This is a genomic window from Paenibacillus sp. 2RAB27, assembly GCF_052115445.1.
Taxonomy (GTDB): Bacteria; Bacillota; Bacilli; order Paenibacillales; family NBRC-103111; genus Paenibacillus_E.
The window spans coordinates 1-57,671 of the sequence record NZ_JBFRGR010000002.1 but is presented as its reverse complement, the minus strand read 5'-3'; the positions used below and the strand labels follow the sequence as shown (position 1 = coordinate 57,671).

The 57,671-nt window shown below is 44.8% G+C and carries 52 protein-coding genes and 2 pseudogenes (1 of these 54 running past the window's edge); 45 read left to right on the top strand and 9 right to left on the bottom strand.

Features of this window, described 5'->3' with window-relative positions; genetic code table 11:
* The 3 genes in view from AB4114_RS03220 to AB4114_RS03210 are tightly spaced (at most 16 nt apart) and all read left to right on the top strand, a layout consistent with a single transcriptional unit that may run on beyond the window.
* A protein-coding gene (locus AB4114_RS03220; RefSeq protein ID WP_441987461.1) for a methyltransferase domain-containing protein crosses the window boundary here: on the top strand, nt 1-371 show its 3' portion. The gene continues 349 nt to the left of window position 1, outside the view; only the last 371 of its 720 coding nucleotides appear in the window; the start codon falls outside the window, past its left edge; it ends in the stop codon at nt 369-371.
* Nucleotides 368-1,519 carry an NAD(P)/FAD-dependent oxidoreductase gene (locus tag AB4114_RS03215; protein ID WP_441987107.1) on the top strand — a complete coding sequence of 384 codons (1,152 nt, stop codon included), beginning with the start codon at nt 368-370 and terminating at the stop codon, nt 1,517-1,519. Before AB4114_RS03220 ends, AB4114_RS03215 begins: the two co-directional genes overlap by 4 nt.
* Nucleotides 1,520-1,535: 16 nt before the next feature.
* Complete coding sequence (locus AB4114_RS03210) at nt 1,536-3,686, top strand: MMPL family transporter (RefSeq protein ID WP_441987106.1); 2,151 nt, start codon at nt 1,536-1,538, stop codon at nt 3,684-3,686.
* 584 nt (nt 3,687-4,270) lie between these two features.
* Here AB4114_RS03210 and AB4114_RS03205 read toward each other — a convergent pair.
* On the bottom strand, nt 4,271-4,420 hold the full coding sequence (locus AB4114_RS03205; RefSeq protein ID WP_441987105.1) for a hypothetical protein: 150 nt from the start codon (nt 4,418-4,420) through the stop codon (nt 4,271-4,273).
* Between the two features lie 175 nt (nt 4,421-4,595).
* Between AB4114_RS03205 and AB4114_RS03200 the strand changes: the two genes are divergently transcribed.
* Nucleotides 4,596-6,986, top strand: coding sequence for an ATP-binding protein (locus AB4114_RS03200; RefSeq protein WP_441987104.1), 2,391 nt, complete (start codon nt 4,596-4,598; stop codon nt 6,984-6,986).
* Between the two features lie 417 nt (nt 6,987-7,403).
* On the opposite strand, the gene AB4114_RS03195 is transcribed toward AB4114_RS03200, so the two are convergent.
* Complete coding sequence (locus AB4114_RS03195; RefSeq protein WP_441987103.1) at nt 7,404-8,042, bottom strand: hypothetical protein; 639 nt, start codon at nt 8,040-8,042, stop codon at nt 7,404-7,406.
* A gap of 415 nt (nt 8,043-8,457) precedes the next feature.
* On the opposite strand from AB4114_RS03195, the gene AB4114_RS03190 reads away from it, so the two are divergent.
* The 23 genes and pseudogenes from AB4114_RS03190 (at nt 8,458) to AB4114_RS03080 (ending at nt 30,397) form a co-directional block, all read left to right on the top strand.
* Nucleotides 8,458-11,571 carry an ATP-binding protein gene (locus AB4114_RS03190; RefSeq protein ID WP_441987102.1) on the top strand — a complete coding sequence of 1,038 codons (3,114 nt, stop codon included), beginning with the start codon at nt 8,458-8,460 and terminating at the stop codon, nt 11,569-11,571.
* The gene (locus tag AB4114_RS03185) at nt 11,558-12,676 is read left to right on the top strand and encodes a response regulator (RefSeq protein ID WP_441987101.1); all 1,119 of its coding nucleotides are present in this window, start codon (nt 11,558-11,560) and stop codon (nt 12,674-12,676) included. The genes AB4114_RS03190 and AB4114_RS03185 overlap by 14 nt, the downstream gene beginning before the upstream one ends.
* Before the next feature lie 354 nt (nt 12,677-13,030).
* Complete coding sequence (locus AB4114_RS03180) at nt 13,031-13,402, top strand: response regulator (RefSeq protein ID WP_441987100.1); 372 nt, start codon at nt 13,031-13,033, stop codon at nt 13,400-13,402.
* A gap of 223 nt (nt 13,403-13,625) precedes the next feature.
* Nucleotides 13,626-14,507, top strand: a complete 882-nt coding sequence (locus AB4114_RS03175) for a PHP domain-containing protein (RefSeq protein ID WP_441987099.1) — start codon at nt 13,626-13,628, stop codon at nt 14,505-14,507.
* A gap of 6 nt (nt 14,508-14,513) precedes the next feature.
* Complete coding sequence (locus AB4114_RS03170) at nt 14,514-15,146, top strand: DapH/DapD/GlmU-related protein (protein ID WP_441987098.1); 633 nt, start codon at nt 14,514-14,516, stop codon at nt 15,144-15,146.
* 18 nt (nt 15,147-15,164) lie between these two features.
* Nucleotides 15,165-15,866 (top strand): GntR family transcriptional regulator, encoded by a 702-nt coding sequence (locus AB4114_RS03165; protein ID WP_441987097.1) that lies wholly within the window; start codon nt 15,165-15,167, stop codon nt 15,864-15,866.
* A 94-nt stretch (nt 15,867-15,960) separates the two neighbouring features.
* Nucleotides 15,961-16,386, top strand: a complete 426-nt coding sequence (gene phnG, locus AB4114_RS03160; RefSeq protein WP_441987096.1) for a phosphonate C-P lyase system protein PhnG — start codon at nt 15,961-15,963, stop codon at nt 16,384-16,386.
* A gap of 16 nt (nt 16,387-16,402) precedes the next feature.
* On the top strand, nt 16,403-16,996 hold the full coding sequence (gene phnH / locus AB4114_RS03155; RefSeq protein WP_441987095.1) for a phosphonate C-P lyase system protein PhnH: 594 nt from the start codon (nt 16,403-16,405) through the stop codon (nt 16,994-16,996).
* Between the two features lie 2 nt (nt 16,997-16,998).
* Entirely contained in the window at nt 16,999-18,117 is a 1,119-nt protein-coding gene (locus AB4114_RS03150) for a carbon-phosphorus lyase complex subunit PhnI (protein ID WP_441987094.1), read from the top strand.
* A 5-nt stretch (nt 18,118-18,122) separates the two neighbouring features.
* Nucleotides 18,123-18,965, top strand: coding sequence for an alpha-D-ribose 1-methylphosphonate 5-phosphate C-P-lyase PhnJ (locus tag AB4114_RS03145; protein WP_441987093.1), 843 nt, complete (start codon nt 18,123-18,125; stop codon nt 18,963-18,965).
* 21 nt (nt 18,966-18,986) lie between these two features.
* A complete protein-coding gene (locus AB4114_RS03140) occupies nt 18,987-19,832 on the top strand; it encodes an ATP-binding cassette domain-containing protein (RefSeq protein WP_441987092.1) in 846 nt (281 codons plus the stop codon).
* Nucleotides 19,833-19,861: 29 nt separating this feature from the next.
* Nucleotides 19,862-21,043: a phosphonate metabolism protein PhnM gene (phnM, locus tag AB4114_RS03135; protein ID WP_441987091.1), complete on the top strand. Its 1,182-nt coding sequence runs from the start codon at nt 19,862-19,864 to the stop codon at nt 21,041-21,043.
* Between the two features lie 17 nt (nt 21,044-21,060).
* Nucleotides 21,061-21,774 (top strand): phosphonate C-P lyase system protein PhnL, encoded by a 714-nt coding sequence (locus AB4114_RS03130; protein WP_441987090.1) that lies wholly within the window; start codon nt 21,061-21,063, stop codon nt 21,772-21,774.
* Nucleotides 21,775-21,875: 101 nt separating this feature from the next.
* Complete coding sequence (locus AB4114_RS03125; RefSeq protein WP_441987089.1) at nt 21,876-22,934, top strand: phosphate/phosphite/phosphonate ABC transporter substrate-binding protein; 1,059 nt, start codon at nt 21,876-21,878, stop codon at nt 22,932-22,934.
* Between the two features lie 45 nt (nt 22,935-22,979).
* Nucleotides 22,980-23,768, top strand: a complete 789-nt coding sequence (gene phnC / locus AB4114_RS03120; protein ID WP_441987088.1) for a phosphonate ABC transporter ATP-binding protein — start codon at nt 22,980-22,982, stop codon at nt 23,766-23,768.
* Nucleotides 23,758-24,543 carry a PhnE/PtxC family ABC transporter permease gene (locus AB4114_RS03115; protein WP_441987087.1) on the top strand — a complete coding sequence of 262 codons (786 nt, stop codon included), beginning with the start codon at nt 23,758-23,760 and terminating at the stop codon, nt 24,541-24,543. The genes phnC and AB4114_RS03115 overlap by 11 nt, the downstream gene beginning before the upstream one ends.
* Nucleotides 24,544-25,413 carry a PhnE/PtxC family ABC transporter permease gene (locus tag AB4114_RS03110; RefSeq protein WP_441987086.1) on the top strand — a complete coding sequence of 290 codons (870 nt, stop codon included), beginning with the start codon at nt 24,544-24,546 and terminating at the stop codon, nt 25,411-25,413.
* A 170-nt stretch (nt 25,414-25,583) separates the two neighbouring features.
* Nucleotides 25,584-26,207 (top strand): annotated as a pseudogene (locus AB4114_RS03105) (YfbR-like 5'-deoxynucleotidase); the annotation flags it as partial.
* Between the two features lie 356 nt (nt 26,208-26,563).
* On the top strand, nt 26,564-26,989 hold the full coding sequence (locus AB4114_RS03100) for a MerR family transcriptional regulator (RefSeq protein ID WP_441987085.1): 426 nt from the start codon (nt 26,564-26,566) through the stop codon (nt 26,987-26,989).
* Between the two features lie 17 nt (nt 26,990-27,006).
* On the top strand, nt 27,007-28,254 hold the full coding sequence (locus AB4114_RS03095; protein WP_441987084.1) for an MFS transporter: 1,248 nt from the start codon (nt 27,007-27,009) through the stop codon (nt 28,252-28,254).
* 270 nt (nt 28,255-28,524) lie between these two features.
* The gene (locus tag AB4114_RS03090) at nt 28,525-29,997 is read left to right on the top strand and encodes an RICIN domain-containing protein (RefSeq protein WP_441987083.1); all 1,473 of its coding nucleotides are present in this window, start codon (nt 28,525-28,527) and stop codon (nt 29,995-29,997) included.
* Between the two features lie 106 nt (nt 29,998-30,103).
* Nucleotides 30,104-30,202: pseudogene (locus AB4114_RS03085) on the top strand (response regulator transcription factor); the annotation flags it as partial.
* A gap of 3 nt (nt 30,203-30,205) precedes the next feature.
* Nucleotides 30,206-30,397 (top strand): hypothetical protein, encoded by a 192-nt coding sequence (locus tag AB4114_RS03080; RefSeq protein WP_441987082.1) that lies wholly within the window; start codon nt 30,206-30,208, stop codon nt 30,395-30,397.
* Nucleotides 30,398-30,537: 140 nt separating this feature from the next.
* Here AB4114_RS03080 and AB4114_RS03075 read toward each other — a convergent pair whose 3' ends face one another.
* Nucleotides 30,538-30,957, bottom strand: a complete 420-nt coding sequence (locus tag AB4114_RS03075) for a MarR family winged helix-turn-helix transcriptional regulator (RefSeq protein WP_441987081.1) — start codon at nt 30,955-30,957, stop codon at nt 30,538-30,540.
* A 207-nt stretch (nt 30,958-31,164) separates the two neighbouring features.
* Between AB4114_RS03075 and AB4114_RS03070 the strand changes: the two genes are divergently transcribed.
* A complete protein-coding gene (locus AB4114_RS03070; protein ID WP_441987080.1) occupies nt 31,165-31,626 on the top strand; it encodes a CBS domain-containing protein in 462 nt (153 codons plus the stop codon).
* Nucleotides 31,627-31,761: 135 nt separating this feature from the next.
* Entirely contained in the window at nt 31,762-33,597 is a 1,836-nt protein-coding gene (locus AB4114_RS03065) for an LTA synthase family protein (protein ID WP_441987079.1), read from the top strand.
* Nucleotides 33,598-33,838: 241 nt separating this feature from the next.
* Here AB4114_RS03065 and AB4114_RS03060 read toward each other — a convergent pair whose 3' ends face one another.
* Both AB4114_RS03060 and AB4114_RS03055 read right to left on the bottom strand, forming a co-directional pair.
* Complete coding sequence (locus tag AB4114_RS03060; protein ID WP_441987078.1) at nt 33,839-34,297, bottom strand: hypothetical protein; 459 nt, start codon at nt 34,295-34,297, stop codon at nt 33,839-33,841.
* Between the two features lie 252 nt (nt 34,298-34,549).
* Nucleotides 34,550-35,440 (bottom strand): helix-turn-helix domain-containing protein, encoded by an 891-nt coding sequence (locus AB4114_RS03055; protein WP_441987077.1) that lies wholly within the window; start codon nt 35,438-35,440, stop codon nt 34,550-34,552.
* Between the two features lie 117 nt (nt 35,441-35,557).
* Here AB4114_RS03055 and AB4114_RS03050 point away from each other — a divergent pair, with 117 nt between their 5' ends.
* Both AB4114_RS03050 and AB4114_RS03045 read left to right on the top strand, forming a co-directional pair.
* Nucleotides 35,558-38,065: a glycoside hydrolase family 2 TIM barrel-domain containing protein gene (locus AB4114_RS03050; RefSeq protein ID WP_441987076.1), complete on the top strand. Its 2,508-nt coding sequence runs from the start codon at nt 35,558-35,560 to the stop codon at nt 38,063-38,065.
* 22 nt (nt 38,066-38,087) lie between these two features.
* Entirely contained in the window at nt 38,088-39,242 is a 1,155-nt protein-coding gene (locus AB4114_RS03045) for a glycoside hydrolase family 88 protein (protein WP_441987075.1), read from the top strand.
* A gap of 690 nt (nt 39,243-39,932) precedes the next feature.
* On the opposite strand, the gene AB4114_RS03040 is transcribed toward AB4114_RS03045, so the two are convergent.
* Nucleotides 39,933-40,409, bottom strand: a complete 477-nt coding sequence (locus AB4114_RS03040) for a CBO0543 family protein (protein ID WP_441987074.1) — start codon at nt 40,407-40,409, stop codon at nt 39,933-39,935.
* Nucleotides 40,410-40,584: 175 nt separating this feature from the next.
* Between AB4114_RS03040 and AB4114_RS03035 the strand changes: the two genes are divergently transcribed.
* From AB4114_RS03035 to AB4114_RS03015, 5 genes are read left to right on the top strand one after another with little or no spacing between them, the layout of a single operon-like run.
* Entirely contained in the window at nt 40,585-40,725 is a 141-nt protein-coding gene (locus AB4114_RS03035; protein ID WP_441987073.1) for a hypothetical protein, read from the top strand.
* An 11-nt stretch (nt 40,726-40,736) separates the two neighbouring features.
* Complete coding sequence (locus tag AB4114_RS03030; RefSeq protein WP_441987072.1) at nt 40,737-41,045, top strand: hypothetical protein; 309 nt, start codon at nt 40,737-40,739, stop codon at nt 41,043-41,045.
* Nucleotides 41,024-41,356, top strand: coding sequence for an amidohydrolase family protein (locus AB4114_RS03025; protein WP_441987071.1), 333 nt, complete (start codon nt 41,024-41,026; stop codon nt 41,354-41,356). Before AB4114_RS03030 ends, AB4114_RS03025 begins: the two co-directional genes overlap by 22 nt.
* The gene (locus AB4114_RS03020) at nt 41,268-41,510 is read left to right on the top strand and encodes a Rieske 2Fe-2S domain-containing protein (protein ID WP_441987070.1); all 243 of its coding nucleotides are present in this window, start codon (nt 41,268-41,270) and stop codon (nt 41,508-41,510) included. The genes AB4114_RS03025 and AB4114_RS03020 overlap by 89 nt, the downstream gene beginning before the upstream one ends.
* A 37-nt stretch (nt 41,511-41,547) precedes the next feature.
* Nucleotides 41,548-41,679 carry a hypothetical protein gene (locus tag AB4114_RS03015; protein ID WP_441987069.1) on the top strand — a complete coding sequence of 44 codons (132 nt, stop codon included), beginning with the start codon at nt 41,548-41,550 and terminating at the stop codon, nt 41,677-41,679.
* 64 nt (nt 41,680-41,743) lie between these two features.
* Here the strand turns inward: AB4114_RS03015 and AB4114_RS03010 are convergent, their stop codons facing one another.
* Nucleotides 41,744-42,820 (bottom strand): YncE family protein, encoded by a 1,077-nt coding sequence (locus tag AB4114_RS03010; protein WP_441987068.1) that lies wholly within the window; start codon nt 42,818-42,820, stop codon nt 41,744-41,746.
* A 166-nt stretch (nt 42,821-42,986) separates the two neighbouring features.
* On the opposite strand from AB4114_RS03010, the gene AB4114_RS03005 reads away from it, so the two are divergent.
* Nucleotides 42,987-43,877, top strand: a complete 891-nt coding sequence (locus AB4114_RS03005) for an SMP-30/gluconolactonase/LRE family protein (protein ID WP_441987067.1) — start codon at nt 42,987-42,989, stop codon at nt 43,875-43,877.
* 204 nt (nt 43,878-44,081) lie between these two features.
* Nucleotides 44,082-44,447: an S-layer homology domain-containing protein gene (locus AB4114_RS03000; protein WP_441987066.1), complete on the top strand. Its 366-nt coding sequence runs from the start codon at nt 44,082-44,084 to the stop codon at nt 44,445-44,447.
* On the opposite strand, the gene AB4114_RS02995 is transcribed toward AB4114_RS03000, so the two are convergent.
* On the bottom strand, nt 44,401-45,270 hold the full coding sequence (locus AB4114_RS02995) for an AraC family transcriptional regulator (protein WP_441987065.1): 870 nt from the start codon (nt 45,268-45,270) through the stop codon (nt 44,401-44,403). The two genes, AB4114_RS03000 and AB4114_RS02995, sit on opposite strands and share 47 nt — an antisense overlap.
* Nucleotides 45,271-45,414: 144 nt before the next feature.
* Between AB4114_RS02995 and AB4114_RS02990 the strand changes: the two genes are divergently transcribed.
* Nucleotides 45,415-47,397, top strand: coding sequence for a glycoside hydrolase family 127 protein (locus AB4114_RS02990; RefSeq protein ID WP_441987064.1), 1,983 nt, complete (start codon nt 45,415-45,417; stop codon nt 47,395-47,397).
* Between the two features lie 450 nt (nt 47,398-47,847).
* On the opposite strand, the gene AB4114_RS02985 is transcribed toward AB4114_RS02990, so the two are convergent.
* Nucleotides 47,848-48,714, bottom strand: a complete 867-nt coding sequence (locus AB4114_RS02985) for a phytanoyl-CoA dioxygenase family protein (protein ID WP_441987063.1) — start codon at nt 48,712-48,714, stop codon at nt 47,848-47,850.
* A gap of 141 nt (nt 48,715-48,855) precedes the next feature.
* On the opposite strand from AB4114_RS02985, the gene AB4114_RS02980 reads away from it, so the two are divergent.
* From AB4114_RS02980 to AB4114_RS02955, 6 genes are all read left to right on the top strand, one after another.
* Nucleotides 48,856-49,710: an AraC family transcriptional regulator gene (locus AB4114_RS02980; protein WP_441987062.1), complete on the top strand. Its 855-nt coding sequence runs from the start codon at nt 48,856-48,858 to the stop codon at nt 49,708-49,710.
* A 211-nt stretch (nt 49,711-49,921) separates the two neighbouring features.
* Nucleotides 49,922-53,446, top strand: a complete 3,525-nt coding sequence (locus AB4114_RS02975; RefSeq protein WP_441987061.1) for an S-layer homology domain-containing protein — start codon at nt 49,922-49,924, stop codon at nt 53,444-53,446.
* A 556-nt stretch (nt 53,447-54,002) separates the two neighbouring features.
* The gene (locus AB4114_RS02970) at nt 54,003-55,952 is read left to right on the top strand and encodes a hypothetical protein (RefSeq protein WP_441987060.1); all 1,950 of its coding nucleotides are present in this window, start codon (nt 54,003-54,005) and stop codon (nt 55,950-55,952) included.
* 176 nt (nt 55,953-56,128) lie between these two features.
* The gene (locus tag AB4114_RS02965; RefSeq protein ID WP_441987059.1) at nt 56,129-56,839 is read left to right on the top strand and encodes a YebC/PmpR family DNA-binding transcriptional regulator; all 711 of its coding nucleotides are present in this window, start codon (nt 56,129-56,131) and stop codon (nt 56,837-56,839) included.
* Nucleotides 56,840-56,960: 121 nt separating this feature from the next.
* Nucleotides 56,961-57,158: a sulfatase/phosphatase domain-containing protein gene (locus tag AB4114_RS02960; protein ID WP_441987460.1), complete on the top strand. Its 198-nt coding sequence runs from the start codon at nt 56,961-56,963 to the stop codon at nt 57,156-57,158.
* Between the two features lie 161 nt (nt 57,159-57,319).
* Nucleotides 57,320-57,671: hypothetical protein (locus tag AB4114_RS02955; protein ID WP_441987058.1), on the top strand; the 352-nt coding region annotated here is incomplete at its 3' end.

The following is a 57,671-nucleotide window of genomic DNA, read 5'->3' as shown; positions in this document are numbered from 1 at the left end:
TGCGGAGCAGTTTATTTCATCTTCCGGAAAATGGGGTCGATATCACGACCGGTACGCAATTTGTGCATCATTTTACGAATACGGAACTTCCGCAAGTTGTGGGCTGTATGCTGAAAGCATCCCGAGTAGGCGTTGTCATTAATGATATTCATCGGCATTGGATTGCTTGGGCTGCAGTGTGGGTGACGGCTCGCATGATTTCCAAGAACCGTTATATTTTAAATGATGGCCCCTTATCGGTAGCCAAAGGTTTTCGTGCAAAAGATTGGACGATGTTACGCAAAGCATTGGATATCTCCGACATGCTTGTCTCGTGGAGACCGCTATTTAGGTATGCAGTCGTCATTGTAAAAAGGGAGCGGGCGAGATGACTCACATCTATGAGGCAGCCGTTATTGGTGCAGGAATCGCAGGCAGTGTGATGGCCAAGTCCTTAGCTGATCATGGCTGGGATACGGTGCTATTCGATCGTAAAGCGTTCCCTAGGCATAAGGTCTGTGGGGAATTTCTATCTCCTGAGTCCCTCACGATGCTTAAAAAGCTTGGATTGCGTGAAGCCGTGTCCGCTTTAAAGCCAAGTATCATTCAACGGACAAGCTTGATTCTCAGTCGGGGAAAGCCACTGGAGATCGATCTTCCTGGAACAGCTTGGGGAGTAAGCCGCTATCAGCTTGACTCTACGCTTCATCAGGCTGCTTTGCGCGCAGGCGTGCAGGTGCAGACTGAAACAACGGTAATTTCTGTGAAACCCGGTGAGCAAGGATACATAATAACTACGAAAAAGCACGGTGTGGTTCAGGAATATTACGTACGAGCTGTTATCGCTGCCTGTGGCGCAACGGCTATTCCTGGACTGCAAAGTCAAACACCGCGCGATGCCAAGTCCGTCAAAGGGGCGCATCTCGGTGTGAAATCCCACTATGCAGGGCTGGACATGGATGGGGTTGTCGAACTCTATTTCTTTGAAGGCGGTTACCTAGGTCTATCCCCGATTGAAGGTGGGCAGGTGAATGTGGCCGCCCTGTTGGAACGAGAGGCTTTTCAGTGGGCAGACAAATCCATTCTGGGGTTAATCGAGGCGGCAAGCGCTAAGCATAGTAAGCTGTCGGAACGTTTATCTTCTGCACAATCTGTTCCTGGCACACAAGCGGCTGTTGCGCCTGTAAAGTTAACACGCAAGCCCCTTGCGTGGGATATATTTCCACGATTAGGTGACGCCGCTATGATGCTGCCGCCGTTATGTGGTGATGGGATGTCGATGGCACTCCGCTCAGCGATGTTATGCGCACCATTGGCATCACGCTATCTGAAGGGCCAGATCAGCATAGTTGAATGGGAGCATGACTATACCCGGGCTATACATCGAGAATTCAAGGGGCCCTTGAAGTGGGGACATCGGTTGCAGGGGATATTAGCCCTTCCGTATTTGCCTCACATGATGCTTGCTGCAACTAAGTTCACACCTGGATTGGCAGATCGATTCGTGCAAGCGACTAGGCTGAAAGAAACTGAGTATTAAGGGGAGGGTTATGATCTTGCATAAACTTGCACTGATATCCCTCCGATTTCCCAAAACCATCGTCTTATTTTGGGTCGTATTCTTCCTGTATTTTGGATGGTATGCTCCTAAGCTGCCTGCTGTTTTGAAGGATCATGGGTTGATTTCAGATGGCGCTTTTGTCAAGGTCGAACAAACTCTCGCCTCTAATTTTCACATTCCAGCGAATCCCGTCATTCTCGTATTTGAGAAAAATAGCAAGCTGGAGCCCCAGCAATTCGAACGGTACATGCAGCAAGATATGATAACTTTACACGGCATGCAAGGGTTAATTGAAATTGTATCTCCGCTCGAACGGGAAGGGATGATCCAAGGGAATTACGCCTATGCGCTGCTTGGATTCGAGCAAAGTCCACATGACATGGAGCCTGTATTGCAGGACATTCAGACACGATTACCCGGGCATCGAGAGATGAACGTGTCATTGACAGGAAAGTCGGTTGTGCAAGAAGATGTCAACAGAGCGAGTCAGCATGATTTGAGAAAAGCGGAAAGCTTAGGCATCCCAACGGCATTTTTGATTCTTTGGCTGGCTTTTGGCGGTATGACTTCTTCACTGATTCCTATCGTCGTTGGCGTTTTCGGCGTTACGAGCACGATGGGCATCATGTATGGCATAGGAACACGAATTGATTTATCTAACTTTGTACTGAATGTTATTCCGATGGTAGGTCTGGCTCTGAGCATCGATTTTGCCTTGATGATGGTTAGTCGTTTTCGTGAGGAGATTCATGTGCTTCCTGTTGGACAAGCCATCCTGACTACAATGACAACAGCTGGAAGAGCCGTCTTATTCTCGGCACTTAGTGTTTTTTTAGGCCTCATGGGAATATTGTTCATTCCGCTTCCTATATTTTCGACCATTGCCTTAGGTGCAATGACTGTGTTAACCGTTTCCGTTATGCTGACGCTAACGTTAGTGCCGGCGCTTCTAACCCTGTGGTGGCCAGCCATTCGGGCTGAACGCAGACCGCTCTATACGACAAAAGCTACGAAAAACGTGTGGTTTGCACTGGCACGATTTGTGATGAGTAGACCTATCCAAATGAGCCTGCTTGCTGCTTGTATCCTTATATGTTGTTTCCTGCCGCTGATGCAGATGAAATTAGCCATACCGGATGCGACTTCTTTGCCGAAGGGCTATGAATCCCGCGCAGCATTCGAGGCGTACCAAACACATTTTGGCACGAAAAAAAGTTCAGATATCTATCTAGTCGCCAGAGGAAAATCAACTCAGTTGACCCAAAGTGATTGGAAGAACGCCTCTTTACTTGTACAAAAATTAGAGAGGGATCCGCTCGTTGAAAAGGTAGATTCGATTTATTCGAAATTGCGAATGCCCTATGATCAACTCTATTCGTTATCTCAACATCCAAACGCAAAAGCGGGCAATGAGCGCATCTTTCAGGCTTTTGTCCATAAGAATGAGATGCTCGTTCAGGTTCGATTAAACGGTGAACCCTCATCACAGGATGTGATGGATTGGGTGAGACGATGGGAAATAGAGGGGGAAGCAGGAGCGCTCCCCTTCCTTCTTGGTGGTGAGGCGAAGTATCAGCAGGAGATTTTCGATGATATTTTTGACAATTTAATCTATGTACTCTTGTTCATACTCATTTCTAACTATGTGGTCTTATTCATCGCTTTCCGTTCCATTCTCATCCCCTTAAAAACAATTCTCATGAACCTCCTGAGCTTAGGTGCGTCTTTCGGGATTCTAGCTTGGCTGTTTGAAGAGGGGCATTTCGGCTTAGAACCCAGTAAGATCGCCATTATGATTCCTGTGTTTATCTTTGGACTGGCGTTTGGAATCTCGATGGATTACGGCGTATTCTTAGTATCGCGCATTTATGAGGAGTACCAGCGGACGCAAGATAATCATCGTTCTGTGCTAGTCGGCTTAGGGTCCATAAGTAAGATTATCAACTCTGCGGCAGCGATCATGATTGCAGTCACGTTACCGTTTGCGTTTGGAGATGTTGTTGGCGTGAAACAACTTGGGTTGGGTATTGCAGCTGCCATTTTTATTGATGCGACGGTGATTAGGTTGGTGCTTGTTCCCGCATTAATGGTCATTCTGGGCAAGTGGAATTGGTGGGGACCTGGGGAGGGTAGGACGCGTACATAGTGGAGTTGGTCAGAGGGATGTTTCGTAAATCTTCTGTGCTCCCGGCAAATAGATGGATTTTCTACAGGTAAATCTTTAGATTTTCCAAGCAAATCTAGAATAGATGGAAAACCTACAGTTAAATTTAACCATTTTTCCTGATCTGAACAAATTGGCTAGATTTAACTACATGTTTTCCATTTAAATTGAATTATTGAGGAAATTTCTCGAAAATAGCTGTATGTTTTCCAGTTAAGTTGAGTGGAGCACAAGCTGGCTACAAAAACACCAAGCAACCCAACCCAACCCAACCCAACCTGCAAAAACCAGATGCCACCCGCAAAATCGGATGGTATCTGGTTTTTCTTGTGTGCAAATAGGTTGGCTTCATCTACGATTTCACAGCAATGACAACCGTACCTGGGACCAAATCCTAATCTTCAGCCTTCACGACGATCTGGCCGGCCGTGAATCCAGCTCTAACATAGGCAAGCAGCTCGCCATGCTTCCAGTCAGTGCGGAGCACCGCTATGCCATCTTTTGTTACTCGGATACGAGGGATCGTCTTTACTAGCTGTGGCTAGAAAAGCCATAGGTTCCGCGCTCTATAGGCTCTGACGGAAGTAATAGCTAGCTTTCTTAAAGCCGGCAAGATCCATGAATCCGGCTTGCGAAGCTCGGATAGGCCACCCTTTGGCCTCGCCCATATAATCGATTAAACTGCGCACATATCGCATCATTGTCTTTGACAGCAAGCCAGGCCTCCAGACTCGCACTATTTTCACTGCCAAAAGTAACCCGATTCGGATATTGCAGCCGCGCCTCCGGATCGGTAGAACGATAAATAGAGGAATTTCTTGGCAGTCACCGAATTGGTCAGGTAGGAAATTGTCGAATTTTGATGAAATGATCGTGTAAAGGAGATTTGCCATGCCTAACCTTGTGAAGTTGAGCCTTTCCCGTCGATTTGTTAGAATGATATTGTTTTTCGCATTGCTTGTCATGGTGGGGGCCATTGGAGTTTCATTTACTGATAAACAAGTGCAACAGTCTTACCAAGAACGCATCACGCTGCTCAAAGTGAAAGAAAAGGCTACGGCCTCCATTTATCTCCACTACAATCAAATCTTTTTACATGCAAGAGCTTTCTACGCATTCCGCCAGGAGTTTGAATATGAGGCTGTGATGAAGGAAAAGCCAGAGCTTGAGCAGGCAATGGAGACATTTGTGCAGCTTCCTTTAACAGATCAGGAGAAAGAGCTGCTTACAACATTAAAGTCATTTGAGAAGAACTATTTCGAGAATGTATTTCCCAAATATGTCAAGCTTGCGCACGACGTCGATCCCATGGCGTTAGTGAAGACTGGCTCAGCGACACCGAGCGGCAGTGTAGGGACAAGTATCTATGATTTGTTAGGCAAAATCAATGACATCTCTACGCAAACCTCCGATCAATCAGAAATCGAAGCCCAGAATTTGTTTAAAACCTTAGCCAATCTCAATTATGTATTCTTCGCCTATGTGTTTGGTATTCTGGTGTTCATTACTTTTATGACCTCGCATACAGCTAGAAACATTGGCAGACCGCTGCGCAAGTTAGCAGATAATGCTGAGAAAGTGACATTAGGCCAGTCTGTTGAGCTGGAGATGGATAAACGGAACGATGAGATTGGCCTGCTCAATCATTCTTTTCATACCATGCTGCAGAAGATCCAAATGAAGGAAGAAGAGCTCCTATCGCAGAATGAAGAGTTGATTGCCCAGCAAGAAGAGCTACAAATGCAGCAGGAAGAGCTTCAGGATATGTTACGCAAAATGGAAGAAAACGAAGAGCAGCTCATCAATGAAAGAGCCTTAACTAGAGACATTATGAATACGATCAAGGAAGGCGTTCAGTTTATCAATGTGGACGGCGTAATTGTATCGGCTAACTCAACGATGCATGACATATTCGGTATATCGGTGCAGCAGCCGATGTCGGATATAATGTTAAGTGAATTTTTCGTATCCGCCACCAATGCAATTGGGGATAGTTCCGACTTAAAGCAATTTATGATTAAACAGGTTAGTGAAAATGGCTTGGATCAGAGGACATACACCTATGAGATCGATTATCCGGTAAGACGGGTTATAGAAGCCTATGCGGAGCCTTTGTATAGAGAATCGGGTAGAATCGGAACGGTTTTTGTCCATCGCGATATGACGAAACAAGCCGAAGTGGACCAATTGAAGTCAGAGTTCGTAAGCACCGTGAGCCATGAGCTGCGTACGCCGCTTTCCAGTGTATTGGGCTTTGCTGAACGATTGTTGACCAAAGAGACGAGTCCAGAAAAGCAACAGAAATATTTGAAAACGATCCATCAGGAAACCGTTCGACTGACCTCATTAATTAATGATTTCCTGGATGTCCAACGAATGGAATCGGGCAAGTCGACACATCAGAAAAATCCTGTTGATCTCTTTGACGTGATAAATGGTGTTTTCACTTTGCAGCAAGGCAGCTCCACGAAGCATGACTTCAACATTCACATGCCTAGTATGCCATATGTTATTTCTGGAGATCAGGATAATCTGACGCAGCTTTTTATGAACCTCGTCAGTAATGCAGTCAAGTATTCACCTGAAGGTGGGCGGATTACAGCGAAGCTTTACCATAACGGTTCGCATGCCGTTGTTGATATTACCGATGATGGACTGGGTATTCCTGAAGAAGCCATTCCGAAGCTGTTTACGAAGTTTTATCGCATTGATAACTCGGATCGGAGAGCCATTGGTGGAACCGGGTTAGGCCTTGCGATTGTGAAAGGCATTGTCGAAGCACATGGAGGCGAAATTACCGTTATCTCTAAGCTAGGCGAAGGGAGTACGTTCCGCGTTAGCCTTCCCTTGATCTCCAGGCCTGAGCTCATTATCGAGGCCGATCGGCTATCAGCGGCAGCAAATGAATTCACAGGCAAAACCGTCGTGCTCATCGAGGATGACGCCAGCCTGACGGAACTGCTCACCGAGGAGCTCACTGAGAAAGGCTTCCGTGTCATCAATTACACGACGGGCGAACAAGCGCTTAAAGATATGCCGGTCAAGAGGCCAGATGCGGTTATCGTTGACATCATGCTAAATAATAGTATCGACGGATGGGAGATTATCAATCTCATCAAGGAAGATCCGACCTTACATGACATGCCTATCTTCATTTCCTCCGCATTGGATGAAATTGAGAAGGGGAAGGAAATCGGGGCAAACATGTATTTCGTCAAACCATATCCACCTAGCCAATTGTCGGGTATGTTGCTCGAGATACTCGGTTTGAAGCGGGTGTAAGCGACGGGCGATTCCAGCAAAAGAGTAAGCATGCGTAGTCCAAGATTTTTTGGATTGTGCATGCTTTTTTGTGTGCACATCCAGCGCGGATAACACGGGTACCTTGGTCGGTAATTTCATACTTCTGCGTTTGTGCTTGCGATTAACTAGAAAAAGTACATCTAAATTTGCCGAAAATGACTCGGGAATTGAAATAAATGGATTTCATGTAGCTAATTCCAGAAGAAAGTAGCGTTACAGCTGTTTCTTTAGGAAATAACTGTACATTTTCCATCAAAACTGAATTTTCAAGGATTAATCACCAAATTAGCTGAAGTATTTCCAGTTAACCTTATTTCCAAGCAGAGGTGCCTCGTCAACATCCAGTTACATAAAAAAGCCCTTAAATAAAGGGCTTGCTGGTATAACCTTTTTAAATTAAGAGTTATCAAGTGATTTCTGCAGTGATTTAATTGCTTGATCATGTTTGTTCACTACATGTAAAGCAGTATCTGCAAGTTGTTTAATAGCTTCTTCATGCCGATTAACTAATTTTCTTGAATGTTCACCAATAGTAAAAAAGCTATTTCCTAGTACTCCTAAATCAGAAGTATTATAAGGATTGTTTGTATTGTGTTTTTTAATATTACCTACAATTTCTAAGAGCGATTTCTTGTCAGGAGCCTTCATTTCTGTAAGTTCTATTTTCCTAGTCAGCTCTTCAATTTCTTTATTTTTAGTATCAATTATTTCTTCATAGTTACCCATCATCGAGAACCAATCTCTTTTGAGAATGTTTATGAATGAAGCCATTTCATCTGCGCTGCCAGCAATACGATTCAGAAGTAGGATATTATCTTCCAATATTTTGGGGACTTTTGTATGAGGGTAACGAAGTAAATGATCAATTTCACCATAACCTTCTTCAAAAATGGTTCTTACCTGAATTTCAGCCAGAACAATACTCTCTTTAGTAAGATTTAATTCAACTAAATAATGAACTGAACGATATCCCGAAATTCTGGACTCTATTTTTGCTCCTATAATTATCAATTGAAAATTGAAAATTGGGGTCATTTTTTAATATTTGGCGGTCAGGTGTCTTTCTAATAAGTTTAGCTACTAAATGCTCTGGATCTTTAACACGAGATCGCACCGTATGGATATTTCCATTTGTCCTTAAAATTTTAGAAATGTATTCGGCATGTATTGAATATGCAGCAGATTTTCCGTTAAAATCATTAAAAATTTCGATGAGTGTATCCCAGTTAATATTATGATCTGTTAGATCTTTTTCTTCAAAGTTGTAGTTATGTAAGAAGGCGGCCTTGTCCAACATTCGATTTCACGTCCAATCGTATTTACTTATATAGCTTATTGTAGCAAATGAAAAAAGAAAAAGCCTCTACTATTGAGGGGCTTGTGAGATTTTTGTGAGTATGAAATGATAGAATCACTCGTATCGGACACAATCGCAGAAAGGGGACCCATAGTGAGGAGTTTTCGTCAAATCATAGGAATCAGTTTGGTGTTCTCATTTTCTATTTTATTATTTATAGGCATTTATTCGCAGATGATCCCTAGTCAAAACAAGCAGACCGCCAAACAAGGTGTTTTGGATTTATCTAAGGAGGATTTACACAAGCTCGGCGTTGTTTCCTTAAATGGGGAGTGGGAATTTTATGAAGGGCAGCTGTTAACGCCTAGTGATTTTCAATCAGGCACGCGCAGAGATGTCTCTTATATAGACGTGCCAGGTATATGGAATGGAAAGACGATAGGAGGCGGTATAAGCAACAAAGGATACGGAACATACCGTCTCTTAGTTCGGGTGAGTACTACTGACGACATATATGGCATGAAGCTGCGCAGCATCCGGATGTCCCATCAGCTTTATGTCGATGGCAAATTGGAGGGGGGAAGCGGACTACCAGCTACGAATAAAGAAACGAACATGCCGGGAAATACACCCTACAGCACATTTTTTCATGTGAATTCCCAGGAATTTGAAATTTTATTGCAAGTGGCGAATTACGAATATATGTCTGGAGGGATTGTAAATGCCATTCAGTTTGGCTTGCATGCAGACATTTCTAAACTGAATAGCTTATTAATCGGTGGTGATTTATCCCTTATTTTGGTGCTTGTCATGTTCGGAGCTTATCATCTCAGTCTCTATTTCCTACGTAGTCGAGAGAAAACGTATTTACTGAGCGGGTTATATCTCTTCTCCACGGCAGGCGTTCAGTTTTTGTACGGTGAGAAGCTGTTTCAACGATTGATACCTCAGGTTCCTTTTGACATCACGTATAAAATGCTTGATAGTTTTGAGTTTGTTAGTTCGATTCTCTGTTTATTGTTTTTTTGTTCCATTCACCAGAAGTTGATTTCACGCAACAAGATCAGGCTGTTAATTGCTCCAATCGTTCTGATCGTAGTCGTTATCATTATCTTCCCTTACGCTCTCTATAATGAAGTGAGAAGTTTATTCTTTCTATACATTGGGTTCGTCCCCCTACTGCTTCTCGGTAGGATGATTTATCTGTTCTTCAATAGTAAGAGAGGTACCTATGAACGGAAAGAACTTGGCTTGTTTATCGTAGCTATCGTCTCTTTAATGGTCTCGTTAATAGATGGTGTTTTATATTCGGAAAGTGCGATATCCTCGGATTTATGGCATAAAGTTGGGGTTATTGGTTTCATTACGTTAATGAACCTGCTGTTAGCGGTAAGGTTAACCGATGCGTACGAGAATACAGAGCTTTTGACGCATCAACTTACAGTCTCCAATCAATTGAAGGATGAGTTTCTTATGCACACCTCACATGAGATAAAGACGCCGCTGCACGGAATCATGAACATTACCTCATCTTTACTGGATGATGATGAGCACAATTTGTCCGCTAGGCAGAAGCAAAATCTATGGTTGGTCAAGGATACATCCGTAAAATTATCGATGCTCATGCAGGATCTTATTGATGTGACGCGGTTGAAGCATGGCGAGCTGCGGCTGCTTATGACAGTTGTAGATGTGCGGGCTGTGACCCAAATCGTATTTGATGTTTTGCAGTTCGAGCTTGCAGGTAAAGCGGTACGCTTGGATAACCAAGTGCCTTCGGATATGTGGGTCCAAGCGGACGAGAATCGGTTACGGCAAATCATGTACAATTTAGTGCACAATGCAATGAAGCATACCGAACAAGGTAAGATCCGTGTAAGTGCAAACATAGTGGAAGAGGATATTCACATTGCCGTTGAGGATACAGGGACAGGTATTTCACCTGATAAATACGCCAAAGTATTCGAGTATTTCGAACAACAGGAGCATGTTTTACCAGAGGACGGCTACACAGGCATGGGGGTTGGCTTGTATATTAGTCGCAAACTCGTAGAGCGAATGGGTGGGGACATTCGGATTGACTGGACAGAGGTTGGACAGGGTACGCGAATGGCTTTTAAACTACCGATGGCCATGAATTACGTGCATGTGAGCCAAAAACGATCGACGGTTGATAGCTATCAGCAAAGACTTGGAAATGACCATGAATCTTTGGATAGTCTAGAGGAGCACGCTCATACGATTCTCGTCGTGGATGATGAGGCTTCCAATATGTATACACTGCTCAATATTCTCAAAAGACATAGCTATAATGTGCTTACAGCCTTTTCGGCCAAAGAAGCGATGAGTAAAATGAGTGAACACCCGCAAATTGATCTGATAATCCTTGATGTGATGATGCCAGGTGTTTCTGGGATTGAGCTATGCCGAGTGTTGCGCACCCAGCATTCCATTCTCGATTTGCCTATTTTATTCGCAACTGCCAAGGACACTTCACAAGATATCGCACTTGGATTCAGTGTGGGAGCGAATGATTACGTCACGAAACCGTTCGAAGCCGAGACGCTGCTCGCGAGAATTCAAACCTTGATTGCGATGAAAACCTCGATCCAGGAAGCGATTCGTAATGAGCTTGCCTTCCATCAAGCACAGATTAAGCCTCACTTTCTTTATAATGCGCTTAGCAGTGTTATTTCATTTTGCTATACGGATGGCGAGAAAGCTGCTTATTTATTGTCGAAGCTCAGCCAATTCCTGCGCTATATTCTGGATATGGACCGAAATGACTTATTCGTCAATCTACATCGGGAGTTAGATTTGATTGATGCCTATGTAGAGATTGAGAAGGCGCGCTATGGAGATCGATTTGAATTTATTTGTTATGTGGATGATAGTCTGAAACATTTCTCTATTCCCTCGCTTTGCATCCAACCTTTTGTGGAGAATGCGATTCGACACGGCTTGTTCGAAAAAGATGAGTACGGAACCGTCACATTAACGATCCAAGAAGGAGACGACTATTTACATGTAACGGTGCAGGATAATGGGATCGGGATCCCAGATGATTTGCTCTATAAGATGGCGAGCGGAGAACGTGGAAGTGGAGGCATTGCGATTGCGAATATTCGTAAAAGGGTAGATACGATCCCAGGAGCTTCACTGTCGATCAGCTCAGAAATGGGGCGAGGAACGAAGGTTACCATGTATCTGCCTTTAACCAGAAACGATAAGGATGTCTTCGTAGAAAGGTGGGATGAACTTGATTAGGGTGGTTATCGTTGAAGATGAAAAACCGATTCTCGAATTAATGAAGGTTCTGATCGGAAGGAACCCGCATTATAGCATCGTTGGGGCTTTTAATAATCCGCAGGAAGCGTTAATTTCCATGCCGGAACTGAAGCCTGATCTGGCTTTTCTGGATGTAGAGATGCCGAAAATGAATGGGCTTGAACTTGCTCAGCGAATAAATGACATCATGGAGCAGACCAAAATTATCTTTACGACAGCCTACAAGGAGTATGCGTTAGATGCCTTCAAGGTCTACGCTTTTGACTATATCCTAAAGCCAGTTACACCTGCTGCCATTGAACGCATTACGAGTCGCCTCTTGAAGCTAGAACAAGTGACTGAGCCCACTGTAATCAAAACGCGACAATCTGTGATCCGTTGTTTCGGAAGTTTGGAGGTACGCAATCCAGAAGGTGCACTTGTCCGTTGGCCAACGAAAAAGACGGAGGAGCTGTTCGCCTATTTCCTTTGCAACCCAGGACAGGACATTAATAAATGGTATTTGGCCGATATGTTATGGCCGGATATGCTGGAAGACCGCGCTTCGCATAATTTACATAATACAATTTATCGCTTGAAAAAGCTGTTGAAAGAACAGGAAATCGGTATGGATATTCTCAAAACGAATGATGGCTATATGTTAGTTACGTTAGGGAGTATGTATGATCTATTGGAGTTCCAGTTAAGTGAGATAACTTCCTTAGAAGGGATTCAAGAGATCACGCGAGCAGAAAGGGTATGTTCCCTTTATCGAGGCTCGTTGTTAGATCGCAAGGATTATCTGTGGAAAACCCAATTGGAGGAGAATTATAGGAAGCGATATACATCACTTGTATGTCTAATGGCTCAACGCGACATGCGTGAAGAAGCCTGGAGCAAAGCGGAGTTGAAGATAGACACGTATTTGACGTTGTATCCTCTGAATGAAGAGATGCATCAAATGCTGATGGTTGTTTATGCGAAAAGTGGGAAAAAGGAACGAATAGCTAAGCACTATACCAATTTTAAAGCATTGTATTTGAGAGAACTCGGCATAGAGCCTCCTGAGGAAATGAGTGCCAGCGTAGCGGCATATTTAAATTAAAAGCATAAACAAGACGGAATGCGTTCAATCGCTTTCCGTCTTTTTGTGTATATTCGACACGATCTTCCTTTTTGTGAGAAATTTGAGAGAGCGGCTCTATATACTTGGCAGGCAGGTATATAGTGCTATTCATTTTCATGACAGCCGGCGACCAGAAATCAACGAGATTTTCATACATGGGGTGAGGGTATTGTTAACACACAAGAGCAAATATCAACGGCAGAGACAGAATTCTGATATCCGCACAGATCGTGAATGGCATGTCAGGTGACCCAATTTTAGAAAAATATGGGAACGTAGTAGGATGAATAGATAGGGATATTTGGAATAAATCGTTGGAAGGGAGTCTGTCCCATGAGAAGAATCATGATTGTCGATGATGCCGCTTTTATGAGAGCACTGTTAAAAGATTACTTAATCACCCTCGGTCACGAGATTGTGGCAGAAGGCAGCAATGGGCAAGAAGCGATACAATTGTATAAGCGATATAAACCGGAATTAGTGACGATGGATATTACGATGCCTGAGATGGATGGGATTTCAGCTTTGAAAGAAATTATGAAGTTCGATCCTCGGGCAAGTGTCATCATGTGTTCGGCCATGGGGCAGCAGCAAATGGTGCTGGATGCCATACGAGCTGGTGCCAAAGACTTTCTGGTGAAGCCTTTTAGCAATGAAAGAATAGTTGAGGCTGTGGATCGTGTGCTTCTATCAAGAAAAGGCTAGATAACTGAATTAACTTAACAAAAAGACGTTCACTTACAAAGTGAGCGTCTTTTTGTTAATGTTCCCAGCGCCTTTACAATTTATTTACATGAGCATTACATGGAATTGACCCTTGCAACTTGGCATCAAGTTACACTGTGTACAAGTAACAAAGGGAATGTAGATTGAGGTTGATTCAAGCTCAACTCATCCAATATTTTCGCTCAGGAGGTTGTTGGTTGCTATGAAAGTTGAATTCCATTGTCACACCAAACTATCAGACGGTTCATATAAATTTGATGAGATCTTAGACTTGGCGATCCAAGAGGATGTTACTCATTTGGCAATAACGAATCATGATACGACGAGCGAATTACCTCAAATGATAAATAGAGGACTTGAACGGGGGATAGAGATCATCCCAGCGATTGAAATTTCGGGCTATGATTTTGATCGAAAGCGCAGAGTTCATATTCTTGGTTATTATATCGAGCCTGGGAACACGCAGTTAGAAATGTTCTGCAGTCCGTTACTAAAGAGACGTCACCTTGGCTGCCTCGAAGCGATAGATCGGCTGATTCAGGCTGGGTACACGATTACCCTGGATGAGGTGATGAAATATGCGGAAGGTGGAACGGGTATTTATAAGCAGCATATTATGCATGCTTTGATTGATCAAGGGTACACAACTACGATCTATGGTGATTTATATAAAAAGCTGTTTTCTCGCGGGCAGAACGGCGAACAGCCTGGTATTGCCTATATTCCAACGGAGTATGTCGATGCGTGTGATGCGATTCGTATGATTTTGCAAGCGGGTGGTGTTCCTGTGCTTGCGCATCCTGGCCAGTATGGGAATTTCGAAGCTCTTCCAGAACTGGTGGAGGCAGGGTTACAAGGCATCGAGGTATGGCATCCTCTTCATAATCAAGCACATGAACAATTGGCCATTGAGCACGCGCTCCACTACGGACTGATCCAAACCGGCGGATCCGATTTCCATGGCTTTTATGGGGAAAAAGAAGTTCTTCTCGGTAGTAAAAGTCCAGGCATAGCCGTAGTAAAAGAGCTCTGGGAACGCAAACTGGCATTAGTAGAGAAGACAAGTGTCGTGGAAAGGAACTGATTATTTGTGAAACACATCCATCAAACACAACCCAGCCTTCCGTTATCCTCAGAGCCAGCCATCTCCTCAAGTAGTCACCTTATACATAGTGACATTGGGGCTTGGGCATCTGTCGGACCTTACAATAAAATCCTTGAATCACAGCTTGGTGATTACACCTACACCATGGATGACGTGACAATTAATTATGCGGAAGTGGGCAAATTCACTTCGATTGCTTCCCATGTCTGTATTAATCCCGTTGATCACCCCATGGATCGCGTTACGCAGCATCATATGACATACCGGCGAGCTGCCTATGGATTTGCTGATGGGGATGATCAGGAAATATTTGACTGGCGTAGAGGCAGCCGAGTTACTATCGGTCATGATGTTTGGATCGGACATGGTGCGATCGTGATGAAGGGTGTCCATATCGGAACAGGCGCTGTCGTCGGATCCGGAGCTATTGTTACAAAAGATATCGAGCCCTATACCGTTGTTGTAGGAGTGCCAGCTAAACCGTTGAAACGTAGATTTCCACAAGAGGTTGTCGATCAGTTGCTGAAAATTGCTTGGTGGGACTGGCCTCGTGAAATATTAGAGGAAAGGTTCAATGAACTGAACGATCTATCCGCTTTTATTAGAAAATATGGATGATGAATGGAGGGAATTGCCTTGTCTGAAGAGATGGATATTATGGATCATCTTATCGTATCGATCCAATCTGGCAGATATGAGCCGCATGATAAATTGCCTTCTGAGAACGAGCTTGCTGATGCTTACAAAGTGCCCCGAATTACCGCTCGGAAAGCCTACGAACGGTTGCAAGAGCTTGGTTACATCTACTCCAAGCAAGGGAAAGGCAGCTTTGTGCAAGACAGAAACCTGCGTATCCCTTTGGTTCTAAAAACGAATAAGAGCTTTAGCCAGAAAATGACCGAGCTTGGCTATGAATATAAGTCAACTAATATATTCTGCGAGTCGATTGAATTCAACAATAAAATTTATGAGTCACTGGGCGTTAGTGAAAATGAACGTGTATTTAGAATCGGCCGTCTGCGAATCATTGACGGCAGACCCATTGCACTTCATATCTCATTCGTTGCAGAAACTTCATTTCCGTATATTGAACAAGAAGGTAAGGAGATTACCTCCATGTTCTACTACTATCAAAGCAAAGGTTATCAACACTTAAAATCGTCGGAGACTACCTTGCGATTGGCGCATCCATCGAAATATGAGCGTGAGCTTCTATCCTGTTCCTCACTCATTCCATTGTTGGTCCTAGAATCCGAATGTATCGATGAAAAAACGGGTCAAACTTTGGAATACAGCAAAACGATGTACCGTGGAGATGTTTTTACCTATGTGATTTAGCCCTGATCTTTACACAAACTTAACTGCCGCTAACCTGGCAACAAGATAGAGTAGGTTTTGAGAAATAAACAAGTTAACAGGAAGGGGCTTTCAAATGAATCGAAAGCAACGGACAGAAATTTTGATCCATGGTTCAGCCCAACTTACATCGGCTATGGCGAATGACATTAAAAGCAAATATCATATCGCTGTTATTGAGGAGCCTAATCATGGTCTTGTGATGGTTCAGGTAAGAGAAACTGCACAGAAGAGCTTGTTTTACCTAGGAGAGGTGCTTGTAACGGAGTGCAAGGTTCGGATCGAAGGAGCCTTAGGAATGGGCATCATCAAAGGAGACGAACCAGATAAAGCCTACGAATTGGCTGTTATCGACGCGGCGTATGCAGCCAATTTGGAAGAAACGGCGTCTTGGTTAGTTGAATTGCAAAGGGAAAGTCTGCTTATTGCGTCATCACGCGAAGCGAAGCAAAGAAAGCTACTGCAAACCAAAGTGGACTTTGAAACGATGGATGAAGATTGAAAGGAGAGAATGAAACATGCTAGATAAAGTTCACGACATCCAGACAGCTTATCGTCATGTCATTGATGTCATGTCGAGGCCAGGAACGATTGCTGATCTCTCTGAAGAAGCGGGGAAGCTTAATCAGACGCTAGAGTGCTTAGCGGCAACTTCGATTCTAGCGCATATGCTGCTCGATACGGAGGTCACGTTCAAGGTAGTATCTGAACGTGAAAGCAAGATGGCTCATTTACTGAGTCAACTAACCTATGCCAAGGAAGCTGAGTTGGAGAAGGCGGACTTCATCTTTATCCTGCTTGATGCAGCTCCTGGGAGTTTGCTGCAAGCCCTTGAAGCGGCCAAAATCGGTGATCTGCAGGATCCCCACCGCTCCGCGACCATCATCATTGAAACAACTAGTTTATTGGCTCAAGAAATCAAGGTGCGGATGACCGGGCCTGGCATTCAGGCGGAAACGAAAATAGAGATCGCCATGAACGAAGATTGGTTGGATATCCGGACACAGCGAAATAGCGAGTATCCGTTAGGAATAGATTTGATTTTTGTGGATGATTCCCACCACATTTGGGCTTTACCTAGAACCACTCAGATTGTGAAGGAGGAGTTCTAATTATGGGTTATGTAGCGGTTAAAGGCGGTACACGTGCAATAGAAGAATCTCTGAAACGCATGCAGTTCGAACGTTTACGACTAGGGAAAGTACTGAGTGTCGATGCCATCGAAGCAGGAATGAGAGGGCTTATTGATCAAGTGATGTCGGAGAGCAGCATGTATAGTGAGCAGCTTGCGGCGCTTGCCATCAAACAGGCGGAAGGTAATCCGGAAGAAGCTGTCTTTCTACTAAGGGCATATCGTTCTACGCTCCCAAGAAAGCATTACTCCAGAACAGTGGCACCGGAGGAAATGCGCGTTGATCGAAGAATATCAGCTTCGTTTAAAGATATCCCTGGCGGGCAAATTTTAGGCGCATCTGCCGATTATTCACATCGTCTCCTAGACTTTGATTTAATGGATGAAACGGAAGATCAAGTAGCTGAATGGTTGGAATCCTATCAGCTTATAGATAGGAATGAGAAGGAAGATCTGGACGGACGACTACCCAAAGTATTGGATTATTTGAGAAAAGAAGGTCTCATTGCTGATTGTCCAATCGATAACACGGAACCAGACGATGTAACCCGCACGAGCCTGACGTTCCCGGCTTCACGAAGTGAGAAACTTCAGATATTGACCAGAGGTCAGACAGGCGCCGTCACTTCCTTAGCGTATGCGGTTATCCGCGGCTACGGAATGGTTCATCCAACCGTTGGTGAATTGCGTGTTGGCGATATTCCGGTGTATATAGATACCCCGCTGGACTCTTCTCACGAAGAGGAAGAATCCTATTATATCGGCGACATTAAGGTGACAGAAGTGGAGATGCTGGTTCCAGTTACCGTGGAGAAAGAGAATGGCAGGAAGGAACTTCAACTAGAGTTCGGTTACGGTCTCTGTTATGGACAGAATGAAACGAAAGCTATTGCTATGAGCATTTTAGATAAAAGTCTTGAAAAGGGCGACAAGCTGATTCCGACGCAAAATGAGGAATTTGTCCTCTTCCATATTGATTCCGTAGAATCAACTGGTTTTATTTCTCACTTAAAGATGCCACATTATGTAACATTTCAAGCTAAGCTCAATGATGTTCGCAAGACGAGAAAACGCTCAGCTGATCCAAACCAGGAGGGGTAAAGCACATGCGAATTCAATACAACTTTGCATTTTTGGACGAAGGATCGAAGAGAGAAATCCGGCGTGCCACACTGAAGGCAATTGCAATTCCAGGTTACCAGGTTCCCTTTGCATCACGAGAGCTGCCGATTGGGCGCGGATGGGGAACAGGGGGCTTACAACTGACTTTGTCATTGATCGGGAAAAACGATGTGCTTAAAGTCATTGACCAAGGCACCGATGAATCGGTTAATGCGGTAAGTATTAAGAAACTGATTCATAAGACGACAGGGGTTACTGCGGTTGAAGCTACTTCGGAAGCCACCCTTATTCAATCCCGCCACCGGATTCCGGAAATTCCGCTTACCTCGGAGCAAATTTTCGTTCTACAAGTTCCTATGCCTGAACCATTGCGCATGTACGAATCCAGTGAACGTGAAACAAAGCGGTTGCATGGGGAAAAAGACTACAGTGGCGCATGGTTGATGTTATTCGAACAAATAATGAAGTACCGCAATGTGTCTACGGGGGCTGATCATCCTGTCATGGTGCATGATCGCTATGTGATGGCGCCAAGCCCGATACCCAAGTTCGATAATCATAAGTTGAATTACTCGGAAGCGTTAATTTTATTGGGAGCCGGTCGTGAAAAGAAAATTTATGCCGTTCCGCCCTACACACAAGTCGTTTCATTGGCATTCGACGATGTTCCGTTCGAGCCAGAATCGTTCTCCGATGTGTCTTGCAAGCTATGTGGAGCAACGGAAGTTTTCATGGATGAGTTATATAACGAAGAAGAAGATATTACGTTCTATCAATGCAATGATTCGAGCTATTGCTTGGATCGGTTGAACCAAAAGATTTTCTAAAGAGGAAGAGGAGGCGCTTAGATGAGCCCAATCGCACCCCCTATTATGCGTGTGAGCCATTTGGATAAACGATTCGGTACTGGCTGTGAACAGTGCAACAATCAGGAGCAAAGAAAGTTGGAAAATAACTACTGCAGGTCTTGCGGAACCGTCTATGCTTGTCAGGACATTTCGTTCGATCTATATCCCGGTGAGGTGCTGGGTATCGTTGGTGAGAGCGGAAGCGGGAAGTCGACACTCATGCGATGTCTTTATTTCGACCAAGAAGTCAGCGGCGGTGAGGCTTATCTGCAACCGTATCAACAAGGCGAGAGAAACCTATTTCAAGAATCATCTCAGCAAAAAAAGTATATCCGTAATCATCTTATGGGTAAGGTGTATCAAAATCCGGTTCTAGGCTTACGAATGGAATTCTCCTCGATCGGCAATATTGCCGAGAAAATGATCGCTGCCGGACATCGACAGGTATCAGCAATGGAAGCACGGGGAAGCGAACTCCTGGAAAAGGTTCATATTCCCGTATACAGGAAGATGGAAGCACCGAAGAACTTCTCGGGTGGCATGCAGCAGCGTGTTCAAATTGCCAAAGCCCTTTCCAATAATCCTCCGATCCTACTTTTGGATGAAGTAACGACTGGACTTGATTTATCTGTGCAAGCGAATGTGTTGGACCTTATTAAACACCTACAACGCGAATTGCAAATTAGTATGCTGCTTGTATCTCATGATCTTGGTGTCATCCGAATGTTGGCGGACCGAACCATGGTTATGTTGGATGGGCATGTCGTTGAACAGGGATTGACGGATCAGATCCTTGAGGATCCACAACATGCTTATACGCAGCAATTAGTGCACTCACTACTATAGAGAATCAAATTGTAAAAGGAGGATTTGAAATGTATCTGATAACGAACGGCATCTTGATTACGGAACATGCAATGTTAGAAGGTTATGATCTACTGGTGGTGGAGGATCGTATCGCACGTATAGCTCCTACAGGCGAGATCCATATGGAAGATGGCGTGGAAGTAATTGATGCATATGGGGCCTATGTGGGACCAGGCATGATCGACATTCACTCGGATTACATTGAGCACATGACGGCGCCAAGGCCGACTTCCCTGTTTAACTTCAAGTTAAGCATACGCGAAACAGAAAAGGAACTCATCTCACATGGGATAACAACGATGTATCACTCCTTGTCAATCTTCAAGTCTGCGGATTATAAGTATCGTCCAATTCGCGAACCTGAAAATGTGCGCAAACTGATTGACTTGATTGAAGAGACGCACAATAGCAAGCATCTCATCCGCCATCGTTTCCATGCCAGATTTGAAATTGATAATGTAGATCAAATCGATAATTTAAAAAATTACATCCAAGAGGAGAAAGTACATCTCGTTTCTTTCATGGATCACACGCCAGGTCAAGGGCAGTATAGAGATCTTGAAGTGTATATCAAAAATGTGCGCGGCTACGATCATGTGAGTGATGAAAATATCGCGGTTCTACTCGCAAGTCATCAGACGAAGGAAAAGATGACAGAAGACGCGATTCGCGAGATCGCTGGAATGGCACAAGCAAGGAACATTGCGATTGCTTCGCATGACGACGATTCACTGGAAAAGCTGGATATCGTTCAAAGTTTTGGTACGACAATAAGTGAATTTCCGATCACGTTAGATATCGCTCGCAGAGCCAAGGAAAAAGGACTTCATACGGTTGCCGGTGCTCCTAACGTCATTCTAAGAGGCTCACACAGTGGTAATTTGTGTGCAACCGAAGCGATACAAGATGGCTGCATTGACATTTTGTGCAGTGACTACTATCCAGCATCCATGCTTCATGCGGTATTCCAACTGGCAGGCCCTCAGCGGCAAGACCTAGTGGAGAAGTTCAAATTGGTCACTCTGCACCCTGCTCAGGCTGTGAACATTGATGCAGATTACGGCTCCCTTCAGGAAGGTAAGAAAGCCGATCTGCTCTTCATAGAGCTTTTAGATATGGACGACTTCCCCGTTGTAACGACCGTTTTCGTTGACGGTAAATTAATACAAAAAACGAATTATAGGGATTAACAGGAGGTGAAAAGGGTATGGAAAACCTGCTGTCAATTGAACATTTGACCAAATCGTTTACATTGCACAACCTCAATAAGCATATTCCAGCGGTGGAAGATGTTAATTTGTTTCTGAAGGAAGGCGAGTTCATCGGTATTACCGGTAAAAGCGGTAGTGGTAAATCCACAGTCCTTAAATGTATTTATCGAACGTATTTGCCTAATGCTGGACACCTTTGGTATAACTCGGAGAGGTATGGCACCATCGATTTGGCTGCAGCGAGTGAGCGGAGCATCATTGAGCTTCGAAAGCATGAAATCGGGTATGTATCTCAGTTTCTGAATGTGATGCCTCGAACAACGGCAAGGGAGCTTGTACAGAATGCCATAGTGGAAATGGGACACCCAAGGGACTACGCCGAGGTGGAGACAATTAAGATCCTAGAGCACTTTGAGTTGGACCACAGTCTATGGGACAGCTACCCGGCAACCTTCTCTGGTGGGGAAAAGCTGCGGTTAAATATTGCTAGAGCGATGGTCAAGCGCCCGCGATTGTTGCTTCTCGATGAACCAACGGCTAGTCTCGATAACAGCTCGAAACTGAAGGTCAAGCTTCTAATCGAACAGTTGATGAAGCAAGGCACAACCATGCTGGGTATCTTTCATGACCTTGAATTTATGGAGAATTTGTGTGATCGGGAGTATCAAATAAGGAACGGTACATGTGCAGTAGCAGAGAAAACGAAATAACTTACAACATCTTAAAATTAGCGGAACATTCTGAAAATAAATGAGCACTATACTGGGCTTGTACGTAAAATACGATTGAGATGATCAGGAGGAGTTCATAAGTGAAAAAGATGATGTCGCTCATTATTTCAATATCTCTGGTTGCGGTTGTAGCTGGTTGTGGTTCCAAATCGGGAGAAACAGAAAAAGCTTCCGCGGTTGTAAAGACGAAAGACACCATCACGATGGTGTGGTATCCGAATGAGTCTGGTGCAGATTTGAAAAATGCACGGGATGAATTAGGGAAAGTGATTGAAACAGCGACAGGAAAGAAAGTTGAGCATAAAACAACTACGGACTACATCATTGCGATCGAGGCGATTGCTAACGGAAGTGCGGATGTTGCTTTTATGGGTCCACAAGGCTATGTGGAAGCCAATGCTAAAAACAAAAAAGTTCAACCACTTGTTGTTTCTAGCGGGGAGTCAGGAACACTGGATGATGCTGTTTACTTCAGTTGGATAAATGTACGTAAAGGTGAGGAAGCTCCCTATAAAAATAGCAATGGCTTTGGTATCGATCCGATAGCTGGCAAGAAATTCTCATTCGTTTCCAATTCCTCAACATCTGGCTTTAAAGTACCATCAGCTGGAATTATCAGTTATTTCAGCAAACAAGACAAATTCAAGAGTCTAACACCAGACGATTTGCTTCAAGGCGGTAAGGATAAGTTTTTCACTGAAGTGATGTACGGAGGCTCGCATCAAGGGTCTGCTGTGAATCTACTTACGGGCAAAGCAGATGTAGCAGCCTTCTGCGATACTTGTGTGGCTAATTATGTTGAGCTTGAATCTGGAACAGCTAATAAGCCAGGCGCTGTGTACAAAGTGAAACAGGGAGCAGCGGAACCTTTTAACACGCTAATTGGCAAAGAGTTTACGATTATCTCTTCTACACCGGTGCTTAACTCACCATTTGCTATCAATACGGGGACAATTAGTGTTGAGGATCAGAAGAAACTTCGAGATGTCTTTACTTCAGATGCAGTAACCAAGAATCCAATGGTGTTCCTGCCGAAAGATTCAAAGGATTCTGGCTTATTCAAGCAAAAGTCAGGTAAAGAAAAATTTCTACCTGTTGAAGATGCGTGGTTCAATCCAGTGAGAGAACTATCTAAGTGAGAAAGATGATTTCGCCGGCTTATATAACTTATTGAGGGAGCGCCCATGACAAAGTTATTGGAATTCAAGCAGGTGTCCAAACAATATGGGATAGGTACAAGCGCGTTATCAAATGTTAATTTTACAGTTAGAGAGGGAGAGTTCGTTTCGATTATCGGACCCTCCGGTGCAGGTAAGTCGACACTGCTTCGCTGCATGAACCGTATGATTGACGCCAGCAACGGTAAGATCATTTTTGACGGGGACAATATCATGGATTTTAACAATAGGGAATTAAAACGGCTGCGTACACGGATGGGCATGGTATTTCAACATTACAATTTAGTAAACAGATTAACTGTGATTGAGAATGTTCTTCATGGAAGACTTGGGTACAAGTCAACGTTGGAGGGAGTTCTCGGGCTGTATACGAAGGAAGAAAAGCACCATGCGTACGCTGTTTTAAAAATTCTTGGCATTGAAGATCAAGCTTATAAGCGATGTGACCAGCTAAGCGGCGGGCAAAGACAACGTGTTGGTATAGCGCGTGCGCTAGTACAGGATCCCAAATTAATGCTCTGTGATGAACCGATAGCATCCCTTGACCCGAATGCCTCCAGAGTTATCATGGATCATTTGCGCAACATTTCATCCACGATGGGAATTACCATTATTGTTAACCTTCATCAAGTGGAAGTAGCGCTTAAGTATTCAGACCGGATTATTGGTGTGAACAAGGGGGAGATCGTCTACGACGGACCTCCTTCAAGCATTAAGCACCAGCAGTTATCCATGATCTACGGTGCAGAGCTTGAGGAACATGCCGATAAGATGGAGAGCAGCTATGCAGGATAATTTCTTTCTTCGCAAACGGATGAATACGATGCTCTTCTGTGCCATTATGCTGGTCATTACGGTGATTGCCATAATCATTACGGAGTATAATGTCATTAAAGGCTTTACCTCGATACCGAAAGCAGCGGAATGGGCCTTTAACAATTTTTATCCCAATGAGAAAGCATTAAAAAAGCTTCCCGATATTGCAACAAGTCTGGTTGAAACGTTGCTCGTTTCCATAGCTGCAACTACGGTTGCCGCAATCTTCGCATTGTTATTCGCCATAGCTGGTTCCCATACAACGGGTGTCGGCGGAGTTTTCAGCTGGATCAGTCGATCCATAGCTACCTTATTTCGCAACATTGATGTTGCCGCATGGTCGATGATTCTATTGATTTCTTTTGGGCAAAATGTGCTAACGGGGTACTTCGCTCTGTTCTTCGGTTCGTTCGGATTCTTGACCCGTGCCTTTATGGAGTCCATTGATGAAGTAAGCAACAGTTCTGTGGAAGCTTTAAGGGCTACAGGAGCAAGCTATTTTTCAATTATTTTTCAATCGGTTATTCCATCTAGTATGCCCCAATTGCTTAGTTGGATCTTGTTTATGGTAGAAACGAACATCCGACACGCTACTTTAATTGGCATTTTGACAGGAACGGGCATTGGCTTTCTGTTTAATCTCTACTACAAAAGCTTAAATTATAGCTCAGCATCTTTGGTTGTCATTTTCATCGTAATTACGATATTCCTTATAGAATCGGTTTCTAATTACGTCAGGAAGGTGATTTTGTAAATGGGACTTCAGGAAGCCATTAGAGCCGTCTCTGACAAGGATATGGAACGGTTTAAAGTTCTTCAGAAACGCAGGAGGACTATACCATTTAATAAGCAAGCCTTTGTGATTCGATTAACGTTATTGGTATTGGTCGGATTGACGATCTATGGATTTATTACATTTGATTACAAGGATATTCAAATGCTGCAAGCCATTTCTCAAACAGCTCTAACGATTAAGACGATGTTTTTTCAACCAAGTCTTCATCACTTTACGTTTATTGAGGCGCTTCAGCAAATCACGATTACGCTAGGACTAGCATTTCTAACAACTCTGTTTGGTGCCATTATCGCGCTATTTCTAGGCTTGTTGGCTGCCTCAAATCTAAGCAATCCGAAGCTGTCGCTCATCATTAAAGGTGTTGTGGCTTTCATCCGAGCAGTTCCAACGGTATTATGGGTGTTGATTTTTGCCATTGCAGCAGGTCTTGGAAGTGTGGCGGCCGTGATTGGCATGACGTTTCATTCTATCAGCTACTTGGTCAAAGCTTATTCGGAATCATTCGAGGAACTGGATAAGGGAACGATTGAAGCCTTGAAGGCAAGTGGCGCAAATTGGTGGCAAATTGTTTTTCAAGCCGTGATTCCTTCTTCAGTCAGCTATTTAATTTCATGGACCTTCATGAGATTTGAAATCAATTTTGCAGTCGCGGTAGCAATGGGAGCAGCAGCAGGTGCTGGTGGTATTGGTTACGATATGTTCATGGCGAGTTCCTTTTATTATGATGTAAGAGAAATTGGGGCCATTACGTATTTTATTCTCGCTTTTGCCATTCTTATTGAAATCATTGCCTCGAGAATCAAGAAGAAATTAAGGGTTCATGCATGAAGCTTGCGGGAAATAGGAATCGAAAGTAACTAACGGCTGTCGTTCGGTGTTCATAACCGGGTGGCAGCTTTTATGTTAACAATAGTATGACGTAGTTTTAATCTCCAATTAACAGGTAGCTTGTATAGTATAAAGAGGGACCCGAATATACAAATAGGGAGATAACAACTATGGGCATTCATACTTATTTTAGGTCTTTAAATGAGCTAGAGAGAATCATTCGATGTCCAGGGAAGTTCAAGTTTGAAGAACATAGTGTCGCGGCTCATTCATGGAAAGTTGTTCAGTATGCCAAAACATTAGCGGATATCGAAGAGAAAAATGGTGCAATAATTAACTGGAAAAAGCTTTATGAAATTACCAGCAGTCATGATTATGGTGAAATCTTCATTGGAGATATCAAAACGCCTGTCAAGCATGCGTCACACGAGCTTCGATTATTGATACAACAAGTAGAAGAAGGAATGGTCTATAACTTCATTGAGGAACATATTCCCGCAGAGTTTAAAGAGACGTTCCATAAACAACTGCAGGAAGGTAAAGATGGTTCAATCGAAGGGCTCATTTTGGAAGTTGCGGATAAAATGGATCAAGTGTATGAGGCTTTTGCTGAGATCCAAAAGGGAAATACAGAGAAAGAATTCGTTACGATGTATCGAAATGCATTAATAAAAATCAAAAACATTGATTTATTCTGTGTAGACTATTTCTTAACTAACATTCTCCCCGATATGGTCAATGATGAGATGGTTTCACTTGTTGACATCAAAAGGATAACGGAAGAGGCGTTGGCTGACGTTCAAATCGAGGCAGGAAGATTGGGATATAGGGCAGGAAATCGAACGGTAGCCACGATGTCAGTGAATGAAGTGTATCAATCATGAACATACGTAAGGAAAAAGCATGTTCGATCAATGAGATCATTGATGAAACATGCTTATTTTTGTTCTGTCCGCAGGCAATTAGAAGGGGAATACACCTATTTCCAGCAGCTTGATGCCTGATCGGCATAGAAAGCGATAAGTTGTGCATACTAAACCAGGTAATTGGGGCGATGCACATTTCTTCGAAAGTTAACGTTGACGTTAACGTTTATTAGGATTATGATAATCACATAGCGATAGAAATCGATGTGGATGGGAGTGTATACATGGATAAATTCAAAATTGATGATGTAGCCAAAGAGAGCGGATTGACGAAGCGAACGATTCGATACTATGAGGAAATTGGCGTATTATTTCCACCAGAACGAAGTGAAGGCGGCATGCGCTTATACACGCGTAAGCATATCGAAAGATTGAGTCAAATCGTGAATGCCAGAGATGTCCTCGGATTTTCACTCATGGAGATTCAGGATTTCGTAGCGATTCGCGAGAAAATGGGCGAACAAAAAGAAGTGTATTTGAAAACCGGGGAAGCTGAGCAAAAGCTGCAGCAGCTAAAAGAGATGAAGATCATGGTTGACCAACAGCTAGATATGGTGGATCAGAAGCTCAACAAAATGACTGAATTTCGTAAGGAAATTGAACACCTTCAGAAACGAATCAACGATGGTATCACTAAAATGTCAACATAAAAGGAGTCTTTCGTAATATGCAACCTACAGCTACAAGTAAGGCCAATACGGCTGCAGAGCCGCATCAGAATGCGCAGAAAGTCAGTATGTTTAGTCAACCGAAAGCGGTATGGGCGGTCGTTTTCGCCAGTATTATCGCTTTCATGGGTCTCGGTCTTGTCGATCCGATTTTGCCCGCTATCGCTAAGAAGCTCCATGCTTCCCACAGTGATGTTACCTTGTTATTCACGAGTTATAACGCAGTCATGGCTGTAGCCATGCTGATCACAGGCGTCGTCTCGTCCCGCCTAGGCATCAAAAAAACACTGCTCGCTGGCATCGTCATCATTGCCCTCTTCTCGGCATTGGGTGGTATGTCAAATAGTATTTGGAGTCTTGTTTGGTTACGTGGGGGATGGGGGCTCGGTAACGCGCTATTCGTCGCTACCGCATTGTCCGCGATTGTATCTTTGTCCAAAACAGGCGTCGCACGTTCCATTATCTTGTTCGAGGTAGCCGTTGGTCTGGGGATCTCCGTTGGCCCGCTATTAGGGGGAGAGCTGGGTGCTATCTCATGGAGAGGTCCATTCTTCGGCGTAGCCGGTCTCATGGTCATTGCTTTCTTCATGATTCTATTTATTATGCCTAAACCGCAAACGCAAATTCGTCCCAAAAAAGCTTCATTGGCCGATCCATTCCGCGCCTTGAAATTCAAAGCACTTCGTACATTCGGAATAGCAGCTTTTCTTTATAACTTCGGATTCTTCACCTTGCTTGTATATGCCGCATTAGTCTTGGGCAAGTTAGGATTGGATGAGCATCAACTTGGTTACGTCTTCTTAGGCTGGGGACTTATGCTTGCCTTTACCTCTGTCTTTACAGCGCCGAAGCTTCAGAAACGCTTTGGAACAGTGCCTTCCATGTGTGTTCAATTACTTTTATTCGCTGTTACTTTGTTTGTCATGGCAAATTGGACAACGGACAAAACCGTTATTATCGTCGCAGTTATCGTCGCGGGTGCTTTCTTAGGAAACAATAATACCTTAATCACGACCGCAGTCATGAATGCAGCGCCCGTCGAACGACCAACGGCTTCTGCAGCCTATAGCTTCTTGCGTTTCATCGGAGGCGCCATCGCTCCATTCCTAGCAGGTAAGCTGGCTGAATGGTTCAACCCGCATATGCCGTTTATTGTCGGCGGTGCATGTGTTGTTGTCGCGGTCATCTATCTTTGGCTGAACCGTCAGCATTTGAAACACGTGGATGAAGTCGAGAGCGCACATTAAAATATTCGGAGAGCCCGCTAATCAGCGAGGCTCTTTTTGGTTCTAGACCAATTAACGGGATGGACAAGCAAAATGTTCAGGAATATGGTGAAAGTGGGGAATCCCATTGTTCGAATTGTTCATAGAACTTGAGATAATTCACTATGAAACAGCTCATGAATCCACTAACATTAACTTTAGTTGGTGATGGAATGGGGGGTGAACATAAGGCAGTAAGATGAATGTCCCAGTAGGATTGAAGTACCGCTTGTCTCAGTTCAGAACGAAAGGATGAGAGCCGTGTACGTTCATTCAAATGAAAAATACGTAGGGAAGCTGTTCATTGTAGGATTGATTGTTGTGCTATTCCTATCCTTGTTTTTGACCACACAAAAGGCTGAAGCTGCAAGCGTTACCATTCCAAGTAATGGCGTTCAAATAAAGGATAGTGCAGGAAATCTGTTGCAAGCACATGGCGGAGGAATTATTAAAGTAGGATCGTATTACTACTGGTTTGGCGAGAATAGAAGTGGAGATAACTTAGTTGCCTGTTATCGCTCCACGGATCTCAAAACATGGGAATTCCGCAACAATGTACTCAAACATTCGTCAGATCCAGAACTCGCGACTGCGAATATTGAACGGCCAAAAGTCATTTACAATGCCTCTACAGGTCAATTCGTCATGTGGATGCACAAAGAAAATGGCGTTGATTACAGCGAAGCAAGAGCAGCAGTTGCGTACTCCTCCACCGTTGATGGCAACTACACCTGGCAGGGCAGCTTCCAACCACAAGGTCAGTACATGTCTCGTGACGATACCTTGTTCGTGGATGACGATGGATCCGCCTACTTTATTTCATCTGCTAGAGAAAATTTAGATACGCATATTTATAAGCTTTCTTCCGATTACCGATCCATTGCCTCCTTAGTTCAGAAGGTTTGGGTAGGTTCTCAACGGGAAGCAGCAGCTATGTTCAAAAGGAATGGCGTCTACTTCCTCGTGACCTCGGGAGCAACTGGCTGGGCGCCGAATCAAATGAAATATGGGACAGCAACTAGCATCGCAGGGACATGGAGTGCGCTTAGCAACGTTGGAGATGGTACTTCATTTGATTCACAGCCAGCTTACATTGTCCCTGTTCAAGGTACTTCCACAACATCCTACCTTTATATAGGGGATAGATGGGCAGGTGCATGGGGAGGCATTGTGAATGACTCGAGGTACGTATTCCTGCCGATATCCTTCCCTTCGAATACTTCTATGAGCCTTACGTATTATGACAAATTAACAATTGATACGGCGACGGGGACGATTTCGGGATCGAATTATAGCATTAATTCAACTGCGAATTATAAGATACTCAATCGAAATAGTAATAAATCACTAGCTGTTAGCGGCACGGATAAAACGCTCAGTGCAGCGCCGATTCAGCAGTTTACGGATACGACAGAGCTGTTCCAGAGATGGCAATTCGTGAAGAAAGCGAATGGTTACTACAGTATCATCAACAAACAAAGCGGCAAATATATGGATATTAACGGTCAATCCACGGCGGATGGCGCAACGAACATTCAGTATGCTAGCAATGGCGGAAAGAATCAAGAATGGCTGCTGGTTGATCTAGGAACTGGCTATTATGCCATTGAGAATCGCAATAGCCGTAAATTTATGGATATCAGTGGCAGCTCTACAGCGGATGGAGGACAGAACATACAATATACGTGGAATGGCGGCAATAATCAGCAGTGGACGATTAATTAATTGAAGTGTGAAGCGAGGTATGGAGCGATTCCAGGTCTCGCTTTTTTTCTTGCATAATGGCATCGAACTGATGGAAGCGATTCTTCTGTAGCAGCCGCATCTTCCAGTTATCGTCATTTCAGCCCATGAGAAGTTTGATTTTGCCAAGAGAGCGCTCCGATTAGGTGCCAAAGATTATTTAATCAAGCCTGTAGAGTTAGATGAACTGATGCGAGTTGTCGGCAAGGCGCTCCAAGAGAAGAAGGAAATGGGCAGACTGACGCTGCAGCGTCCAGAAGCAGATCGTAGTCAAGATGGCCATTTGCTCAAAAAGAGGCACGAAGCGCTCATCGAATTGAGCGGAAGATCGGGGCACGCACGTATGCGAATACGAAGGCATACTTCGATGATGTTTTGGTAACGAGATAATTAACGCAAAAAACTTCCAGTTTAGTTAACTGGAAGTTTTTTTATCGTTAAAGATGGAAACCAACCTGTTTGTTCCTCGTAAGAGGATAGTAGCTCTGTGATTTGATAATTTTTCCTATCATGGCAAAGATTTTAAAACGTATCATTGAACTTATTCAGCAGCTCACCGAACCTTTGTTGATCTTCTTCAGTCCAATCTTGGAGATGTTTCGTTAAATACTCCAAGCGAGCTTGCTTGTTCAAAGCTAATTCCGCTGTGCCGGTATCCGTGAGTTGCATGGAATAGGCGCGGCCATCTTGCGGGTCCGGGATGCGATAGAGGTAGCCTTTTTGTTCCAGAGCAGCTGTTTGTCTGCTGATTGTCGACATGTCGAGTTGGAATTCCTCTGCCAAGGCTTTCACGCCGGCAGATCCATGTGTCGAAATCTGATGGAGCAATAGATAAGCAGCACGATCTAAATTGCCGACTTTTTTATTTGTAGTTGCAGCGATAAAACGGCGAATGAATATGCCTAATTCAACTTCAATGGTTTCAATGGGTTTTTTTGTCATTATCATAGACCTCTTTGTTAGGTGTTTGCAATCTTTTATGGTTGTATCGTAACATACACTGCATTATTTGAATATCTTCCAAAGTAGGGGTGATCGACTGTCTCTTAAGGATTGACTTCATCCGACATAGTTGTATAATGCAAGTATATAGTGTCATCATACTTCTTGTTAGAATACAAGGCAACTATAGACGGGAGAGGACACAATTTGAAAGCTAAGGAAATCATGGTAAGTCAGGTGTATAAAGTAAAAGAAGGGGATACAGTTCGCGCGGTTATTGAGAAGTTTCTCATGCACCGAATTAGTGGACTTCCTGTTGTCAATGATCGGAATGAAGTTGTGGCCTACATCAGTGATGGGGATATTATGCGATATATCGGCAAGCATGATGATTATATATTTGGTTCGTATCTCTACACGGCTGTGATCAAAGGGGATAATGATGAATTTCAAGATCGAGTGCGCAACTTGCTTCCTTTAAATGTGATGAAAATAGCACAGAAGAAGGTGATTGCTGTAGATGCAGAAGAAGATATTGAGCAAATCGCAGCGATTTTGGGGAAAAAACGAATAAAAAAGCTACCCGTTCTGAGAAGAGGCGTGTTGGTAGGCATTATTAGCAGAGGAGATGTGATTCGGCATTCCTTCCAGTCCATTTTACCACATTAGAAAGTATAAGTTTTCGATTCTCGAAAACGTCGTGCTAATTGGCGATAAAAACAACATTTAAAACGCGGTCGCACATCCTCGAAGGACTTCGATAGAAGTTTTTCTCATGAGATGTAAATGAAAGGAGCTATCTGTATGTTGGAGCGGCTCAGGCATAGATTATTTTTATTTCCATTATTTATTGTGATTAAAATTTATGTAGCTTGGATGATTTTATTTGAAACAGGACCATCGGCAAGGATTCTTTTGACAGAAATACCGGCGATCTTAATTACGTATTGTGTGGTTGAATATGTTGTCAAAAAGCATAAACTCGCTTGGTATCTCGCAATTGACCTCATAATAACTATTTTGTTTTTTGCACTTGTTATTTATTATAAGCATTTCGGAGTTATCGCTACGTATCACGTTTTAACCCAAGCCAAGCAAGTCGGTGCGGTCAAAAAGAGTATATTCTCTGTGATTGAGCCCCAGTATTTGCTGTTCTTCTTGGATATCGTGATTGTTGCTTTCTTTGCATTTTTCAAGCCGAAAACGAGAGAATGGAAGCCTCTTAGCTTGAAAATCGTGGCTAGTGTCGCTTGCTTCTCCTTATTACTTTGTGCACTTAGTGTGATTCCTAACCGCAGTTCCTTCAATGAGAATGTGAAGGCGTCCAAAATGGGCATATTAAACTATGAAATGTATAACCTGCTTTCACAGAAGAAAGAAGAGATCATTAGTCCAGATCAAATTACACAGTCTGCGATCGACGATTTGAAGAATAAAGTTGCTGTCGTGGAACCAACGTTACATGGCGCAGCGAGTGGTAAGAATTTGATCATCATTCAAATGGAGTCCTTCCAGAACTTCCTCATCGGTTTGAATATTGATGGGACTGAAGTTACCCCCAACCTGAACCGGTTGGCTGAATCCAGCTACTATTTCCCAAAATTTTATCAGCAAATTGGTCAAGGGAATACATCGGATGCCGAATTTATCGTGAACACGTCGTATTACGTACCACCGGATGGCGCGGCTACACAAGTCTATGGGAAGAAAGATTTACCCAGCCTTCCGAAGCTTCTTCAGAAGCAAGGCTACACAACGATGAATTTCCATACAAATGAAGTTGGTTTCTGGAATCGGGATGATTTATATCAAGCCATCGGCTATGACCGCTATTATGACAAGCAGTTTTTCAAAGATGAGGATGCCTTCTTCTATGGCTCGTCGGATGAAGTATTGTACCGGAAAACAGCGGAAGAATTAGCATCGTATCAAAATCAAGGCACACCTTTTTACGCGCATATAATCTCCATGAGCTCTCATAACCCTTTTACCATACCGGAAGAAAAATATAAAATGACCTTGCCTGAGCGGTACGAAGGCACCTTCGTTGGTGACTACATTCGCGCAGAGAATTATGCAGACTATGCACTTGGATTGTTTATCGAGGATTTGAAGAAACGGGGGATTTGGGAGAACAGTGTCGTCGTGATCTACGGTGATCACCGCGGGCTTCCCTTATTTTCTCTAAAAACGGATGACAAACATTTGATGACGGAAATACTAGGTCATGAATATAGCGAAAAGGAACTCATTAATATTCCTCTTATCATTGCATCGGAAGGCGTAACCACACCGAAAGTGCAAAGTCAGCTCGGTGGTCAAATTGACATTCTACCTACGGTTGCCAACCTTCTAGGCGTGTCATTGACAAACTATATACACTTTGGTCAAGATTTACTTAACCAGACGGCCTATAATTTATTGCCACAACGTTATTACTTGCCAACTGGCTCATTTGTAAATAAGGAAGAACTTTTCATGTCGGGCAAAGGTTTCGAGGATGGCAATTATTATACGCTTGCCGGCAATGCCAACGACCATCAATCAGCAACCGAAGATGAATTTAATCATGCGTTAAAGCTTTTGCAATTATCCGATAGTTATGTATCCCAACTCCCCGATCGTGTGGAGCCTGATTAACCTAAACCGCCTTGCGAATCTCGCAAGGCTTTTTTCATGCGTGCGAATGGCGGCCCTGTGGATTAAGTTAAGGTGATGGCATCAACTTATCTTGGGCTTTTTGCTGTTCTTGCTTGGAATAAAGTGATGACATAAAGTTAAAGTATTAAATTCTGAGAAAACGTCAGCTTATGGAGTTCTTAGCGTTATCGCGTAACGTTAATTGTAGCTGGGGAGCCTGTTGGAGCCGATTAGCGTTATACTATAACGTTATATGATGCCGCTGCACGGCCATGTTGTCTAAACGGTAGGTGCGAATGCGACTAGAGCCTGATGCAGGAAGCAGCAGCTTGGATTGGACTAACTCGTGAAGTAATTTACGTGCGTGCTGTCCCTTGATCCCAAGCAGATCACATATCTCCTGAGGCATGAAAGGTCTCTGTATTTGTATAGCGAATCGAAGAATTTCCCGCTGCTTTAATGAGAGTTTCAGTTCCGTGGTCACGCCACCACCGTATAGTTTTCCTAACACTTGCTGGATGAGTTGCTGACAGCGCCGAGGCTTCTCCTTGATCGCGTCAAGAGGGAAACGATAAATATGCCAGCCGTCTAGCATCAATTGGTTTTGTCTTTCGCGCTCATACTCAAAGCTTCGACGGGTTACATGTTTGGCATGTGAGCTGAAATCATCGACTTCCCAATTAATTAAATAGGTGGTCATGTACAAATAACTTCTCATTGTGAGCATGACCTTCATTTAATCGACGGAGAGCTTCGCCAGTAAGATTTTTCCTGTGTTTTTCCAACCATGATTCGTATAGTTCCAAGAACATTCCCCCTCAGCTGCTACGACAAAAAACACCGCGCCTTCCCCGAGTAGGGAGGGAGCGGTGTGCTTCAAGCGCGTCTATAAGTAATATCTACTATAGAGGAAAAGGAGCATATTGTCACTAGATATAAAAGCGTTATTAGGTCACTCTATGAAAATCGTGTAGGCACTCATTCCTTTGAATTTATAGGGCGTGAACCCCACATGCTTCTTAAACAGTTGGCAGAAGTAGGAAAAGTTCCCCAATCCAACAGCCTCACCAATATCTTGCACGGACATATCTGTTGTTCGCAGAAGCCAACAAGCTTGTCGGATTCGACGTGCGGTCAAATATTCGGTAATGGTGCTGCCGATGGATTGATGAAAGGTAGCAGATACATGATTAGGCGTCAAGTGAACAGACGCTGCGAGTTCTTCAAGCTTGAAGGGCTCCATGTAGTGCGCTTCAATCCAAGCGAGCATTCGCTCGGCAGTTGATGAGCTTCTACCTGAAAGATGTGGCACAGAATCGGATCGCTTCTCGGAATCGGTACGAAGCTGGTGTATGAAAGCCGCGAGGAAGAGTGTCTGCTCTTCCAGCAGTCGCTCGGGTCCTCGTTCCTTGGCCGCATCGAGTCTAGGCATGTAGCTGCGAAGTAAGACTTCAAGCTCCGGAAGACTTTCACTCCGGAATGCCTGCGGCATAAGCGGATCCTTCCATAGCTTCATGAGGAACTCGCGCAGCGTTGGAAAAGTAGAGAGCGCTGCCTCTAGGATAGCGGGCTCAAGGACGAAAAGCGAGCGGATGTAGTTGTCTTGTGGCAGATTGTGAATACGAATGCGATGTAATTGAAAGGGTCTAAAGCAAAAAATAGAGCCGGGTTTCAGCTCGACAATTTGTTGTTCTATTACGACGATCCCAGTGCCTTCATGCACGACAAGTAGCTCCATTCCCTGATGAGCATGAAATACTTCTTCGAAGGCGTGTGTTCGATCTTTGAAAAACGATAATTGCACCGGGTGCACGTTTAAGTTCATGTAATTCATCAGCTTCATAAGAGATCACCTCATCGTATTCTAACAACATTTTATCATAAGAGGCATAAACTTTTATGTTCTTTTTTTTGATACGATGGAGTTAAGTGAATGTGCAACTAGGAGGAGACACGTAACATGTTGAAACAACGTTTAAAAGAGCAATGGGAGCATTATCGCGGTTCCTTAGGCGGTGTTTGGGAGGTGTGGCGTTCAGATAAGCTGCAAAATCATTATAATGTCCCGTGGGAATCGGTCACGCTTCCACACACGTACAACGGGACCGATGTGATGGATCCCGATCATAAATATTATCAAGGACAAGGCTGGTATCGCAACAAATTGGAGGTACATAACCCTTATCCGAAGGGGAGAACGCTGCTGCATTTTGAAGGCGCAGGGCAACGCACGGATGTGTATGTCTATACGGAAAAGGTGGATTCCCACCTGGGCGGATATGACGAATTCACAGTGGATATTTCGGAAGCGATAGAACGATCGAAGGAAATCGAGCGATATGCGGGGCGTGTGCCGATCGCGATTGCTTGTGATAACAGCCGAGAATTGGAGACGATTCCTTCGGATGCGAGTGATTTCAATCTGTATGGCGGTGTATATCGCTATGTGAATCTTGTTTATGTGCCGCAGATTTCTTTGGCTCAGGTGCATGTGGAGACTGTTGTGGAAGATGTGTCTGCACAATCAGCTCGAAGTGGGAAAGTAAAAGTACGAGCTAAGTTGTACAATCCTGATCAGCTCGCGGAGAATATTAAGCTCACGATTGTGTTGAAGCAGCAAGATGGAACAATTGTCGGCCAAACGGAAATTTCTTTACCGGCGTGGCAGGATGAGATGGAGATTGCGACCTTAGAGGTGGAGAATCCACATCTATGGTCCGTCACAGATCCTTATTTATTCGACTGCTCCGTTGCCCTCGTCTGTGCGGATGGCGAAACGACAAGTCAAGAACGGTTCGGCTTCCGAACGTTTGAATTTGTGAAGCAAGGTCCGTTTAAGCTGAACGGCGAGCGTCTCTTGCTGCGCGGTACACATCGGCATGAGGATCATGCAGCAGTAGGGGCTGCGATGACAGAGGAAATGCTGCGTGAAGAAATGCAACTTATTAAAGACATGGGCGCGAATTTCATCCGCCTAGGACATTATCAGCAGTCTCGCATCGTGCTGGATCTATGTGATGAATTGGGCATTCTCGTTTGGGAGGAAATTCCATGGTGCCGCGGTGGATTAGGTGGTCCGGAGTATCGTCAACAATGTATCGATATGCTAACGGCGATGATTGAACAGCATTACAACCACCCTTCCGTGATTTTATGGGGATTAGGCAATGAGAACGATTGGGAGTGCGATTTCGATCATTTTGATCAGCAAGAGATTCGCACTTTCATGAAAAAGCTGCACGATCTGTCGCATGAGTTGGATCCAAGCCGATTAACTGCGATCCGTCGATGTGAATTTTGCAAGGATATTATCGATGTGTATTCGCCTTCCATTTGGGCAGGCTGGTATCGTGGTGTATATACGGACTATGAATCAAGTTGTCTGACGGCTTTTGAGAATGTGGATTCTTTCTTCCATATGGAGTGGGGAGCGGACAATTTGCCAACTCGGCATGTGGAGAAACCGTTCACGGGCTTTGCTTTTATGAAAAAAACAGATGGCGTCACGGATGAGCGTGATGGGGATTACTTATTAACGGGGGGCGAACCTCGCGTATCACGAGATGGCGATTGGTCGGAAACGTATTTCTGCGAAATGATCGATTGGTACTTAAAATCGCAGGAGAAGATGGATTGGCTGACGGGTGCGGCGCAGTGGTCTTTCAAGGATTTTGCGACACCGGTACGGCCGGATTCACCGATTCCGTATTTGAACATGAAGGGTATCGTCGAACGTGATCTCACGCCGAAAGAAGCTTTCTATGTGTTCCAATCCTACTGGTCAGACAAGCCGATGGTTCGTATTTATGGTCATACGATGCCGATTCGCTGGGGCGCGGAGGGCGAACGAAAGCTGATCAAAGTGTACTCGAACGCCGAACAAGTTGAGCTTTTTCTAAATGGAGAGAGTTTGGGTGTGAAGCAGCGCGATTCGCAAGATTTTCCATGCGCGGGTCTTCGCTGGGAAGCGGAGTTGACCGCGGGTGAGTATCATGTACGTGCGGAAGCTTTCAGCAACGGAGAGATTGTAAGCGACGAGCTGCAATTCACGTATCAATCGGATGCGTGGGGTGAGCCGACAGAGATTCAAGTAAAGACGGAATCTTTAGAAGATGGACGCGTTTACGTAGAAGTCGGTGCGTATGATGCAAATGGAATCTTTTGTCCCGATGCAGCTAGGTTTGTCCGTTTTGGGATAGCTGGGGATGGGAAGCTGCTCGATAATCTCGGTACGATTCGTGGTTCGAGACAAGTTCAGCTTGCTAGTGGGCGCGCAGGAATTTATGTAAATCCGACTGGTGGGTTGCCTGCGGGCATGACGGTTACGGATTTCGTAAGTGCAGGTGGCCCAGCATCATCACTGGCTTCCTTAGGGACTAGAGATGTTCAGCGGAAATACACATCCGTTGTCAGTGCTGCATGTGAAGGTTTGTCTACGGTAACAGCAGTCATAGAAGTTGTGAAGTAACCATTTTGAGGAGGCGTATAAAATGAGTGAACTTATGAATGCAGCAAAATGGCATAACGCACAGAAGCTAGAAGATATTTTGCCGGAAGTATGGAAAGAGCTGCAAGTGAAGGTTGATCGGATGATCGAGCAAATTGGGGAGAAATCTCCGCATGTTGCCAAAGAAGACGGCGTTTATGATGATATGCGGATCGATTGGTGGACGTCAGGTTTCTGGCCGGGCATTCTTTGGATTATGCATGAGATGACTGGACAAGAGCACTACAAGGAAGCAGCCTGGGAGTGGGATGGCAAGTTTGAGCAAAAAAGTATTCAAGATAATAATTTTCATCATGACGTCGGTTTCCAATACTTGCCGACAGCGGTCATTAAACATAAGCTGACAGGTGATAAAGATGGTTTGCGTCGTGGACTGCAAGCAGCCAATTTCCTGGCAGGCCGATTCAACATCGCAGGTAACTTCCTTCGCGCGTGGAACCAAGACAAGTTAGGTTGGTCGATCGTCGATTCCACGATGAATCTGTCCATTTTATTCTGGGCAGCCGAGACGACAGGGGACCCGCGCTTTGAACATATCGGAAGAGCACAAGCCGACACGGTTGTTCAGAAGTTCATCCGGGAAGATGGCTCCGTGAACCATATCTTGAGCTTTGATCCGAAGACAGGCGAGCTGATTGAATCGCTTGGCGGTCAAGGTGCCGGTCCGCAATCGGCTTGGAGCCGAGGCGCAGCGTGGGCCTTGCACGGATTGGCCAATGTGTATCGCTTCACAGGAGACACAAAGTACTTAAAAGCAGCTCAGCGCGTGGCGAATTACTTCTTGGCATGCCTGCCTGCAGATCACGTGGCACACTGGGATTTCCGTGCGGATGCGTCGCTGGATAACGAGCCAAGAGATACATCTGCCGCTTCCTGCGCAGCTTCCGGGTTGATTGAGCTAGCGACTTTCCTGCCGCCAAACGAAGGTGCTATGTATCTCCGTGCAGCAGAAGAGATGCTGCTTTCACTTACAGTGAATTACGGTACGTGGGATAAGCCCGAACACCAAGCTATTCTACTCGAGGGAACAGGGAATAAACCTGCTGATTCGAATGTGAATGTTTCGCTCATCTATGGCGATTACTATTACGTTGAAGCGCTTGCTAAGCTGGTCGGTTGGAAGCAGCGGATATTTTAAGGAAGTGAAAAATGAGCTAAGCGGCATGTTGCGCTTAGCTCATTTTTTGCGAAAAGGGCCGAAGTCTCATGCCCCCTGCACGCTTTAGTGATGAAAAACATCACTAAAGGCGCGAAAAGGGCCGGAATTATCGGTCCCCGCACGCTTTAGTGATGAAAAATATCACTAAAGGCATGAAATGGGCCGAAATCCCATGCCCCAGCATGCTGTAGTGATGAAAAACATCACTACAGGCGCGAAAAGGGACCAGGTAACCCACTTCTCCACGCTGTAACGATGAAAAACATCACTATTGGCGCGAAAGGGACCAAGTAACCCACTTCACCACGCTGTAGTGATGAAAAACATCACTATTGGCGCGAAAAGGGACCAGGTAACCCACCTCTCCAAGCTGTAACGACGAAAAACACGCTTACAGCCGCGAAAGTGCCTGAAACCCCCACCTCTCCACGCTGTAACGATGAAAAACATCACTACAGCTACTTCACTACCCACTCCACTCAACTTGCGATATTCCGCGGTAGTGCTGATTGTAGTTTTCTTAGCGGAGCTTGGAATTCCTGTGATCAATGAGAACCAAGAATTAGATCAATCATTAACAGGGGGACACCCAAGATGTCTCCGACAGGACCCAAAAGATCTACCTTTCAGCTTAACGCTGGGGCGGATCTTTCGTTTTATAAAAAAGCATTACTTTGTACTAGTAAAGCTTACCCCGTGCTTTCTCGCAAGTGCATAGAATCCATACACAGCTGCAACAGCGATGAGATAAGAGACAAAAGTCCATCCAATCGTCCATCCATGTTTATACTCAACTTTACCAACTACATACGCGATTGATTCAAGGCAAGTTAAGATGATCGCAAGTAAAATCAGGACAACCAGAGGGTGCTTCTTCTTAAAATCAATCCAGTAGATGCCTACACAGCCTGCAAAGGGATAGAGTCCAATGTCAAAAGGAAGTGCAGAAATCGTTTCATCATCTTCAATTTTTGGTGTGAAATCCCAAAAATCTACGTGATAGCCAATCGCATTAATAAGCGATGAGATGATGGCAGAAGCGGGAAATATGAGAATGGCTATGGTTGGAGCTTTTTTAAACCAGGCAATCCCGAATAACCAGGGAACAACAAAGCCTATTAGGATATTAATGAAAATACGTCCCACTCCTCATGATCGTAGATACTCTTAAGTATGACCCGTCTATTTCGGACTTAAACTCTCGTTAACGCCTATAAGAATCAAACCTGCTGACGTACATGAAGATATGTTGCGGAAAACTGGATTTTTGTTATGTCAAGTAATCGCTATATCCATGATCAAATGTGGAGGAGTTAATAATTTGCCCAAGGTCTGGCACGATTATTGGCTTTCCGCCGGACCAGGCTATGGCGGTGGCTGGCATTCTCCAGTAGGTGTGATGCGCAAAGACGCCGTGCCTGATGGTGGAGGAGTCCCTGGCAGTAATCCGCAGCATAGTTGAAGGCAAGTCCTGTGTATAAAGGATCCATCCTGATCAATCATGCTGATCCGATTGCGGCTGCGAAGGAAATTGATCGTATGGCCAAGCACCCGGACATGATTCAGGTTATCATGTGCAGCGGCTCCCGTATGCTGTTCGGTCAGCGCTTTTTTCACCCGATATATGAAGCTGCTGAGCGTAATGGACTGCCTGTCGCCGTTCATCCAGGTACAGAGGGAAGAGGGATTGCAGGAGCTCCGACGCCATCGGGCTATCCTACATCGTATTTGATTAGCACAATATTTTACCAATCAATTACATGTCTCATGTCAATAGCTTAGTGTGTGAAGGGGTATTCGAAAAATTTCCTAAGCTTAAATTTGTTGCCATTGAAGGTGGGTTAGCTTGGCTTCCGCATCTCATGTGGCGAATGGATAAGAATTTCAAAGGTCTTCGAGATTTAGTGCCTTGGCTCAAAAGATTACCATCCGAATACATTAAAGATCATATTCGTCTAGTAAAAGGCATCGAAATCGGTGTCTTCCTTGTAAATGGGAGTTACTATGCATGGCGTAATATGTGTCCTCATGTGGCTGCTCCTGTCTGTGAAGGTGTCGTGTGCGGGACACGGCTGCCCTCCTTATTTTTATGAATATGAATATGGCCGGGATAAGGAAATCTTGCGTTGTCCATGGCATGGTTGGGAGTTTGGTTTGAAGGGTTGCAAGCATTTGGTCGAAGGCGGCGTGCAATTGCGAGGTTATGAGGTAGAGGTTGAGGGGAGCGAGATCTACGTGCTCATCTAAAATCCGTGCAGATGTAGTGAGCTTAGGAGGTTCGAGCTTGGTTTCTTACATGAGGGCAACTCAAGTTAAAGCAGGAGGCAGTAAGGTGCCGGAGGGAAAACGCATTCCCATGGGCTGGACGGCAGTTGCGATAGGTGAAACAAGTGAAGAACGTGTACGACTTGTATAGAACAATGTGGGTAAAATCGAACAACACCTCGCTCAGGATATTTCCTGACGAGGTGTTGTTTTCGTTAGTCCTGAATGACAGTTATTGTCTTTTCTCCGCCAACATAAATGGGATTCGTGCGCGGATTAAGCAGCAAAGATCCAGACCCAGCGCTAACTTTGAGCTTTGCGAGTGGCTTTAGGCTGCTGCCATGATAGACGTTGAGTGGAACTGCACCTGTTTCCGTTGATTCTGAAACGAACAAGTGGTTTGTTCGCGGATTAATCAGCACATCCGAAAAAGCAGGTACAATTAACGAACCGATGACCTTATTCGTTCTGTTATTTACTACAAACAGCCGTCCCTTCACGGAAATTTGTGCACTCGAGATATAGACTCGACACGTTAGGGGGTTGAGCGTAATTTCTCTTTGTCGTCTTCCGAGTTGAATCTTACGGACATGGAGGGTACGCAAGTTGACGACAGAGCTGTATCTACTGAGATTATTAGCAATATAAAGTTGATTTGTTTTCCTATCAAGAACTGGTGTGATGACAGGATTTCTTCCGACTTTCAGCGTAGCAATGATCTTACTGGTATCTCCGCGGACTACGGCTAATGTATCGGTGGTTGTATTCGTTACGTAAATTCGATTCGTCAAAGCATTGACTAGTATTTGTGAAGGGCGTCCTTTGAATGGAATTTTGCTGTGTATTTTATTGGTAGCTCCGTTCAGTACGACGAGATTGGCGTTCCGCGAACCTAAGGAGATCGTTGAAACGTATACCAGATTCGTATGTGTATTGACCGCGATATGATCGCTGCGTTCACCAACCTTGATGGTAGAAATAACACGGTTCGTAAGGCCGTTGATAACAGAAACGGTGCCATCGTAAAAGTTGGATACATAAATACGATTCGTACGCGTATTGACAGCCATGTAGGAAGGCATTTTACCAATTTGAATGGTGGTTATGATTTTGTTGGTTTTGGTATCCAGAACACCAAGGTGGTTGTCACCTTGAATAAAATATAACCGACTCGTTAAGGGATTGATAGCGAATTGTACAGCTGGACTGCTGACGGGAATAGTTGCAATTAGGCGTGGTTTGGTCAATGAGATTCTAGGCTTTGTAACGCGCACAGCTTTACGGATAATCATAAAGACTCCCCTTCCTCAAGACATGTGGTACTTCAATCATATTCATGACCACGCTAGTAGGGAACTGGTAGACTGAAGTTAGCGTATCGGCGCACAACTTTTGAACCGTTTCAGCGTCAAAATTGCATGAGTACGATTACGAACGACTATCTAAGGAGGCATGGTAATGGCACACAAGTTTACTGGAATTGAACGCATCGGGGATATAAAAGCTAATCTTGGCGAAGGTCCCGTCTGGGACCATACGACAGGGCAATTAATCTGGGTGGATATTAATGGACAAGCGTTGCATCTGTATAAACCCAAAGACGGAAGCAACCGGACAATTACATTGGATCAAAAGGTCGGAGCCGCCGTGCCCAGACAGCAAGGTGGCATGGTTCTAGCTTTGGAGCGAGGTTTTCATCTGTTAGATTTGGAAACCGAGACATTAACACCCCTTGTTGATCCAGAGAGTCATTTACCAAATAACCGGTTTAATGATGGGAAATGTGATCGAGCTGGCAGGTTCTGGGCAGGTACGATGGCACTAAGTGAGTCGGTCGCAACAGGTTCACTATATTGTCTGGATATCGACAGAACCGTTCGTACCCTCGAGGATGGCTGCATTACGGTATCCAATGGACTAGGCTGGAGCCCGGATAATACCATCATGTATTACATCGATTCTCCGACGAAGAAAGTCGTAGCCTATGACTATGATGGTGAGTCAGGGAGCATCTCCAATCCGCGCACAGTTGTTATCATTGCAGAGGATGAAGGTTTTCCAGATGGGATGGCTGTAGATAACGATGGCATGTTATGGATTGCGCAATGGGGAGGCTGGCAGGTAGGGCGGTATAACCCCGCGACCGGGGAGAAAATAGGCTCGATTGCAGTTCCTGTGGAGAGAACAAGCTCTTGCGCATTTGGCGGGGAGCAAATGGATGAATTGTATATCACGACGGCTAGTGTAGGAGTCAGCGATGAGGAAAGCGTGAATCAGCCTCTTGCTGGTGCTTTGTTTCGAGTAAAGCTAGATGTGAAAGGCCCACAGGCGAATTTTTACGGGGGTTAAGTTTAGTCAACTCAAAAAGAGTTAAGCGCATGTACGCTTAGCTCTTTTTTCTATTGTTGTGGCTACGTTGTTCTTCCTGACCTCTTTCTATACGTACGAGTCGACGACTGTTAGGAAACGAACGTTAGAATCCTTTCAAGATTTATCACAAAGTCTATCGAATACCTTAGATACAGAAATTAAAAAGATGGAACACTGACGTATGTGGGTGGCAAATTAGATAAAGATGTCATCAAAGCTGAGATTAATCACTTTAGTAAATATGCTGTGCTTGAAGTATCCAAGACATACTCCGATGTGCCTTCCAGCCATTGGGCTTCCTATGTGATCAAGGAGCTAGCTGCTAAGCAGATCGTTGAGGGTACGAGTGCGACAACCTTTGAACCTGAACGCAGTGTTACTCGTGCCGAGTTCACAACGCTTCTAGTGAGAGCTTTGAAGCTTTTGGGGCTGCGGTCCTACAATAGGGTAACTAAAAGGCTGATCTGTGTAGTAGAGGTTTCTACTAGCGGTCAGCCTTTTTTCATGCCGAGTATTGCTTGCGAAATCGAAGTGGTGACATGCCAATAGCGGCCTTGAAGCAATTCGAGAAGTATGGCGCATTAAGAAAGCCAATATGTTCAGCGATTCGCGCGATGGACCACTCGGTTTTGATCAACAGCAGCTTCGCCTGCTCAATTCGGTAGTCGTGTAGATAGGCCATTGGCGTGCAATTATAGATTTCTTTCATACATCTGACGATATAGTTGGGGTGAAAATGAAATTCAGCGGCTAGTGAGCTATTCGTCACATCTGATTGATAATGTTGGCGCAAATACGATTCGACTTTGTCGGCGAGTATCAGGGCAGGTGACGCATCGTTGCGGGAATGTCCAGCATCAAGGAGACGTAGCAGTTCCATGAAAAGCTGCTGCTCACTCCAATATGTCTCTGAACGATGGTGAACCGAGTCGGTCAAGAGTTTGCGGAGATGACGTTCGGCAAGCGCGAACTCGGGTGGAGCACTATATTGCGGGATGCGGATCCGATACGGATTTTCCCAAGACTTCCTAACTTGTTGAGGGAAAGCAGTTCCTAGATCCTGATCCGATGTCTGCTGCCAGGCTCCTTGGAAGTCGAAATGAATCCAATAGAAAACGGTCTCGCTGTCACAGCCTTTAACGGGATAATGGTAGCGATCTGGGAGCAGTAATAAGGCTTGACCCTCCGAAACCTCCCATTCCTTGTCATCTTCGCCGATATATAAGGTCCCTTTGGTCACCCAGAGAAGATCAAAAATGCCCAGATGACGTCGACTTGGATGCATTTCCCCTGGACGGTAGGTGGACAAGCCAATCATGAGGTAATAGGGCAGCGGTGGTAGTTCCATCCAGATATGGCTAAGTTCGCTCATCGATTCGCCTCCCCTGTGAAGTGTTAAATTTTATATAAAATAAGTTGGGATTATTTATAGTTACTCTTTATTCATAAGGATAAACTGTAAGTAGTTGATAATCAAATGTTATATAAAATTGGATGACAAGAGGAGAGTTTACATATGGTGAATTCCACACACATGCAGGCTGCTATCACGAAGATACGCATACAAGATGAATTCTGGAATCCGTTTATGGAGCTTGTACGAGGCACGGTGATTCCGTATCAATGGGATGCTTTGAATGATGCGATTGCGGATGCGGAGCCTAGTCATGCTATTCGCAATTTCCGTATTGCAGCAGGGCTCGAAGAAGGAGTGTTTGGCGGTTTTATTTTTCAGGATAGCGACCTTGCCAAGTGGCTTGAAGCAGTTGGCTTTTCGCTGGCAAACACGCCAGATCCTAAGTTGGAACAAACGGCAGACGAGGTCATTGATTTGATTGCCAAAGCTCAGCATGAGAACGGTTACATAAATACGTATTTTACGATCAAAGAGCCAGGTCAGGCATGGACGAATTTGCATGAAGCGCATGAATTATATTGTGCGGGTCACATGATGGAGGCCGCTGTTGCTTATTATGATGCGACGGGAAAAAGAAAACTGTTAGATGTCATGTGCAAATTTGCTGACTATATTGATACGATTTTCGGTCGTGAACCTGGTCAGATCAGAGGCTATGACGGCCATCAAGAAATCGAGCTTGCACTCGTTAAACTTGCTCAGGCAACGGGGGAAGAACGCTATGTGAAGCTGGCACAATTTTTCATTGATGAGCGCGGTTCTGAACCGAACTTTCTAGTTGAAGAATGTAAAGCAAGAGATGGTTACAGTTACTGGACGCAAAAGAAGCAACCGATTCCGACAGTAGCGCAAATGGCGTACAATCAAGCAGATAAGCCGGTTCGCGAGCAGCAAGTGGCCATCGGTCATTCGGTGCGCGCGGTTTATATGTATACAGCCATGGCCGATCTTGCCAGATTGACCGGAGATGAGTCCTTGCTCACGGCCTGCCGCCGCTTATGGGATAACACAACCAAGAAGCAGATGTACATCACAGGGGGTATCGGCTCAACACATCACGGTGAAGCATTCACTTTCGATTATGATATGCCCAACGATACGGTTTACGCTGAAACGTGTGCCTCAATTGGACTTATTTTCTTTGCTCAGCGAATGCTGCAACTAGAAGCGAAGAGTGAGTATGCGGACGTCATGGAGCGCGCGCTGTACAACAATGTTATTGGCAGCATGTCACAGGATGGCAAGCATTATTTCTATGTGAATCCGCTGGAGGTTTGGCCCAAAGCATCGGAGTTAAATCCATCTCGCCATCATGTCAAAGCAGAACGGCAGAAGTGGTTTGGCTGCTCATGCTGTCCTCCGAATGTGGCACGCCTGCTTAGTTCGTTGAACAGTTATATCTACACATCTTCACCGGTGCGAAATACCGTCTACACACATTTGTTTATCGGCAGTGAGGCTCGCTTTGAGCTTGCTGTTGGCGAAGTTGCATTTACCCAGCAGTCAAAGCTTCCATGGGAAGGTTATGTGAGAATAGAGCTAACGTTGGCTCCGCAAGATCCGTTTACACTTGCGCTGCGCATCCCGTCTTGGAGCCAGGGTGGAGCGGTTATGAAAATCAACGGAGTACGGACAGCTTATGAAACCGTGGATGGCTATGCATGTGTTGAACGGCAATGGGTGCAAGGGGATAACGTGGATTGGGAACTTGCAGTCAAGGCGCAGTTGACGATCGCTCATCCCGCGATCCGAGCTAATGCTGGTAAAGTTGCGATTGAACGCGGACCTCTCGTTTATTGTTTGGAAGAAGTGGATAATGGTACACCGCTAGCCACCGTATCGATTGATGCCATGCAGAAGCTGCAAGTGAATTACGATGCAGGTTTGTTAGGAGGAGCCGTTGTGATTGAAGCGGAAGGTCATGCCAATGAGTCCGCTTCTTGGTCGGAGGATACGCCGTATCGTCCATTTACCCAGCAGGAGGTTTCAGAGCGAGTGAAACTGAAGGCGGTGCCGTATTATCTCTGGGGCAATCGAGGGGTAGGCGAGATGACAGTTTGGATACGCAAGGGCGGCGTGTAAACCTTTGTGAATGACTGTAAGTCCTTCGGAGATGAATCCGAAGGACTTTTTACTGCGTTAGCACGGGAACCGCGTGGATCTGGTGCTGGTGGATATGACTTGGGCGATTTTTATGCTCTCCCGGGGAAAATAAATGGATTTCCTACAGCTAAAACTCTCGTTTTTCCGAGCAAACGCAGAATAAATGGAAAATCTACAGTTAAATTTAACCAATTTACCTGATCTGAAGAAAAGTGGCAGAATTAGCGACATGTTTTCCATGTAAATCGAATTTTCGAGCAAAATTCGCGTAAATAGCTGCATATTTTCCATTTAAACAATTTGAGTAGCGCACAAGCCTCTCCAAACCCTCCAAACTTACCAACCCCCACCAGCAAAGTCCGTCAACAAAGTCTGTCAAAAATGTCCACCTTTTAACGCCGCCATTGTTGTCCCGTCCGTATCCGGCACTTATTCTTCGTGCTCTGGCCTTCCGTCAAGCCAATCATCCAGCGTAGCCACGCGTGTTGGATATTTGTAGCTTCTGGCTAGGAAGCCGATGCCATGTTGAACCATAGGATCCTGATCTGTAGGCTGATAGCGCAGATCAACACTCCAGCGAACCGTATCGGACATGTTAGGGGTGGACATATGGAGGCAACGATCATTGAACAGAATTGCGCTTCCTGCGGATACAGGCAGGGCGACGGTTTCCGTTTTGCCAAGCTGACTATCTTTGAGCGCTGTATACCCTGTTCCAGTGTGCGTTTCACGATGCCACTTGAGCACACGTTTACGATGTGTTTGGGGCTTGATATGGAGGCAACCATTGACTTCATTCGCATCGACAAGCGGGATCCAGACGGTAATAACGGGATTTGCATTCGCATCCGGCCAATACGATTTATCTTGATGCCAAGGAACTGCGCCAGCGGCTACTTTCGGGACCTTCGGCCGCACGTTGTATACCGGATTAGCGAATAGCTCTCCACCAATTAATGATTCTACCGCGTCCAAAATTTTCGGATTGCTCATCAAGGTGAAGTACCCAGGGATACGGTCGCGCCAGCTTCTGCCGTATTTCAAGAAGTTTTCGGCGGATAGATCCTGAAATAGCTCAGCTAGGCGATTTGGAAAGGGCCGATCTTCAAGCTTATCCGTAATAAGTCCATCCGCGAACAGTTCGTCCGCAATCATCGATACCTTCTGAGTCATCGCTTCACGCGCAGAGGCTAAATCTTCCTCCGACAATAACTGGGGGATGATGAGATAGCCTTGTTCCTCATAAAACTGCGATTGCTCGTTAGTTAAACTTCCGCTTATATTTTGCTTGATCAACCTACTCACCCTCCAACAAGTGTTGTAATATAGAAAATATAACATGTCATGTGCTCGTTGTATTTGCTTCACTGTTCGTCAATTGATCAATTCTTCCGATCATTCCTATAATCAATTTACTAAACGAATGCGAGGGTTACTATGACTACTTTATCTTCTGTGAGTCCCTATGTAAGAATGGGCCATTATTATCAATTTCCAGTCGAACGAAACCAAGCTGAGATGGGCAGGATCGGATACTGCTATGCCTTTCATTTCGTTGCCGGAGGCAAAGGGACAGTGTCCGCCAAGGGGAAAACATACCCGGTAAAGAAAGGTGATCTGATCTATTTTCCACCTGAAGTGGGTCACTCCTTTTACGCTCATCCTGATCATCCTTTAGCCACCTACAACTTGTATTGTGATCTCTGGAATTATCAATTGAGAAGTAGTCAACATCTCGTTTGGAATGAGTCTGACTTTAATCATGACTTGCTAACGCACATTGTTCCGTGTTCAGAGTTGGCCATGCTACCTGTCGTTACGCCCATCCAGCACGATGCGTCGCTTGGTCAATTATTCATACATGCCGTGACCCAGTCCATGAAAAGTGACCACTACTCTGAATTAATCGTAAGCAATCTTCTTAAAGCATTCCTTCTAGCGCTTGTACAAATTGCTTCAACGCCACACTTCATCGATTACCGTATCGTTCCGATTATTGAGCGAATGGACAAGGAAGCGAACGCAAGTCGAGGTTATGACGAATGGATGAGCCAATGTGGCCTTCGCAAAACGCAATTTCATGAGCTATTCAAGCAAGCGACAGGCATCTCGCCCAAAGCATACTGGACCAAATCCATTATGAGGCAAGTGGAAGCAGCTCTGTGGGAAAGCAACCGTTCCATAACGGCCATTGCGGAGGACTTCGGGTATTCATCGGTCCATCATTTTACCAAACAATTCACTCAATTTCATGGTGTTTCGCCAACAGAGTTCCGGAGGAGGAAAAATTAGAGTTAATATGTGATATGGTTCCTGTACCATAAGTTAGTTCAATATCGGCTTAAATAACTAGTATGTTACGATTTCTTCCATAAACTATAATTTGTCTTAGAAATGGAGGGAGGGACCGCCAATTTGGTAAGCGCTTGCATTTGACAAAGCGGGTTGATTGGAAGCAATATGCAATGATTTTCGAATTCGACTAAGGAATGATGGAGGAAAAATGAAAACAAACGTTATGAAGAAGAAGTTATCCGCAGTCATGGTATCCGTCATGATGTTCTCACTGTTTGCTTCCGTCGATTTTGCTTACGCAGACGCCACTACACCAACTACTTCTACTACAACGGCAACGACACCAGCGGCAACAACGATGGACACGGCATCCAAGTTTAAAGCTCTCAAAGACAAAGGTATTTTCGATGGTTCCGACGAAGCAGGGTCAGCTGAACTCGATAAAGAGGTGACGCGGGCTCAGCTTGCCAAAATCTCCGTTTTGTTGAATGGTCTAAAGGAAGATGTTCCTTCCAGCGCCATATATACAGATCTGGCAGAAACAAGCTGGGCGGCAGGTTATATCGGTGCAGCAACCAAAGCGGGCTATATGCAAGGTGTGGAGAAAGATCATTTTGATCCAGCCGGCCTAGTCACGATCGAACAAGCAGCTTCTGTACTTGCACGTGTTTTCAAGCTGGAGGCAGATGAAACCGAAACGGCCAAAGTGAAGGGCATCGTGTCCGATTGGGCGAAAGGGAATGTGGCTTCTGTGATTAAAGTGGGGCTCTTGGCGGATATGGCTGATTTCACCAAAACAGTGAATCGCGAGCTGCTTGTCAATGCCGCATACGCTGCTTATCAGCTGATTCAAGCCGGAGGTCCCGTTGTGTCCAAAGTTTCTGTGGCTGACTTTAGAGCTACGGGCGCTAAAACTCTCGTGGTCAAATTGAATGGCTCACTCGCTGACACGAGTAAGTTGACGGTTTCCATTCTTCGTGGCTCCATTACAGGATCAGTCGTTACAGGTGCTCAGAAGTGGAATACCAACAAGAACGAAGTGACGATCACGTTGGATACGAAAATGACAGAAGGCCTTTATACGGTAAAAGTTGAGGCTGTCAAAGATGGCGGTTTAACGGTGGATAAAGCAACGGCAGAAGTGTCTGTTGGCAACGAGAAAATCACGCAAATTGACTTCACGACACCGTCGGATAAAATTGCTCAGGGCAAAGTCAAACTGACTTTTAAAGCTGTGAATCAGTATAAGGAAGTATCCGATCTGAGTGCAGCCGTATTTACCATCAATTCAAGCCTAGATGGAGATGCCATACCTGCGGGTGATTCACAGTCAGTCATGCTCGATGTTACCCATGCCGTCTACAGCAACAAGTTGCGTCAAGACTCGCAAGTGATCGTCACCATCATGGCTCCGGATTACTCCGTGACAGCCAACAAGACGTTTACGGTTGGTGAATTGCAGTCGGTAAGCAAAGTTGAACTGAGCGATGTTGTTTATGTGAGCGGGAAGACGAAATTCGAGGCTGGTGATCTGGTTTCGGTTCCTTACAAGGCTTATGACCAATATGGTTATCCCGTTACGGATTTGGATATTTTAACAAACAGTACATTAACAAGCTCCACAGCAACAGGTGTAATCGACATGTCTGCAACAAGTCCTGCAAGAGGATTTGACTTTATTGCTGACGAAACCGGAGATGGCATTCCCGAGTTGAAGGTCAAAGCTGCTACTAGCTTTACTAATTTCAGCATCCAGGATGTCACGCTTACGTTGACGGGACTTGGATCAGGCCAATCCGTTTCCAAGGTGATGAAAGTGGCTGCTTCCAAAGCGCCTTATGAGATTAGTATAGGTAACTTCCCGAATACGGTAGCCGTGGGAGACGAGGATTTCTACTTGCCAATCGTTGTCAAAGACCAAGGCGGAACGATCCTTACGACAGATGAAATTGTAGAAAATGCCGATAAGATAAGTGTATTTGGATTATCAAACGGCAGTATATCAGTTGGCGCCAAGGATTCACTTGGCAGACTAATTGGCGGAATCGAGAAGAGTGGTGCAAATAGAGGTACAATTCGCGTCTCCGATTTAAAAACGTTATCAGACGTAAATAAAGGTCCGTTAACGATTAAAGCTGCGCTCCTCACAAGTGAGAAAACGGCTGTGAATAGCACGAATATTGTTGCCAAGCGTTTTCCGAAAACCGTGTACTTTTCCGTTGTACCGAAACCTAAGATGCTTCCTTCGCTCGAAATGGTGAATGGAAGAACGGAGAATGCGTTCCGTTTGAAGTTCAAAGATCAGTATAATGAAGATTTTGATCGCGATTACCGAGGCTATTCGATGAAATTATCTTTTGCCAAAACGTCTGGTACGGTTACAGATGCAGTTTATGTACTCAGAGGAAGTACAACTGCCTTCTTGGACGCAACTAAAACTTCTTTTATCGTAAGAGGTGTAGATGGCACGGTAGAAGGTTATGATTCAGGTAAAGTGTCAACTGATTTCGGTTATTATCGGGATCGCGATTTCTTCTTTATTGCCAAGGTTGGCGATAACAATGAAGGTACGTACCAAGTTACAGCTCAGTTGTATAAAGGGGATGAGGCTGCGGTTGCTGCAGGATCAGCATCCTTAATGTCGACAGCGATTGGTACGACGCAGCTCCTGAAAGGTCGAGAAGCCAATAACTTGGTGTATACACTGACACCATTTGCTAATGGCATTTATGCTGTCGATAAGGTTAAGGATACGCTGCAAGGCTCACTTACGAATGTCATTAATAACGTTTATTCAACAGAAAGTGTATCTTTAGAGAATATGTTCTCGGGCAAAGTTGTACTCACGGCCAAGGATGCTAACGGCAATATTGTTCAGCTCCCGAACAACACGATTCAACAGTTGAAATCGGTCACGACTTCCAATACGAGAGCTTCTTCCATTGTGAATAAGCCAAGAGCTGATGGTGCTGTTGCAAACGCTCCTGACGGGTATGGGATTCGTGGTAAGGATGCTGGAACAACTAGCATATCCGTGCTATTCAAACCGTCTAACTACACGGGTAATAAAGTGGCTTTCCTTGATAACATCGCCATTAAAGATGATCCTTTAGTCGTTAGCTCACTAACAGCAACTTATAATGGGAAAGCAAGAATTATGGGATTGTCACAGCTGAAAGCAGGCGTTAACATCTTTACAGGTAACACCATCGATACGGTGGCCAAGAAATTGCTGCTGAAACAAACGTTTAGCAATATTACGCTAATGGATCAATATGGAAACAATGCCTTTAAAAACAGCTCTGTGATCCGTGTAGCACCCATTTTCGGTATTCAAATCTTTATTAGCAATGTCAAATGGACGAATGATAACATTGTACCAGATTCAGGATATCTCGCAGTTGAATCCAATATTACAGGTGTTAACAATGTGAATGGATTGTCTAACCAGCCTTATCCTTTAGCAGGAGATGAAACCGCTGGCTATACCTATCCATCCACAGACGCGGATATTGGTGCAACCGCTGGCGGTAAAGTCGATCCTACCGACTGGGTATTCTCCACCATCAATAGTAAGATCAGATTATATCGCGGAGATGCGAAGTATATCTACAAACCAGCAACATCAGCGATTGATGGAACACCTGTTGAGGTGGCTTCCTTCACAGCAACAATGATTACGGCCAACGGGAAAAGCATTTCGCTTGATGTGTACCCGGATCCATCGAAGTAAGGTATCAGAGGCTATCTCAAGAGTCAATTTTGACTTTTTGAAATAGCCTCTTTTTTCGCTAATGACCGATGAGTAATAAACCTGCTTCCCGCAGCTAACTGGATTTTCTCCATCTATTTGAAGTGGAATTCTCGAATTTGAAAGATTAACTGTATTTCATGTAGCTAAATTCCTTCGATTTATTCAATTCTTCAAATTTCATACAAATTAAATGTACTTTTTCCATCTATTCCTCAAAATACCTCAGATTTGAGCAAATTAGCTGTAGTTTATACATCTAAACACGAATTGGCAGTCACCATGATTTCACAAGCCTCAAACCAACGACAATCCTACCAATCCAACCTCAAACCAGCCTCATTCCTACGCCCAACCTCAGTATGCGTCGAACACACGATTCACAGTGGATTTGGATAACTGAACACAGGGGCATTGTATCGAAAGGAACGTAGATGCGCTATTTCGGCGAAATGATCATCACCTCTTGGCAGTCAAGTTGTCATAGAAATTATCCGCGTGAAGTAAGGATAAATAGACCAGAAAGGGGCGAGAGACGATGGGAACAACGGATTCAAATGAGTCCTCCTCAGCAGCAAATATACGCTGGCATTTAGGTGAAGGAGCAGGAATCGTCTGGGACATTCATCTCGGACATCTTGCCCACCAGGATCATGTCGAAATGAGTGGGAAAGAGGTTTCCCTCATCGTGATGTATGGTGTAGATTCGGAAGGTGGCGTTATTTTAAAACGTAAAGTCGTATGGCCTGGTTTGCGCACGATTCCGAATGATACACATGCTAGTTTAATGGAGGCATTTGGACAGGAGCTTTTACCTTGCATGCGTGTTGGGGGTCGATTAGTTCAAGAAAAGTTGTTTAGAATCACGTTCGACGGGATCCTGCAGTTGGCCTCTGTATCCGATCAAGGGGTTCTGGTCCGTAGAACTGTATTTCCAGCGATAGATAAACCATATGCACTAGAACGCGTAGAAGTTCAGAATATGACGGAGGACAATGTGCAGCTCGAGATTGGACGGATTGCATGTGTATATTATCGCAGAGGTACCAAAGGGGTCTATATGGTGGAAGCGGGTCATGATGCGCCATCAACCGTGGAGCTGAGAGCAGGGGAGACGCTGGAATTCAAGAGTTGGATCTGTGCTTCGACATTGCAGGGATCCACTGAAAGTCTCGACGTGTTATACGAGGAAAGGAAGCGGCGGGAATTCTTGAAGGAGATCGGTTCGTCATTGCAGCTTGAAACGCAAGAGCCCCATTTGAACCGGATGTTTGATTTGGCCAAAATCCGTGCAACGGAGAGTATTTTTCGCACCAAGAACGGTTTCATGCACTGTCCCGGTGGCGGATCCTACTACGCGGCAGTATGGACGAACGATCAGGCGGAATATGCGGGTCCATTTTTTCCTTTTTTAGGCGAACAAGATGCAATAGAGGCATCCTTGAATGCCTATCGACTTTATATGCCGTTCATGGGACCTGACTTTCATCCCATACCATCCTCTATCATCGCCGAAGGCGTAGATATTTGGGAGGGGGCGGGAGATCGTGGGGATGCGGCGATGTACGCCTATGGTGCGGCGCGGTTTGCGCTGGCGAGTGGCAGTCGAAGAATAGCCGAGGAGCTATGGCCAGCTATTGAATGGTGTCTGGCCTATTGCCGGCGGAAACGAACCCAGGCTGGCGTTGTCGCATCAGATTCGGATGAACTGGAGAATCGCTTTCCAAGCGGCGACGCCAATCTGTTCACTTCGTCGCTTGCGTACGGTGCTCTTCTTTCGTCCGCTCACCTTGCGCGAGAAGTCGGGAAAGCGGAGCAAGCCCCACGCTTAGAGGAGGAGGCGGCTGAACTGCGACAAGCGATTGAATCCCATTTTGGCGCAAACATTGAGGGTTATGAGACCTATCGCTATTATGAAGGAAACGACATTCTGCGTTCGTGGATATGTGTCCCTCTGACAATGAATATCTTAGATCGCAAGGAACAGACGATTGCAGCTTTACTCTCTTCGCGATTGTGGGTAAACGGCGGAGTTGTCACACAGGCGGGGGAAACCACCTACTGGGATCGCTCCACTTTGTATGCACTTCGGGGCATTCTCAATGCGGGTGAAACAGAGCTGGGGATCACACATCTGCTCGAATATTCGCGGAACAGATTGCTTGGCGAACATGTTCCCTATGCGGTTGAGGCATTCCCCGAGGGTAATGGGCGGCACCTCTCTGCGGAAAGTGCGCTTTACGCACGAGTCATTGTCGAAGGTTTATTCGGCATCGTGCCCACGGGTCTTCATACCTTTTCCTGTTCGCCTCGAATGCCTGAACACTGGGGCACTATGGCGCTTCGTTCAATTCGAGCGTTCGATTCATGTTTCGATTTAGTCGTTACCCGTGGTGAGGAAGGGGTATTACTAACATGTGTGACGCTCGAGAAACAGGAAACTTATCTTTGGGATCAAGGTAGCCCGATAACAATTCATCTGCGGTAAAAAAGGAAAACCGAAGGGTCACTTCAAATAAAAATCGTTTGAAATCTTCCCTACACCGTTCGAAATTTGGTATTATCTATTATGACGAAATCTTCAGGACCTATGGAAATATTTTAATTTCGCATGAAAATAGGTTATGATAGGGAATGAAATCATAATAGAAAGTGGGATCCATAGTGGGACGTAAATGGAATAACATAAAAGAGAAGAAAGCTTCGAATGATGCAAGTACGAGTCGTGTGTACGCGAAGTTCGGCCTCGAAATTTATGTAGCAGCACGCAAAGGTGAGCCAGACCCGGAATCAAACCGTGCGTTGAAAGTCGTTCTTGAACGCGCCAAAACGTATAATGTACCGAAAGCGATCATTGATCGCGCCATTAATAAAGCCAAAGGCAGCTCTGATGAAATTTATGAAGAGCTTCGTTATGAAGGCTTTGGACCTAATGGCTCCATGGTCATTGTGGACACGCTAACGAATAATGTAAACCGTACCGCGTCAAGCGTTCGTGCCGCATTTAGTAAAAATGGCGGTAACATGGGGGTAACGGGTTCCGTTGCGTACATGTTCGACGCGACAGCGGCGATCGGAATTGAAGATAAAAGTATAGACGAAATTATGGAAATTCTGATGGAGGCGGACGTAAATGTTCGTGATCTTCTTGAAGAAGAAGACATGGTCATGGTGTATGCGGAGCCCGAGGAGTTCCACGCTGTTCAAGAAGCGCTCAAAAAGGCGGGCATCACGGATTTCGCAGTTGCTGAGTTGACGATGATTGCTCAAAATAACGTTACGTTATCCGATGAAGGACAAACCCAATTCGATAAGATGATTGATGCTTTAGAAGATTTGGAAGATGTTCAACAAGTGTATCATAACGTGGAATAGGTATACGGATGCATAAAGAGGAAGCAGCTTCGATCTCAGATCCTAGCTGCTTCCTTTTCTCATGTTCAGTTAGACACAAGTGGGAAATATAAGCGGATACATATGAGGCAAAACAAGGAGCATACCGGAACTCAGCTGGAACTTTACATCGAATCATGGTGAGTATATGGGCGAGCATGGACTTGTCCATAAAAACAACCTGTATGAGACCGCTTATCGTGTACCTATGCTGATGCGTTGGCCTGCAAGTATTCCACAAAGGGTAGTTGTGGATAAGTTAGTAAGTGTCGTCGACTTCCAGCAAACGATGGCTGGATAAATGGGAGTGGCAGCGAGTGGTCAAGAGCAAGGAAGAGATGCGTCACCTTTCTTGCGTGGAGAGGATCCAGCATGGCAGGATGAAGTGTTTGTTTAAGGACAAGGGGAACTGAAGATTCGCCCTTTAATGTCCTTGCTGATATGTGGCATGTTGGTTGCGAATTGAGCCGGGGGGTTGGAGTAGAAGCAGGAGTAGGAGTAGGAGTAGGAGTAGGAGTAGGAGTAGGAGTAGGAGTAGGAGTAGGAGTAGGAGTAGGAGTAGGAGTAGAAGTAGAAGTAGAAGTAGAATTAGAAGTAGAAGTAGAAGTAGAAGTAGAAGTAGAAGTAGAAGTAGAAGTAGGAGTAGGAGTAGGAGTAGGAGTAGGAGTAGGAGTAGGAGTAGAAGTAGGAGTAGAAGTAGAAGTAGAAGTAGAAGTAGAAGTAGAAGTAGAAGTAGAAGTAGAAGTAGAAGTAGAAGTAGAAGTAGAAGTAGAAGTAGAAGTAGAAGTAGAAGTAGAAGTAGAAGTAGAAGTAG

Bases quoted from the DNA above. Each gene is read 5' to 3' on its own strand.
- AB4114_RS02980 (WP_441987062.1), top strand. From the start codon at position 48,856: ATGACTACTTTATCTTCTGTGAGTCCCTATGTAAGAATGGGCCATTAT.
- AB4114_RS03175 (WP_441987099.1), top strand. From the start codon at position 13,626: ATGAAAGTTGAATTCCATTGTCACACCAAACTATCAGACGGTTCATAT.
- AB4114_RS03140 (WP_441987092.1), top strand. From the start codon at position 18,987: ATGAGCCCAATCGCACCCCCTATTATGCGTGTGAGCCATTTGGATAAA.
- phnH (WP_441987095.1), top strand. From the start codon at position 16,403: ATGCTAGATAAAGTTCACGACATCCAGACAGCTTATCGTCATGTCATT.
- AB4114_RS03065 (WP_441987079.1), top strand. From the start codon at position 31,762: ATGTTGGAGCGGCTCAGGCATAGATTATTTTTATTTCCATTATTTATT.
- AB4114_RS02990 (WP_441987064.1), top strand. From the start codon at position 45,415: ATGGTGAATTCCACACACATGCAGGCTGCTATCACGAAGATACGCATA.
- phnM (WP_441987091.1), top strand. From the start codon at position 19,862: ATGTATCTGATAACGAACGGCATCTTGATTACGGAACATGCAATGTTA.
- AB4114_RS03115 (WP_441987087.1), top strand. From the start codon at position 23,758: ATGCAGGATAATTTCTTTCTTCGCAAACGGATGAATACGATGCTCTTC.
- phnC (WP_441987088.1), top strand. From the start codon at position 22,980: ATGACAAAGTTATTGGAATTCAAGCAGGTGTCCAAACAATATGGGATA.
- AB4114_RS03145 (WP_441987093.1), top strand. From the start codon at position 18,123: ATGCGAATTCAATACAACTTTGCATTTTTGGACGAAGGATCGAAGAGA.
- AB4114_RS03055 (WP_441987077.1), bottom strand. From the start codon at position 35,440: ATGAAGCTGATGAATTACATGAACTTAAACGTGCACCCGGTGCAATTA.
- AB4114_RS03150 (WP_441987094.1), top strand. From the start codon at position 16,999: ATGGGTTATGTAGCGGTTAAAGGCGGTACACGTGCAATAGAAGAATCT.
- AB4114_RS03215 (WP_441987107.1), top strand. From the start codon at position 368: ATGACTCACATCTATGAGGCAGCCGTTATTGGTGCAGGAATCGCAGGC.
- AB4114_RS03180 (WP_441987100.1), top strand. From the start codon at position 13,031: ATGAGAAGAATCATGATTGTCGATGATGCCGCTTTTATGAGAGCACTG.
- AB4114_RS02970 (WP_441987060.1), top strand. From the start codon at position 54,003: ATGGGAACAACGGATTCAAATGAGTCCTCCTCAGCAGCAAATATACGC.
- AB4114_RS03075 (WP_441987081.1), bottom strand. From the start codon at position 30,957: ATGACAAAAAAACCCATTGAAACCATTGAAGTTGAATTAGGCATATTC.
- AB4114_RS03130 (WP_441987090.1), top strand. From the start codon at position 21,061: ATGGAAAACCTGCTGTCAATTGAACATTTGACCAAATCGTTTACATTG.
- AB4114_RS03005 (WP_441987067.1), top strand. From the start codon at position 42,987: ATGGCACACAAGTTTACTGGAATTGAACGCATCGGGGATATAAAAGCT.
- AB4114_RS03195 (WP_441987103.1), bottom strand. From the start codon at position 8,042: ATGACCCCAATTTTCAATTTTCAATTGATAATTATAGGAGCAAAAATA.
- AB4114_RS03200 (WP_441987104.1), top strand. From the start codon at position 4,596: ATGCCTAACCTTGTGAAGTTGAGCCTTTCCCGTCGATTTGTTAGAATG.
- AB4114_RS03010 (WP_441987068.1), bottom strand. From the start codon at position 42,820: ATGATTATCCGTAAAGCTGTGCGCGTTACAAAGCCTAGAATCTCATTG.
- AB4114_RS03050 (WP_441987076.1), top strand. From the start codon at position 35,558: ATGTTGAAACAACGTTTAAAAGAGCAATGGGAGCATTATCGCGGTTCC.
- AB4114_RS03045 (WP_441987075.1), top strand. From the start codon at position 38,088: ATGAGTGAACTTATGAATGCAGCAAAATGGCATAACGCACAGAAGCTA.
- AB4114_RS03185 (WP_441987101.1), top strand. From the start codon at position 11,558: ATGAACTTGATTAGGGTGGTTATCGTTGAAGATGAAAAACCGATTCTC.
- phnG (WP_441987096.1), top strand. From the start codon at position 15,961: ATGAATCGAAAGCAACGGACAGAAATTTTGATCCATGGTTCAGCCCAA.
- AB4114_RS03080 (WP_441987082.1), top strand. From the start codon at position 30,206: ATGCGAGTTGTCGGCAAGGCGCTCCAAGAGAAGAAGGAAATGGGCAGA.
- AB4114_RS03100 (WP_441987085.1), top strand. From the start codon at position 26,564: ATGGATAAATTCAAAATTGATGATGTAGCCAAAGAGAGCGGATTGACG.
- AB4114_RS03110 (WP_441987086.1), top strand. From the start codon at position 24,544: ATGGGACTTCAGGAAGCCATTAGAGCCGTCTCTGACAAGGATATGGAA.
- AB4114_RS03020 (WP_441987070.1), top strand. From the start codon at position 41,268: ATGCATGGCGTAATATGTGTCCTCATGTGGCTGCTCCTGTCTGTGAAG.
- AB4114_RS03060 (WP_441987078.1), bottom strand. From the start codon at position 34,297: ATGACCACCTATTTAATTAATTGGGAAGTCGATGATTTCAGCTCACAT.
- AB4114_RS03090 (WP_441987083.1), top strand. From the start codon at position 28,525: ATGAGAGCCGTGTACGTTCATTCAAATGAAAAATACGTAGGGAAGCTG.
- AB4114_RS03025 (WP_441987071.1), top strand. From the start codon at position 41,024: ATGTCTCATGTCAATAGCTTAGTGTGTGAAGGGGTATTCGAAAAATTT.
- AB4114_RS02995 (WP_441987065.1), bottom strand. From the start codon at position 45,270: ATGAGCGAACTTAGCCATATCTGGATGGAACTACCACCGCTGCCCTAT.
- AB4114_RS03095 (WP_441987084.1), top strand. From the start codon at position 27,007: ATGCAACCTACAGCTACAAGTAAGGCCAATACGGCTGCAGAGCCGCAT.
- AB4114_RS02975 (WP_441987061.1), top strand. From the start codon at position 49,922: ATGAAAACAAACGTTATGAAGAAGAAGTTATCCGCAGTCATGGTATCC.